The sequence below is a fragment of the Sphingobacterium sp. JB170 genome (assembly GCF_900163865.1).
GTDB lineage: Bacteria > Bacteroidota > Bacteroidia > Sphingobacteriales > Sphingobacteriaceae > Sphingobacterium.
The window spans coordinates 230,685-288,355 of the sequence record NZ_FUKU01000026.1 but is presented as its reverse complement, the minus strand read 5'-3'; the positions used below and the strand labels follow the sequence as shown (position 1 = coordinate 288,355).

Below are 57,671 nucleotides of genomic sequence, written 5' to 3'. Positions count from 1 at the left end.
TGCGCTTTTCCCCCAAGGCATAATCAAGACGTATGGTACTATTATGTTCTAAACTGAAAAAATACCGTATGCCACCACCATAGCTAGGTACGAACCGACTATCATGCTGCTTAGAAAAGGTACTGCCAGTGCCCGCAAAACCGACGACCCCGAAACGTGACATAAATCGATAGCGCAACTCGGCTTGCGCAGTGATATAATTTCGATCTTTATACCGTCCTAAATAGTAACCGCGCATCGTCATATCGCCACCTAAATCACGATAAGTGTAAAAAGGTGCGTTTTCACCATAGGTCCCTCGATAGAGCAATTGTCCGGCAAGCGTAACGGTTTTAGATAGCGCTTGAAAACCGCGGATGTCTGTTTCCAAAAGACTCCCGGTGAAATTGTCGTCACCCCAGAAGTCCGGCGCATAGGCATATTTTATTCTCGCATATATCCCCTTAGTTGTATACGTCGTGTTGTTACGGTTATCGTAGAGCGATGAAGCGCCAATTGCCACATATTGACCACCTTTTTTGCCAAATACTTCGGGCTGATCGAAAACACCTCCCAATTCGTGATCTTGAAACTTGAAATATTCAAAGATGGAGTTTAACCCGAAATATAGGTTCGTCCCAACATTCTTTTCGATATCTAATTTTGCACGTATTAATTTTTGATCGATACGGTCTTCATCGGTAAGCCAAGTGTCCGTACCAAGACCATAAAAATTGAATGGCCAATCACGGTACCGGAGCTCCGAGAGTATATGATACTCGTTTCTTTTCGTCCAGATATCCGTTTGGAGCTTGATGTTTTTTTGATTTTTAGTGGTTAGTGTTCCAATTAACGTTATGTTGGAGGTTCTACTTGAAAGATCTGTTTTGTCCAAATAGAAATTATAAGTTCCAGCAATTCCATATTCGAATCCCGACTCTTGTGCATATCCAATTGCTGGGATCACCAAAAGACTGCCACTCCGCGTCGAGTCTTTTTGCGAGGAAAATAATTTGTTGTAAGTTTTTTTTATTAAATTATTTTTTTGAGCGTAGAGGTTTTCCTGAGAAAAAATTGCTAAAAAAAGAAGTGGAATTATACTGTGATAAGCTTTGATACGAAGTCCCATTAATATTTAATCTTTTTGCTGCTTTAAAAAGGCGGCGCAATATGTAAATTATTTCATTGCGTATCAAGTATATGATAAAAAAGGCTGTATTTTTTTTCGAAATGTTTTTGTAGTTTCATCATTGTCGCTATCTTTGCGTCATCAAAAATCAAACGGTGGTACACGGTTCGGTTTTGATGAAGAAAGCGTTCTTTAACACGATAAAAAAAAGTTTTCAAAAAACTTGCAAATATGAAAAGTAAATTGGATTTTTGCACTCGCTGTCTGAAAAAGACAGAAGTTCTTTAAGAGAGTTTTTAAAAAAGTTTTAACAAACACGCCTCTTTAGCTCAGCTGGTAGAGCAACTGACTTGTAATCAGTAGGTCATTGGTTCGATCCCGATAAGAGGCTCCAAATGCAATTTATTTGCAGGTATGGAGGGGTTCCAGAGCGGTCAAATGGGACGGACTGTAAATCCGTTGCTTCGGCTTCGAAGGTTCGAATCCTTCTCCCTCCACACTAAACTTTGTTACTTACCGTTGTCTTATGCACTAAGAAAACGAAATGGTGACAAAAAGCGGAAGTAGCTCAATTGGTAGAGCGATAGCCTTCCAAGCTATAGGTTGCGGGTTCGAAGCCCGTCTTCCGCTCAATTTTAACGTTAGATTAAGTCTCTGTCTTTTTTGGTCAATATATTCAAAATAAGATGGAGGCATTTATCTGTAAATAAGCTTTTAGAAAGCCGAAGTAGCTCAGGGGTAGAGCACTTCCTTGGTAAGGAAGAGGTCGTGGGTTCAAATCCCATCTTTGGCTCGTATTGAAAAAGTTTTTACTTTTGTAAGAGAACAAATAAGAAATATTTTATAATTACTAATTCGCATAAACATGGCAAAAGAGAAATTTGACCGTAGTAAGCCCCACTTAAACATTGGTACGATCGGTCACGTTGACCACGGTAAAACAACTACTACAGCTGCTATCACAAAGGTATTAGCTGATAAAGGTTTGTCAGAAGCTCGTTCATTTGATTCAATTGACTCTGCTCCTGAAGAAAAAGAGCGTGGTATTACAATCAATACCTCACACGTTGAGTATTCAACAGCGAACCGTCACTATGCGCACGTTGACTGTCCAGGTCACGCCGATTACGTGAAAAACATGGTAACTGGTGCTGCACAGATGGATGGTGCGATCATCGTAGTTGCGGCTACTGACGGTCCAATGCCTCAAACTCGTGAGCACATTCTATTAGCTCGCCAGGTAGGTGTACCTGCACTAGTTGTTTTTATGAACAAAACTGACTTAGTGGATGATGCCGAATTGCTTGACTTAGTTGAAATGGAAGTTCGTGAGTTATTATCATTCTACGAATTCCCTGGTGATGATATCCCTGTAGTTAGAGGTTCTGCATTAGGAGCTTTAAATGGCGAAGAAGAGTGGGTTGATAAAATCATGGAATTAATGGATGCTGTAGATAACTACATTCCAATTCCACCGCGTTTGACTGAACTACCTTTCTTGATGCCTATCGAGGACGTATTCTCTATCACTGGTCGTGGTACAGTTGCAACTGGACGTATCGAAAGAGGTGTGATCAACTCTGGTGACCCAGTTGAATTATTGGGTATGGGTGCTGAGAACTTAAAATCTACAGTAACAGGTGTTGAGATGTTCCGTAAAATTTTAGATTACGGTGAAGCAGGTGATAACGTAGGGTTATTGTTACGTGGTATTGAGAAAACTGATATCCGTCGTGGTATGGTTATCTGTAAACCAGGTACTGTAACTCCGCACACAGACTTTAAAGCTGAGGTTTATGTATTATCTAAAGCTGAAGGTGGTCGTCACACACCATTCTTTAACAAATACCGTCCTCAATTCTATTTCCGTACGACAGATGTAACTGGCGAGATTTCTTTACCTGAAGGAACTGAAATGGTTATGCCAGGTGATAACGTTACTATCTCTGTTAAATTGATTAACGCGATCGCAATGGAAAAAGGTTTACGTTTTGCTATCCGTGAAGGTGGTAGAACCGTAGGTGCTGGTCAGGTAACTGAGATTACAGCTTAATCTTTTTGATTGAACTACTATAGAAACAAGCTAATTGGCTGATGCTGATTAGCTTGTTTTTCTTCATGACCATAGTATTCAAAAAGACTAAAAAAAAACAAATAATATTTGCTCTGATACCAGCTAAACGCTATATTTGCAGCAGTAAACAACTTTACACGGGCATAGTTTAAAGGTAGAACGAAGGTCTCCAAAACCTTTGGTCTGGGTTCGAGTCCTGGTGCCCGTGCAAAATAATTTAGGAAAACTGAAATGGCTAAAGTTCTTGATTTTTTTAAAGAGTCCTACCTCGAGGTTACGGAAAAGGTTACTTGGCCAACTTGGTCTCAGTTGCAAAACTCCGCAGTCGTTGTGTTAGTGGCGTCTTTACTTATTGCATTACTCGTATTTATAATGGATAAAGCTTCAAGTAATCTGTTAGAGTTATTGTACGGGATTACTTCCTAATTTATCATTTATAATTTATGGCAGATCAATCGTTAAAATGGTATGTAGTTCGTGCCGTTAGTGGAAAAGAAAACAAAGTAAAGCAATACGTAGAAGCTGAAGTTGGTCGCTTAGGCATTCAGCATTTAGTACCCCAAGTGTTGATTCCAATGGAGAAGTACTACCAAATGCGTGATGGGAAAAAGGTTGCTAAAGAGCGTAACTATTATCCAGGGTATGTTTTAATCGAAGCGGCTTTAGACGGTGAGATTGAACATGCGATTAAAAACATAAATAGTGTTATTGGATTTCTAGGTGATAAAGCAGGTAACGCGATCCCGTTACGTCCGGCAGAAGTTAATCGTATCTTAGGTAAGGTTGACGAGATGGCTGAACAAGGAGAAAGCATGAGTGTCGCTTTCTATGTTGGTGAGACAGTAAAAGTGAATGACGGGCCATTTAATGGGTTCACAGGGGAAATTGAAGAGGTTCACGAAGATAAAAAGAAACTTACTGTAATGGTAAAAGTGTTTGGTCGTAAGACGCCGCTTGAACTGAACTACATGCAAGTTGAAAAAGAATAATACTGAGCTCCTCCGTTTAATGGGGAGCTTTTGCGTGTTACACGCACTTAATAATTGAGTTGGAAAAGAGGGTCGTGAGCCCTTTTTTGTGTCTGTAATCATTTATCATATCTTCAACATACACTTCGTGAAATTTATTGACCTCACCATTGTATAGTTCGGATATTTTATATATCTTTGCACCTCGTTTGGTTGTAATGTATCCGTACATTGCGCCTGACGAAAATAAATGTTACGTTTAAAGCTTCCAACTTACTAACAAACATTTAACAATTAAATTCAAAACAAAATGGCAAAAGAAGTCAGTGCGTTAGTAAAATTACAAGTAAAGGGCGGTGCTGCAAACCCATCTCCTCCAGTAGGACCTGCATTAGGTGCTAAGGGTGTGAATATTATGGATTTTTGTAAGCAATTCAACGCTCGTACGCAAGACAAACCAGGACAAGTATTGCCTGTTGTCATTACAGTTTACAGTGACAAGTCGTTTGATTTTATTATCAAAACCCCTCCGGTAGCCGTGCAGTTGAAAGATGCTGCTAAGTTAAAGAGTGGTTCTGGTGAGCCTAACCGTAAAAAGGTTGCTTCTCTTTCATGGGAGCAAGTTGAGGTTATCGCGAAAGATAAAATGGTTGACTTGAATGCATTTACTGTAGAGTCTGCTATGAAAATGGTAGCTGGGACAGCACGTAGTATGGGTATTACCGTGTCAGGTAATGCTCCTTGGACAAATTAATTAACGAAATCAGTTTAAGAAAGTGGCTAGATTAACAAAAAATCAAAAAGCGGCACTATCCAAAATTGAAGCTGGTAAAGCATACTCTTTACAAGAAGCTTCGGCTTTAGTGAAAGAGATTACTGCAACCAAGTTTGATGCTTCTGTGGATATCGACGTTCGTTTAGGCGTGGATCCTCGTAAAGCAAATCAAATGGTTCGTGGTATTGCAACATTACCTCACGGGACCGGTAAAACTGTTCGCGTTTTAGTATTGTGTACTCCTGACAAGGAGGAAGAAGCTAAAGCAGCAGGTGCCGATTACGTAGGTCTTGATGAGTACATCAGCAAAATTGAAGGAGGTTGGACTGACGTTGATATCATTATTACTATGCCAAGTGTTATGGCTAAAGTTGGTAAATTAGGACGTATTTTAGGTCCTAGAAACCTAATGCCTAACCCTAAAACGGGTACAGTTACTACAGATGTAGCTAAAGCTGTAACCGAAGTAAAAGGCGGTAAGATTGATTTCAAAGTCGATAAAACAGGAATTATCCATACTTCAGTTGGTAAAGTGTCCTTCACAGCAGATAAGATCTATGAAAACGCGTTAGAGGTGTTACAAACACTTTCACGCTTGAAACCATCTGCCGCAAAGGGAACGTACTTTAAGAGTATTTACATCTCTTCGACAATGAGTGCAGGCATTCATGTTGAAACTAAATCAGTAGCGGGAATTTAATCATGAGAAAAGAAGAAAAACAAGAAATTGTTCAAGCTTTGGCCGAGCAGATTAAATCGTACGGTAATTTCTATATTACTGACACTGCTGAATTGTCTGTTGAGAAAGTAAATAACATTCGTCGTAAATGTTTTGAGAATGATATCGAGATCCTAGTGGCTAAAAACACTTTGATCGAGAAAGCATTGACCGAAGCAGGAATTGACTCAGAAGAACTTCGTAGCGTACTTAAGGGTGCTACTACATTGATGTTCTCTGAAACTGGTAATGCACCAGCGAAGTTGATCAAAGAATTACGTAAATCAGGTGATAAGCCGGTTTTAAAAGCAGCTTATATTCAAGAGACTGCTTTCGTAGGTGATGATCAATTGAACGCATTAGTTTCTTTGAAATCGAAAGAGGAACTTGTTGCAGATGTTATCGCATTACTACAATCTCCAGCGAAAAATGTTATTTCAGCACTTCAGTCGGGTGGAAATACGATTTCTGGATTAGTAAAAGCTTTAGAAGAAAGAGGTTAACGAACACCTCTATAAATATGGAGTTCGTGATTTAACAATTATTATTTAAGTACATTCAAAAATTCAAAATAAAATGGCAGATTTAAAACAACTTGCTGAACAGTTAGTTAACTTAACAGTAAAAGAAGTTAAAGAATTAGCTGATATCTTAAAAGACGAGTACGGTATCGAGCCTGCTGCGGCTGCAGTTGCAGTTGCAGGTCCAGCAGCTGGTGGCGAAAACGCTGCTGCAGAAGAGAAAACATCTTTCGATGTTATCTTGAAAGAAGCTGGTGGTTCGAAATTGGCCGTAGTTAAATTAGTAAAAGATTTAGCTGGTTTAGGATTGAAAGAAGCTAAAGATCTAGTTGACGCAGCACCGAAAGAATTAAAATCAGGTGTTACTAAAGACGAAGCAGAAGCTTTGAAAAAACAATTGGAAGAAGCTGGAGCTGTTGTTGAGATCAAGTAATCTCACATATTAAAGCACCTCAAAGGTTTAGACTCTGTCAATAAATTTGTCAGAGTCTATTCCTATTTATATTATTACATGTGTCAAATGGATGCTGACATTTGATGAATACGTGAAACAGCATATTGGCTCAGTTTTTTTAAACTAAAATACTTATTCCCTTGGCAAACAATAATATTCAAAACGAAAGAGTGAATTTTGCGACAAGTAAGAAGGTCATTGATTATCCTGACTTTTTGGGCGTACAATTGCAATCTTTCAAGGAGTTTTTTCAGTTAGAAACTACTTCTGACAATCGCCATCAGGAAGGGCTGTTCAAGGTTTTCGCAGAAAACTTCCCTATTTCTGATTCAAGAAACATCTTTGTGCTAGAGTTTTTGGATTATTTTATTGATCCCCCTCGTTATGATATACGTGAGTGTATAGAACGTGGTCTGACTTACAGCGTGCCTTTAAAAGCTAAATTGAAGTTGTCTTGTAATGATGAAGAACACGAAGATTTCGAAACTATTGTTCAGGATGTATACTTAGGTACAATCCCGTATATGACACCAAAAGGTACGTTTGTTATCAATGGTGCAGAACGCGTAATTGTCTCTCAGTTGCACCGTTCTCCTGGGGTGTTCTTCGGTCAGAGTAGACACACAAATGGTACTAAACTTTATTCTGCAAGGGTAATTCCTTTTAAAGGATCTTGGATCGAATTCGCTACGGACGTTAACAATGTGATGTATGCGTATATCGACCGTAAAAAGAAATTCCCAGTTACTACTTTGTTACGCGCAATTGGATATGATTCTGATAAAGATATCTTAGAACTATTCGATCTCGCAGATGAGGTTAAAGTGAGTAAATCTGGTCTTAAAAAATACGTCGGTCGTCGTTTAGCGGCAAGGGTATTAAAGAAATGGGTGGAAGATTTTGTGGACGAGGATACCGGTGAAGTGGTATCTATCGATCGTAACGAAATCATCTTAGAACGTGAAACAGTATTAGAGGAAGACCATATCGAAATGATCATCGATGCTGGGGTAAAGTCAATTATCCTTGCGAAAGAAGATGCATCGAACAATGCGGATTACTCGATTATATATAATACTTTACAAAAGGATACCTCGAACTCTGAAAAGGAGGCCGTTGAACATATCTACAGGCAATTGCGTAACGCGGAACCACCTGATGAGGAAACTGCGCGCGGTATTATTGACCGTTTGTTCTTCTCGGACAAACGTTATGATTTAGGTGATGTCGGTCGTTACCGTATTAATCGTAAATTAGTGTTAGATACGGCGGATGACACGAAAGTACTTACGCGTCAAGATATAATTGCTATTGTAAAATATTTGATCAATTTGATCAATTCTAAAGCTGAGGTCGATGATATTGACCACTTATCGAATCGTCGCGTTCGTACAGTAGGTGAACAGCTTTATGCACAATTTGGCGTTGGTCTATCTCGTATGGCTCGTACTATACGGGAACGTATGAATATTCGTGACAATGAAGTGTTTACACCGACCGACTTAATTAACGCACGTACATTGTCGTCTGTGATTAATTCGTTCTTTGGTACGAACCAACTTTCGCAATTTATGGATCAAACCAATCCATTAGCGGAAATCACACACAAACGTCGTTTATCAGCGTTAGGGCCAGGTGGTCTTTCACGTGAACGTGCTGGTTTCGAAGTACGTGACGTGCATTACACTCATTATGGTCGTTTATGTACAATTGAAACGCCGGAGGGACCGAACATTGGTTTGATTTCTTCGTTAGCCGTACACGCGAAGATTAATAATTTAGGATTTATTGAGACACCTTATCGTAAAGTTAGAGACGGAAAGGTTGTTGTCGATGAACCAGTGGTTTATCTTTCTGCCGAAGACGAGGATGATAAGACAATTGCGCAAGCAAATGCACTATATGATGACAAAGGAAACTTTTTAGATCCGAAGGTTAAGGCCAGGTATGAGGGTGACTTTCCAGTAATCGAGCCAGAACTTTTGGATTATATGGATATTGCACCGAACCAGATTACGTCTATTGCCGCCTCGCTGATTCCATTCTTGGAACATGATGATGCCAATAGAGCGTTGATGGGGTCAAACATGCAACGTCAAGCAGTTCCTTTGTTACGTCCAAGCGCACCAATCGTGGGTACCGGACTAGAAGCGAGAGTTGCATCTGATTCACGTACATTGATTAATGCTGAGCGCAATGGTGTAGTAGAGTATGTCGATGCGAACGAGATTAAGATTCGTTACGAACGTACCGATGATGATCGTTTAGTTTCTTTCGATGACGATGTGAGTACTTATCATTTAACGAAGTTTAAGAAAACGAACCAGAATACCTGTATTAACTTGAAGCCGATTGTGGTGAAAGGCGATAAGGTTATACAAGGGCAGGTGTTGTGTGAAGGTTATGCTACCGAGAATGGCGAGTTGGCTTTAGGGCGTAACCTGAAGGTAGCCTTTATGCCTTGGCAAGGATATAATTTTGAGGATGCTATTGTGATCTCTGAGCGTGTTGTATCGGAAGATTTATTTACTTCGTTACACATTGAAGAGTTTGAACTTGAAGTTCGTGATACAAAACGTGGGGAGGAAGAATTGACTTCCGATATCCCTAACGTTTCAGAAGAGGCTACTAAAGACCTTGACGAGAACGGTATTATTCGCGTAGGTGCGGAGGTGAACGGTGGAGATATTTTAATTGGTAAAATTACGCCGAAAGGTGAATCTGACCCTTCTCCTGAGGAAAAATTATTACGCGCTATCTTCGGGGACAAAGCGGGTGACGTCAAAGACGCATCGTTGAAAGCTTCACCATCATTAAAAGGTGTCGTAATTGATACGAAGCTATTCTCGCGGGCTAAGAAGATGTCGAAAGATGTCGAGAAGAAAGCACTTGAGAAACTTGAAGTAGCACACGATAGAGCTGTCAAAATATTAAAAGAACGTCTAGTTGATAAATTATTTACGATCGTAAATGGTAAAACTAGTCAGGGTGTATTTAACGTATATAGAGAGTTACTCGTTCCTAAAGGGGCGAAGTTTACCCAGAAGATCCTTACGGATCTTGATTACGCTCATATTAACCCGACTGGATGGACAACTGATGAAGATAAAAATGAACTTATCAAATTATCATTACACTTCTATAACATTAAGTTTAATGAGGAGTTGGGTGCGTTCAAACGTGATAAATTTGCGATTTCTGTAGGGGATGAACTTCCTTCTGGTATCGTCCAAATGGCGAAAGTATATGTTGCTAAAAAACGTAAGCTTCGTGTTGGGGATAAGATGGCTGGTCGTCACGGTAATAAAGGTATCGTTGCGCGTATTGTACGCGACGAAGATATGCCTTTCCTAGATGACGGAACTCCGGTTGATATCGTATTGAATCCATTAGGCGTTCCTTCGCGTATGAACCTTGGACAAATTTACGAAACTGTGTTAGGTTGGGCCGGATTAAAATTAGGTATGAAGTTCGCTACGCCAATCTTTGATGGTGCTGAAATGGACCAAGTAGAGGAATGGATTGCAAAGGCAGAACTACCTATTTCTGGACGTACGTATTTGTACAATGGTTTAACAGGTGAGCGTTTTGATCAACCGACAACGGTTGGTGTAATCTACATGTTGAAATTAGGTCACATGGTGGATGATAAAATGCACGCTCGTTCGATAGGACCATACTCGTTAATTACGCAGCAGCCGTTGGGTGGTAAAGCGCAGTTCGGTGGTCAACGTTTTGGAGAGATGGAGGTTTGGGCACTAGAGGCATTTGGTGCATCGAATATCCTCCAAGAGATCTTAACAGTGAAATCAGATGACGTCGTTGGACGTGCTAAAACATATGAGGCCATTGTTAAAGGTAATAACCTTCCAACACCATCGGTACCGGAGTCCTTCAATGTCTTGGTACATGAGTTACGTGGTCTAGGTTTAGATATCACATTAGATTAATCCACAGAAAACTTAAGAAAGATATGTATTATCCTTCTTAAGTTTTTTACATACAGCTTTAACTTTTAATAAAGTATGTCTTACAAAAAAGATAATAAAATCAAAAGTAACTTTACATCGATTACGATTAGTTTGGCTTCTCCAGAGACTATTTTGGAGCGTTCAAGTGGTGAAGTTACAAAACCAGAGACGATTAACTATCGTACATACAAACCGGAACGTGATGGTTTATTCTGTGAGCGTATTTTTGGTCCTGTAAAGGACTATGAATGTCACTGTGGTAAATACAAACGTATCCGCTATAAAGGAATTGTATGTGACCGTTGTGGTGTGGAGGTGACTGAGAAAAAAGTACGCCGTGAACGTATGGGACACATTAGTTTAGTCGTCCCTGTTGCTCACATTTGGTACTTTCGCTCTCTACCAAACAAGATTGGTTATTTGTTAGGACTTCCTACCAAGAAGTTGGATATGATCATCTATTACGAAAGATACGTGGTTATTCAACCGGGCCTTAAAGAAGAAGATGGTATTTCTTTCATGGATTTCCTAACCGAAGAAGAGTATTTAGATATATTAGATACCCTACCGAAGGAAAATCAATATCTTGATGATACAGATCCTCAGAAATTCATTGCAAAAATGGGTGCTGAGGCGATGGAAGAGTTATTGAAGCGCATCAATTTAGACCAGTTATCATACGATTTACGTCACCAAGCGGCAAATGAAACATCGCAACAGCGTAAGAATGAAGCGTTAAAACGCCTTCATGTTGTTGAAGCTTTCCGTGGAGCAAACACGCGTATTGAGAACAGACCGGAGTGGATGATTGTTAAGATCGTTCCGATTATTCCGCCTGAGTTACGCCCGTTAGTACCTTTGGATGGTGGTCGTTTCGCAACGTCTGATTTGAACGACTTGTACCGTCGTGTGATTATTCGTAATAATCGCTTAAAACGTTTGATCGAGATTAAGGCGCCGGAAGTTATTTTACGTAATGAGAAACGGATGCTTCAAGAAGCAGTCGATTCTTTATTTGATAACTCTCGTAAAGTTAACGCTGTGAAAACAGAAGGTAACCGTGCATTGAAGTCGTTGTCAGATATTTTAAAAGGTAAACAAGGTCGTTTCCGTCAAAACTTGTTGGGTAAACGTGTCGATTATTCTGCTCGTTCTGTAATCGTCGTTGGACCTCACTTGAAACTACACGAGTGTGGTATACCAAAAGATATGGCCGCCGAATTATACAAACCGTTTATCATCCGTAAGATGATTGAAAGAGGTATTGTTAAGACGGTTAAGTCGGCCAAGAAAATTGTTGATCGTAAAGATCCAGTTGTTTGGGATATATTGGAGAATGTATTGAAAGGGCACCCAGTATTATTGAACCGTGCACCGACACTTCACCGTTTAGGTATACAAGCTTTCCAACCTACATTGGTTGAAGGTAAAGCAATTCAATTACACCCGTTAGTGTGTACTGCATTCAACGCCGATTTCGATGGTGACCAAATGGCTGTCCACTTACCGTTAGGTAACGCAGCAATCCTGGAAGCACAAATTTTGATGCTTGCTTCGCATAATATTTTAAATCCGGCAAATGGTTCGCCAGTGACTGTACCTTCACAGGATATGGTATTGGGACTTTATTATATTACCAAAGGTCGCAAATCTACGCCAGAGCAAATTGTTCGTGGTGAAGGAATGACATTTTATTCTGCAGAAGAAGTTATCATTGCATTGAATGAGAATACGATCGATTTGCATGCTTTTATCAAGGTAAAAACGAAAATCAAAGATAAGGAAGGCCAATTTGTCGATACTATTATCGACACGACGGTTGGACGTGTTATATTTAATCAGGTAGTACCAACGGAGACGGGTTTTGTCAACGAATTGTTGACGAAAAAGTCGTTACGTAATATCATTGGGGAGATTGTGAAAAATACGGGTATGTCTCGTGCAGCACAGTTCTTGGATGATATGAAAGATTTGGGATTCCAAACAGCATTTAAAGGAGGGCTATCCTTCAACTTGCAAGATTTGAATATTCCTGCTGCTAAAGTTGAATTGCTTGATCAAGCAACCAGAGAGGTTGAAGAAGTAATGAATAACTATAACATGGGTTTCATTACGAATAATGAGCGTTACAATCAGATTATCGATATATGGACACGTATCAACAACAGGTTGACGACGCACGTAATGGATATTCTTTCGAATGATAATCAAGGTTTCAACTCCGTATATATGATGTTGGATTCTGGAGCGCGTGGTTCTAAAGAGCAAATTCGTCAGTTGTGCGGGATGCGTGGTTTGATGGCTAAGCCTCAGAAATCAGGTAGTTCAGGTGGTGAGATTATTGAAAACCCGATTCTTTCAAACTTTAAAGAAGGTTTGTCTGTACTTGAGTATTTCGTTTCTACCCACGGTGCGCGTAAAGGACTTGCCGATACGGCCCTGAAAACGGCAGATGCGGGTTACTTAACACGTCGACTACATGATGTAGCACAAGATATGATTGTCGTCGAAACGGATTGTAACACCTTACGTGGTTTGTATAAAACAGCGTCAAAAGAGAATGATGATATTATTGAGCCGTTATATGATCGTATTTTAGGCCGTACACCATTGAATGATGTACTACATCCGGAAACTGGTGAGCTAATTGTTGCGGCGAACGAAGATATTACGGAGGATATTGCTACTGCTATTGAAGAAGCAGGAATTGAAGGTGTAGATATTCGTTCGGTATTGACATGTGAAGCGAGACGTGGAGTTTGTGCGTGCTGTTATGGACGTAACTTGGCCTCGGGTAAACGTGTTCAACTTGGAGAGGCTGTAGGGGTTATCGCTGCTCAGTCTGTAGGTGAGCCGGGTACACAGTTGACACTTCGTACGTTCCACGTAGGTGGTACGGCATCGAATATTGCGGCAGATTCTTCGATTATTGCGAAATATGACGGTAAGATTGAGTTTGAAAACGTCCGTACGGTTTCTAAAGAGGGGCAATCTGGTCCTTATGATGTAGCGATTGGACGTTCTGGCGAGCTTCGTATCGTCAGCGATGATAAGAAAGTTCTTTATACCCAGGTCATTCCTTACGGGGCTAATTTGTATATTAGTGAAGGAGACACGGTTGAAAAAGGTAAGCTTTTAGTAGACTGGGATCCATATAACGCGGTTATTATCTCTGAATTCTCTGGTAAAATCCAGTTTGAAGCGATCATCGAAGGTGTAACCTTCCGAGATGAATCGGACGAGCAGACCGGTCACAAGGAGAAAGTAATTATTGAGACGCGTGATAAAACTAAAAACCCGGCTATAATGATTGAAGACCTCGCAGGAGATACGCTTCGTTCATATAACATTCCAGTAGGTGCTCACGTATCTGTTCAAGAGGGACAAAAAATCAAGGAGGGTACTATTCTTGCTAAAATTCCGCGCGCCACAGGTAAAACGCGCGATATCACCGGTGGTTTACCGCGTGTTACCGAGCTGTTTGAAGCGCGTAACCCATCCAACCCAGCGGTCGTAACAGAAATTGACGGTGTTGTAACTTTAGGAGGCGTGAAGCGTGGTAACCGTGAGGTATCTATTGAATCTAGAGATGGTCAACTTAAGAAGTATTTAGTACCTCTTTCGAAACACATCTTGGTACAGGATAATGATTTCGTAAAAGCAGGATTGCCGTTGTCCGATGGGTCTATTTCACCTTCAGATATTTTGAATATTAAGGGGCCGGCAGCGGTTCAAGAATATATCGTGAACGGAATTCAAGAAGTTTACCGCTTACAAGGGGTGAAAATTAACGATAAGCACTTTGAAACCATCGTTCACCAAATGATGCAGAAAGTTAATATCGAGGATCCAGGTGATACGAAATTTCTGGAGAAGGAAGCTGCTAATAAATGGGATTTCATTCAAGAAAATGACTCCTTATTTGATAAGAAAGTCATCGTTGAGGCTGGAGATTCCAATGAACTTCGTCCAGGTCAAATCGTGACCTTGCGTAAGCTACGTGAAGAAAACTCAAGCTTGAGACGTCAAGATTTGAAATTAGTTGAAGTGCGTGATGCAATTCCTGCTACTTCAAGTCCATTGTTGCAGGGTATCACTCGTGCATCATTAGGTACTAAATCGTTCATTTCCGCGGCGTCGTTCCAGGAAACAACGAAAGTCCTCAATGAGGCGGCGATTGCTGGTAAACGCGATAATTTACTCGGTCTGAAAGAGAATGTTATTGTTGGTCACTTAATACCATCCGGTACCGGCCTTCGTAGCTACAGCAACGTTATTGTTGGATCTCGTGAAGAATACGATCAATTGTTAGCATCCAAAGAAGAAGATTAGAATCTTTTATCTTAACATATAAGGGTAGTAAATTAACGTTACTACCCTTTTTTTGTGCTGTATTTTACGGTTTATTCGCCGTAGACATTTTCGCAATCGTTATCGTTAATTCTTCGTCCAGATGTATGCTCGCTGCTAAAAAAATGCGTATTATTGAGTAGTATAAGCGGAAATCAAAATTAATTATGAGTATTCTAGAAAAATTTTCTTTACAAGGGAAAGTTATTGCTGTGACGGGCGGAACAGGGGTTCTTGGAAAGTCATTTGTTAAGGCACTGGCTGAGGCGGGCGCTAAAGTATGTGTTATTGGAAGAAATAAAGAGCGCGCTGACGAGCGTGTTGCATACATCGAGAGTTTGGGTGGAAAAGGATTGGCAATAGCCGCTGACGTGTTAGATGAATCGTCCGTGATTGCGGCAAAAGATCAGCTCTTAACCAAATGGGGAACGATAGATGGTTTGGTTAATGCGGCAGGGGGTAATATCCCAGGTGCGACAATTGGACCGGAGGAAGATATTTTTGATAACAAGATTGGTGATACGATTAAGGCCATCGAATTGAATTTATACGGTACGATAATCCCAACGTTAATTTTTGGAAAGGTCATGGCAGATAAAGGTGTTGGATCCATCATCAATATATCGTCTCTAGCCGCGAGCCGCCCAATTACACGGGTTCTTGGATATACGGTTGCTAAACATGGGGTGGACGGATTTACGAAATGGATGGCAGCTGAACTAGCTTTACGCCATGGCGATAAGATTCGTGTTAACGCTATTGCTCCGGGCGTGTTTTTAACGGAACAGAATAGGACATTGTTGACGAACCCGGACGGGAGCTATACGGATCGTTCGGATAAGTTTGTTCGCAACACCCCATATAATAGACTCGGAGATCCTTCGGAGTTAGAAGGTACGTTGGTTTATCTATTGAGTGACGCCTCAGGCTTCGTCTCGGGCGAAACAATTTTTGTCGATGGTGGATTTAATTCATGGTGTGGCGTTTAATAATTTATGATGGATAGAAAGTTTTTACAACAAGCGTGGCGTTGGTATGGTCCTAACGACCCGGTTTCATTACAGGATATAAAGCAAGCCGGTGCGACGGCGATCGTTTCAGCATTACATCATATCGCACACGGCCAGGTGTGGCCAGTTGATGATATAATGGAACGTAAACAAACTATTGAACAAGCGGGACTAGTCTGGTCGGTTGTGGAAAGTGTTACGATTCATGAGTCAATCAAGACACGCTCTAGCGAGGTCGATTATTATTTGGATAATTACCGGCAAACGCTTAGAAACCTTGCGTCGTGCGGTATAAAAACCGTTTGCTACAACTTTATGCCTGTACTCGATTGGACCAGGACCCAATTAGATTTGGAAATGAAAGACGGTTCGAAAGCCTTGTATTATGACTGGATTGATTTAGCCATTTTTGATATTTATATATTGGAACGTCCCGATGCCTCTTCCTCTTATGCGGTCTCGGTAGTAGAGCAAGCGCAGATACGTTATAGTACCTATACGGAAGAGCGTAAACGGTTTCTTCAGGGCAACGTGTTAATGGGAATACCAGGGGAAAAAGATCCCTCATTGGAAGACCTTCGAACAAGTATCGCAATTTATGAACAAATTGGATTTGACGGTTTACGTGAGAATTTGGTTTATTTCCTTAGTGAAATTGCTGATGTATGTGAGGAGCTAGGAATTAAGATGACCATCCATCCGGATGACCCACCGTATCCTATACTCGGTCTTCCACGTATCGCAAGTAATATCGATGATTTTACGTTTATCGTAAATAGTGTAAATAAGCCCTTTAACGGAATTTGTTTCTGTACCGGATCATTAGGTGCTGGCCCGGATAATAATCTTGTAGCGCTGTTTAAAAGTGTATCATCACGTATTAATTTTATACATTTAAGAAATGTTCAACGGGATGAAGCAGGGAATTTCTTCGAGGCAAATCATTTGGAAGGTAACGTCGATATGTATGCGGTTATGAAAGAGGTTGTCGCTGAAAACCAAATGCGCGACGTGCCTATTCCGTTTCGTCCTGATCATGGACATCAAATGCTCGATGATTTAAAGAAAGTTACAAACCCCGGGTATTCCGCAATTGGGCGGTTACGCGGACTAGCTGAACTACGCGGGTTAGAACTCGGTTTAGTCCGAAATTTAGATTAACCTAAGGTAGAATGTCGAAGTTGAATAGTTGTTGGAAGTTTAATATCTTCCCATTCTATTTGACTTCGATTTTTTTTGTTTATTGTTTCTATTAATTTACGTACCGCTAGTTCGCCAATTTCTTTCGTTGGTTGACGAATTGCACTCAACGATGGGTTTAAAGAGAATGCTATTTCTGTGTTCGCAAAACCTATCACAGCAATTGTTTCAGGCACTCGAATGGCTAGCTTGGCTAATATGCCTAACAAGTGCGTCGTTATTGTATCTGTCACCCCAATAATGGCGTCTGGTGGATTGGATAATTTTAATAGACTTTTCAAATGATCTTCGAGATCCGTATGTAATTCGTCAATGCTTTTTACATTACAGTAGACTTTAAACGCGGGGATTTGAGGGAGATTATTTTGTTCAAGTGCTTTATAATAACCATTCAGTCGCTGCTGCGTTATTCCTTGGTCTGTGCCGCAGAATATTGCAATATTTTTACGCCCGATTTCGATTAAGTGTTTGCAAGCATTGAACGTGCCTTCGGCATTTAATACCCCGACTTTATGCGTTTCCAATGGGTAGTTGGTGCGGTCAAAAATAACGATCGGGGTGGTTTTAAGTATTTGTTTTGCTAAATCAACATTTGAATTCTCGTGTATGGGGCAGAAAAGTAAACCATCGACGCTTTTATTCATCATGGATTTTAAAGCCTGCTCTTCGGATTTTTCATCCTCCATACTATTCATAATTACTATTCGATAATTATGAATAGTGGCGATCGACTGTATTCCCTCGATGATTTGAGAGTCAAATGATGTACTCATTTTTGGGAGTACAACGCCAATAGTTTGCGATTTTCCCGTTTTAAGAAACTGTGCTAAAACATTGGGCTGATAATTATTTAGCTGTGCATATTCGCGAACTTTGTTTTTAGTCGCTGCACTAATTTCATAACTGTCGTTTAAAGCTTTTGATACTGTCGAAACGGACATATTCAGACCTTGAGCGAGAGTTTTAAGCGTAGTTTTAGCCATTTCTGATAAAAACTTTTAACGTAGATCAACTATTTCGTACGATGGATATTTTGATTTATCAAAAGAAAATGTAGTCGAAGGAATCTTGTTATTAACATAAAGTGTCTTTATGGAATATTTATATTGGGCACCTGACTTGTCGAATATAAGTACATCATGGATATGATTGTTTTCGTTTACACGAAGTTTTATTTTCGTATAATTAGTCTGTTGGTTCGTGGGCGTCAGCTCGATAACACGCAACGATTTTCCATTACTCTTTTCGTTTTTTCCAAGAGTATAATTATAGCCGCTTTTATAAAAGGTAAAAATATTATTGGGACCAATACTCGTTGTTGATTGCTCTGCTGGGGAAACTTGAACCTCTTTCTCTTCAAGAAGGACCGACCAAGTCGTCTTCCCGTCGCTCAGTAAATCCTGACTATTTAGGTTTATACGATACTGGTGTTCTGGTTTATTCAGATACAACGTACCTTTGTCTGAATACAGGTCACCTGTAGCTTGGGTTGAGGAAAAGTTGAATTCCGATTGAATGGTGTTGTATGCATCATATTTTTTTGATACACGATCCAGTATTTCTTTCGCCGACTGGTCGGATTGCCCAAATACAGCGATCGTTGTCCAAATAAATGAAGCGATCAATATTATCTTATGTTTCATCTTATTCTTTTTTTCTCAATGTTTCCAAATATTGTTCCAATGAATATTCATCCGGATATAATACTTCGCGTGCCTTGCTCCCTTCGAACGGTCCAACGATGCCAGCCGCTTCCAATTGATCAATTATTCGACCCGCTCTGTTGTATCCTAGTTTCATTTTCCGTTGTATGAGTGAAGTTGATCCTTGTTGGTGCATCACAATTAAACGTGCTGCATCTTCAAACAATTGGTCGCGATCTTCCAAGCTGAAATCAGCGCTACCGCTACCTTCTCCATTTTCATCGACATATTCGGGCAACAGGAAGGCTGACGGGTATCCGCGTTGACTTCCGATAAATTCAGAAATACGATCGACTTCCGGTGTATCAACGAAAGCACATTGGATACGTATTAGATCGCTGCCTGTTGCTAATAACATGTCACCTCGCCCAATCAGTTGGTCTGCGCCACCTGTATCGAGGATTGTTCGTGAGTCAATTTTAGATAATACCCTAAATGCCAGCCGAGCAGGGAAGTTTGCCTTGATCGTTCCCGTAATAATGTTCACTGAAGGCCTTTGCGTTGCGATGACCAAATGGATTCCCACGGCACGCGCTAGCTGGGCTAAACGCGCTATTGGGGTTTCAACCTCCTTGCCAGCGGTCATCATCAAATCTGCAAACTCATCGACGACCAATACTATAAATGGTAAGAATCGGTGGCCCTCCTCAGGGTTTAATTTTCGATTGACAAATTTGACATTGTATTCTTTTAAATTACGTACATGTGCATTTTTGAGAAGATCGTAACGCTGATCCATCTCAATACACAGGGAGTTTAAGGTATTAATTACCTTTTTCGTATCTGTTATGATCGGTTCTTCTTCATTGGGTAGTTTTGCTAGAAAGTGTCTTTCGATCGTTTTGAATAACGATAGTTCCACTTTCTTAGGGTCCACGAGCACAAACTTGAGTTCCGCAGGATGCTTCTTGTATAGTAACGAAGTAAGGATGGCGTTAATACCAACTGATTTACCCTGTCCTGTCGCTCCGGCGACTAATAGGTGAGGCATTTTTGCGAGATCCGCGATATAAACTTCATTCGAGATTGTCTTCCCAAGTGCGATCGGCAGATCCATGTCGGTATTTTTGAATTTCTCTGTCGCGAGCACCGAGCGCATGGAAACCATCTCAGGCGAACTATTGGGCACTTCGATACCAATCGTTCCTTTTCCTGGCATAGGTGCAATAATACGAATCCCTAGGGCAGCAAGGCTTAATGCGATGTCGTCTTCCAGGTTTTTAATTTTAGAAATCCGTACACCGGGTTTCGGGATAATTTCATATAAAGTTACCGTCGGGCCTATTGTTGCTTTGATGTGTTCAATTTCAATATTGTAGTGTCGTAGGGTGTCGACAATTCGGTTTTTGTTAACCTCTAATTCCTGTTGATTAATGGTGATTTTTCCTGTTCCGTAATCTTGCAACAGGTCGAGCGTAGGATACTGGTAACCCGATAAATCCAGTTTTGGATCGTACTCGCCAAATTGGGCGACGAGATCATTGGCGGTGATTGCTTTTTCTTCTACAGGCTTTTCGACACTCAACACCGGGCCCGCAGTCTTTTCGACCGGTTCCGGCATGGGGGAGGGGTCCACCGACAAGGGAATCGTTTCTTTTGTATTCTCGCTTGCAGAATACTGTTTCTCTACCGATTCGTTTGTCGATACTTCAAGGTCGAAAGTCGTGTTGGGCTTAATTGTGTTCTCGGATTGAGATGGTTGAAATGCGTTAGATGACGAATCAACTGCTACTTCCCGCTCGGGTGCGCGCTGGACGTTTGAGCTTTTTTCTTCCTGATTTCTATTGATCGAGTTCTGTTGAACATCACGTTTATTAAATGCGTCTAAGTTGTCTTCATTTTTGTCTTCTAGTTCTTCCTCGGTGAGAACTTTTCGTGTTGTCCAAGTCCATTTCAAGTCGAGGTTATAAACTAAAATCAATACGGTTAAGTAAGCGAATATCAGTAAGGCCGCAATACCGGTCGTCCCAATTTGCGCAGTTAATAGCAGGTTAGTCCAATATCCAAACTTACCTTCTAGTATATGCGGCGCGTCAGTAGTGAATCCTTGTAAGTAGCCAAATGTAACGGACAAAAATACCATACCTATAATAGCGTAAATTAATGTCTTCCAAATCGGTAGTAACGATTTTTTGTATAGGAATTTGTAGCCGATCACAAAGAACATTAACACGAACAGGAAAGATGCAACTCCGAACCATTCGAAAATAAATTGATTTGCAAGTAATGCGCCTAATTTACCCAACTTGTTTTCAACAACAGGAAGCTCAATCGCCTCATCGGCGATCTCTTGGGTTGATTTAAAGAGTGACGACCAACCGCCGTTGGCGGTGGAAATGTAACTTTGATCTTGTTTCCAAGTGAAAAGATAAGAAACAAAGGAAACTGCAAGGATAAATGAAATAAATAATAAAAATATTCCGAATATCTTTAATGCTTTTCGTTGCCCTTCACTGAAGTTGATTCCATCAAATGATTTTAAACGTGGCTTCTTGCTATATGTTACAGATCTGGTAGCCCGAGGTGCTTTTTTTGCACTCGTTGCCCCCCCCGTATTTTTAAATGAATTTCCTTTGTTCGACATGAAATATATATACTTCTCCTACTTACAAACTTAAAAAAAATGCTCGATTAATCCGTCACAATTTTGGTATGGTACATTTCGCTGTTGGGAAAATGAATTAATATTGATATCTCGGGGTGTTAGGATCGTAATTTGAACGGAGTAGCGGCCCTGTGTTACACTGTGCCACTACGCTAGGTGCGTTGCTGTACATTTGAGTAGGCGGGGTCGCCGAACAATGTGATTAAAATCGTATAGTAATACCGAGGCATGAGCGGTATCGGGAACCAAGTCAGTTAATCTGGCCGCTTAGGACAAATTATCAATTTCTGTTGGACGAGTAAAAAAGACTCCCCCAACAGAAAGAATAGTATTATTTTGCGATAATCAGAAAATAATTCTTTTTGCCACGTTGGGCAATGATGTATTTTTCATTCATTAAGCTCGTTGCATCGATGAATAGCTCGATATCGTTTAGCTTTTCTTTATTTAGGGAGACACCCCCGCCCTGAAGCATTTTTTTCGCTTCGCCTTTCGAGGCGAAAACCGCGGTGTTTACTGCCAACAAATCCAAAATATTAATCCCAGCACTTAGCGTACGTTTGTCGATTTCAAATTGTGGAACGCCATCGAAAATATCTAACACGGTTTCGTGGTCTAAGCCGTTTAAAAATTCCAAGGATCCGTTTCCAAATAGGAACTCGGATGTTTTTAATGCTGTTTGGTAGTCTTGCTCTGAATGGGTACGGATTGTAATATCTTTAGCCAGAGCTTTTTGTATTGTTCGTGTATGTGGCGCGGCATCGTGTTCAGCAATAACCTCCTGGATTTCTTCTTGTGATTTTAAAGTGAAAATATTGATCCAGTTTTTAGCATCTTCATCCGAGGTATTCAACCAAAATTGGTAATATTTATAAGGAGATGTTTTTTTCGGGTCGAGCCATATTGCTCCGGATTCGGTTTTACCAAATTTCTGTCCGTCTGATTTTTTTATCAGTTGCGTAGTGATCGCATAAGCTGTACCCTGGTCTTGACGCCGGATCATCTCACTGCCAGTGACAATGTTCCCCCATTGATCAGATCCTCCCATTTGTAGCTTACAGTTTTCATGCTTCCACAAGTAATAAAAGTCATATCCCTGTATCAATTGGTAAGTGAATTCCGTAAAAGATAACCCGTTATCTCCCTCTAAGCGTTTTCTTACGGAGTCTTTGGACATCATATAGTTGACAGTGATCAATTTCCCAACATCGCGTATAAAGTCCAAAAAATTAAAATCCTTGAACCAGTCATAATTATTGACCATTTTCGCATCGGTTTCTCCCTCACCAAAGTTTAAGAACTTAGCGAGTTGTTTTTTTAAACAGTCGACGTTGTGTTGCAATGTTTGTTCGTCTAATAGATTTCGCTCGGCAGACTTAAACGAAGGATCTCCAATCATCCCCGTTGCCCCCCCCACTAACGCGACGGGTTTATGTCCCGCATTTTGGAAATGGATTAACGTCATGATTTGCGTCAGGTGACCGACATGCAAGGAGTCTCCGGTTGGATCGAAACCGATATATCCTGATATTTTTTCTTTGTTTAGTAATTCTTCAGTTCCGGGCATGATATCTTGCAACATCCCTCTCCAGCGTAGTTCTTCTACAAAGCTCATTTTTCTATGGTTACGATTTTTTAAATTAAGATAGCAAAGATAAAATATTAAGCCGTATCTTTCGAAAAATAAAACTAGAAGTTGAACGTTGAATTTTTTAGCCCACTACTATTTTGAACGCTACGCCGCCGAGTCTGAACGAGTTCTAGGTGCAATCCTGCCAGATTTATTAAAAAATGCTGATAAACGGTATAGTTTCCACCCTCAACGATTCGAGGAAAGTCTGTTCGCGTACCCAAAAACAATGTGGATATCCGAAGGATGGTACCGTCATGTAGAAATAGATAAAATTTTTCACTCTTCAACATATTTTCTCGAGCACTGCCATGTATTTCGTAAGGTGCTTGAACCTGTGGTGGACCATCTTCCAATCCGTGCATCATTTTTAGCACATATCGCGATTGAATTATTACTGGATCATTTGTTGATTCAAGACGAGTTGGTTAACCCCGTGCGATTATATGATCATCTTGAGCAGGTCAATCAGCCGACCATTGAACGTTATCTAAATACGATTGGGGAGGTTGATATACAACTTTTTTTTAATTTTTATGAGGAATTCCTCCATTCTCGTTATATTCTCGATTATAAAGCGATTGAAAACTTATCATATGCACTTTTTAATATTTGCAAACGGGTTTGGGTTTTTGAAGTAACTGATCAAGATAGAGCTAATTTAACGCGGTGTCTTATAGATTATAAAGAGAAGAACTTACCCGGATATATGGATATCTTTCACGAAATACAGCATAAAATACTTTAAATCGTTTTATTTTTTGCCACTTTTGTAAACTAATTAACGCTGTTAATATTTCGTCTATGATTAATAAACTTTTCAGAAAGAAGAGTGTAGATCAAATTTTACTTGATTCAAAACAGGGTACAGGCCTAGAAAAAGTCCTTGGTGTTCGTGATTTAGTTTCTTTGGGAATCGCTGCTATTGTTGGAGCAGGGATATTTAGTACCATTGGATTAGCAAGTTACGAAGGTGGGCCAGCAATATCTTTGTTGTTTGTCTTTGTGGCATTTGCGTGCGTGTTTACTGCACTAGCTTATGCACAATTTGCCAGTACCGTACCTGTTTCCGGAAGTGCTTATACTTATGCATATGTTGCATTTGGGGAGCTGTTTGCCTGGATAATAGGATGGGCGCTCGTGCTCGAATATGCCGTTTCCAATATGGTTGTCGCTATCTCTTGGTCACAGTATTTTGTTTCGATGCTCGAAGGCTTCGGTATTCATTTGCCCGGCTGGCTAACGATGGCGCCCGCGTACGCCATTGAAGCACATGAAAGGTTTATAAGCGACGGGGCTGCGTCGCTCTCGGTCGTTGAAACGGCTAATTTAGAGGCTTATCTTTCTGCACCCGTTATTGGTGGAATTCCTATTATTTTCGATTTGCCTGCCGGGCTGATCACGGTATTAGTAACCTGGCTTGTTTATATAGGAATTAAGGAGTCGCAGCGAGCAAGCAATATTATGGTCGCCATAAAAGTGGGTATCATTATACTGGTTGTCTTGGGCGGCTTGTTTTTTGTGAAGCCCGAAAATTGGACGCCGTTTGCGCCCAACGGTATGCGTGGGGTGATGGGGTCAGTTGCGGCGGTATTTTTTGCTTTTATAGGCTTTGATTCGATATCAACGACGGCTGAAGAATGTAAAAATCCGCAACGTGATCTTCCGCGGGCGATGATTTGGTGTCTTATTATTTGCACCGTGTTGTATATCGCAATCACGATCGTGTTAACTGGGATGGTTAATTATACGGAGCTGAATGTGAAGGATCCTCTTTCATTTGTTTTTAAATATGTGGGATATGATAGTATGGCCGGGGTTGTTTCGGTGACTTCAGTAATCGCTATAACGAGTGCACTTTTGGTTTATCAATTGGCTCAACCTAGGATATGGATGACGATGAGTAGAGATGGATTGTTATCCAAGAAATTCGCACGCATACATCCAAAATATAAAACCCCTTCTTACGCCACAATCATAACAGGAATTGTAGTCGCGATTCCTTCGCTTTTCTTTAAGATGGATTTCTTTGTGGATTTGACGAGTGTGGGAACCTTCTTTGCTTTTATTTTGGTCTGTGCAGGAGTGCTGTATATGGATCATTCTGGATTATCCGCAAAGTCCAAGTTCCGTGTGCCGTATGTAAATGGAAAATATTTGATTGGGATTGGTTTTATCTTGGCCTGGGCCATCATACTGGGGTATGCAGATCAGATCGTAGCGAATTGGCAAGGGATGTCTATAGTCGATATTATCGAGCATAAATCGCTCGTAGTAGTCTTTTGGATTGTTTGGGTTATCCTGGCTATTATGGGATACAAATATAATTTCTCATTACTGCCTGTCATCGGAATTCTAATCAACCTGTATCTAATGAGTGAGTTGGGCGCAAGCAATTGGATTATCTTTATCGCATGGTTATTAATCGGACTGGTGTTCTATTTCGCTTACGGTTATAAGAATTCTAAGCTAAATGAACGTGCCAATCTACGTTAAAGCGAATGTTGAGCTTCGGGTTTAATTGAACGTGCTACTTAAATAGTCTGAATTATTCCTTTTCACTCAAAAGTCCCTGCCGATATATTTTAAATTCCTCGGTTAGGGTAGCCTTCGCGGCGTTAAATCACGATCTAATTTATGATCGTAATGATAAGCCCATTCACGCATAGAAAAGTTTAATTCCGGGTTGATCCAAACACACTCAGATTGCAGGTATTGGAAGAAGGTTAAAACTTATTGATTTTTCAAGGTCTGAACCGTTCAAGCCTTAATTTTCCGACGATCAGGCGCTAAATAAGGGAAACGAAGTTAACGTTAATTCAACCGTTTTAATATAACTTTTTTGGTTGTGGGGATATTTAACGGAACACGCTCGAGCGTCACAAAACTACTATCCAGACCGAACCCACGTTCTTCCGATAAACTGAATTTTTTAAGTATTTTGTAGATTTCGATAATGACTTTTTGATACCATTTAAGGTCATTGGTTTTAGCTATTATTTTTTCTAGAATTACAAAATTGAAATCGCCGGGAATACCGTGTTTTTTTAGAGTCTGGTAATTACTCGTAATATCTATTTCACCTTTCTCAACCATGTCTTCAACTGCTTTTCGAAACAAGAGGCTAATTTGATGTTCTTCTCGGAATCCAAGTTTAAAATCGATACGAATCAACTTGTTCGGGATTAGTTTCTTAACGACATATTCTCGCGTATGTGGATTATCCATCACATCGACGTGAACGAGCCAATAGACATCTGCGCGTTTTGGTTTTTTATTGATCATAGAGTAGATGATCTTATGTTCGATTTCGTGACTATTGTTGGCACTCGTTAGATATACGATGTGCGAAGCGAATAGTGGCACGGATTTATCTTCACTTAGTTCCGAAATGATCGGGTAATATTTTCTCACGTCGACGAATCGAACAAAGCTGTTTTTGATTTTACGTGCTCCATACCAGGAAAACATCACAATAAAAAGTGTGCTTGCTAATAATAAGGTGAGCCATCCACCATGTGTGATTTTAACAATGTTACCGGCGAGAAAGGTGAATTCAATACTAAAGTAAGCGATAGCAAATACGAGGATCGCGATTTTATTTATTTTTAAGCGGAGCAAGAAGTTACACATGAGTATTGTAGTCATGATGAACGTCACATTAATGGCAAGTCCGTACGCTGCTTCCATATTGGACGATTCTTGGAATACCGCAATAATTAGCATACATCCAATGTATAGAACCAAGTTTATCGATGGCACATACAGCTGTCCCTTGTGGTGGCTGGGGTACCGAATAGCTACTTTCGGCCAAATATTTAGGCGCACCGCCTCGGAGATGAGAGTGTAAGATCCCGTGATCATTGCCTGACTGGCCACCACAGCGGCTAACGTAGCTATTGCAACGCCATAAACGACAAATCCGTCCGGCATAATTGCGTAAAACGGATTGATGTTACCCATCGTGTATCCAGCGTGTTGATGAAGCCAAACGCCTTGACCGAAATAGTTTAGGATAAGCATAAGTTTCACGAATATCCAGCTTATCCTGATATTTGCCTTTCCGCAGTGCCCCATGTCAGAGTAGAGTGCTTCTGCACCAGTGGTACAAAGAAAGATTGCCCCAATAAAATATAAAGCATTCGGATGGCTAATTAATGTAGAAATCGCGTAATAGGGGTTCAGTGCTGCGAAAATTTCTGGAGCTTGTATAACATATAGCAACCCAAGCGTCCCGATTGTGCTAAACCAAACAAACATCAAGGGACCAAATATTTTCCCCACAATCGATGTTCCGAAACGTTGGATGATAAAAAGAATGCTGATAATAAACACGACAATCGGTACGGTAGGTACCTCTGGGTAATGGATCGCTAGACCCTCCACGGCTGAGGAAATCGTAATGGCGGGTGTGATCATACCATCGGCTAAAAGCGTACTCGCGCCGATAATTGCCGGTATAAAAAGCCATTTTGCTTTCTTACGAACGAGGGAGTACAAGGAAAGGATGCCACCTTCACCTTTATTATCGGCGTTTAATGTGATCCATACGTATTTAATAGAGGTCTGTAAGGTCAGGGTCCAAAATACGCAAGACAGGCTTCCTAGAATTAAATCTTCTTCGATAACCCCTTTGTTAAAAATAGCTTTGACCACATATAAGGGAGAGGTTCCAATATCTCCGAAAATGATACCTAAGCTGATAAGTAGCCCTGCAAGGCTTAAGCGTTGTGTATCAATATGCTTAATCGTTTTCATTTCAAAAAATTATGGTGCAAATGTACAGTAATTTATAATTGGCGCGAAATAAAAAGCGTGCAACGCATATTCTTGTTAAAAATTGTTAAAACCCAAAAAAAAAATGAAATTTGTAGAGATCATCCTGAGAAAAAAATTAACTTTGTTTAGTGAGTGAGAGATGATGGTGCAAATATTATGAAATTAAACCAACAACCGGCTAATAGTGTCTAAACTACTATAGTACACAAGAATGAAAAAAATTAGAAATATAGCGTTGATAACTTTGTTAAGTATGGGTTTGCTTAACATGAGTGATGTTATGGCTTCTTCTTTTCCTTTTTCCAGTACGACCCACCAATATAGGATATCATCTGTTTCGAAAATCGACCCAATTAAAGACGAGAAAATTATTACGAATGTTAAAGTTTTCTATAACCCGGTTGCCGAGCAGATTACAATGACGTTCAAATTGAGCAAACAAAATAATGTAACAATCAAAGTGATGGATGCCCTTGGGAATGAAGTTTTGAATTTGATGAATGGAAGTTTGGAGGCTGGGATACAGAGTCTTTCCTTTGAGGCAAATGGTAAAGTTACCACGGGCGTTTATTTCGTTCGCGTCTCTTCTAATGCCGAGACTGTTGTAAAACGCATCTCGGTACGGTAATTTATTGTTTTAATTAATCCTTATTTTCTTCGGTCCAACGATCATCGGATTTTATTATTTCGATGAGTTCGTCTAATGCGTCAGCCGTCGGTACATTCTTTTTTACGACTTGTTTTCCTCGGTAAAGTGTTATTTTATCGGGGCCCGCGCCGACATAACCATAATCCGCATCAGCCATCTCTCCTGGTCCATTTACGATACACCCCATAATCCCGATCTTTAAACCTTTTAAATGGCTCGTTCTGCTTCGTATCATTTGCGTAGTTTCTTGGAGATCGAATAGGGTACGACCACAACTTGGGCATGATATATACTCCGTTTTTGAAATTCTTGAACGGGTCGCTTGTAATATGCCAAAAGATGTCGAAGTGATTCTCTCAGGCGCAATCGCCGGACTATCAATCCATATGCCTGAACCAAGACCATCAACCAGCAAAGCACCTAAGTCAGTACCTGCATATAACTGTAGTTTCGATATGGGCTCCTCGGGACTCGTGTCATCGTCAAGAGGTCCTGAAAATTCGGCTGCTGCATAGTTCCGTTTTATAATTACCGGATTGTCTAGTCCAATTGCTTGCAAGTTGTAAAAGAACTGGCGTTGATCTGCCATCCCATGTACACGCTGTGTTTGGAGAACAAACACGATCGTCTCGTCAATCGCCAGATTGGCAAAATCCGTATCCCTAAGTTCGTCGTTGGAAATTAAGATTAGATTCAAATTTGGATCGTGTTCTGTGGCCTGGTTGTAGAGGGCAATAGTATACAAAGGGTGTTTGTTAGCTTTGTCCTTTAGCAAAAGCCATGTATTAAAATCGTATATTACTTTTAAATTACCCGGTAGCGTAAAGGACGGTAAATTATTTCCTAAGTATACAAAGTCTACGGACTGCTCGTTGATATGGTATTTATCATTCAATGCATCGTAACGGTATCCAACTTTGTTAAGTATGAAAGGATCTTTACCATTCTCAGCAGATAGGTCTATGACTATACGCGGCACGAGGGATCCCCCCAGGAATGCATTTACTTCCTTTGCCAGGTACGGTTGGTTCGTATTGTTTTCTGATAATCTTATAACCGAATGCTCATGTTGATGTTGGAGGTCGACTTGGCGTTTGCTGTACCGATTCACGAGGGCAATAGCAACCGGTGCTTCTTTTTCGGGGTCTTCCGTTAGCGAGACACGTACCGTATCGCCTAAGCCATCTTCAAGCAACGTTCCGATACCAACCGCCGATTTGATACGGCCATCTTCACCATCACCCGCTTCGGTCACGCCGAGATGGAGCGGATAGTTCATGTTTTCGGCTACCATCTTCTCCACAAGTAACCGGTAGGCCTGAACCATGACTTGCGGGTTCGAAGATTTCATCGACACCACTAAATTAAAGTATTTTAAATCTTCGCAAATCCGTATAAATTCTAACGCGGATTCCACCATTCCTTCGGGTGTATCGCCATATCGGCTCATAATTCGATCCGATAGTGAGCCGTGGTTTGTGCCTATGCGCATCGCCGTGCCATATTGTTTGCAAATATTTACTAACGGCGTGAATTTTGTATAAATACGGTCTAATTCTGCTTGGTAAGCATCATCTGTGTAATCGATTTGGTCGAAGCGTTTTTTGTCGGCATAGTTCCCTGGGTTGATACGGACTTTCTCTACAATGCGGGCAGCTACCTCCGCGGCATTGGGCGTGAAATGTATATCTGCAACAAGCGGAACGTGATAACCGCGCGCCTTCAATCCATTTTTTATTGCCAAAAGATTTTCCGCTTCTTTAATGCTGGGGGCTGTGATTCGAACATATTCACAACCAGCATCTACCATTCGAATGGTTTGCTCAATGGATCCCAAAGTATCCATTGTGTCGACCGTTGTCATGCTCTGGATTCGTATCGGGTTATCGCCGCCCAACGGAATATCACCGACGGTTACTTCGCGAGTCTTGAATCGGCTATATGTCGTTTTTGAGTTGCAATAACTCCCGGGAATTGTGCTTATGTTGTTCGTGTTCATGCCTAGGGACAAAGTTAGCTATTTTTGTCTTAATACCGGCTAATATCAATACTGTTGGCCGCCCCTTCGATGGAGATAACAAATTTCTTGCTGGCCGAATGATAGTTCGCGGTTTCGGTTTCTCCGTCAACAAGTGGTTGAAACCCTTCAATTTTACTTGATGAGAGAATCGATTCATATTTTAATTTAGCAGCCGCTTGTTTGGGGATACGCAAAGTGATTTTTGATGCCCCTGAGGATATGTCTAGATTCGATGTCGTTAGGTTTGGTTCTCCTAGTATGAGATCTATATTGCTTGCCCCGCCATTTAATTCAAAATGTTTGAACGTTATGTCACTAAGATCTGCAGTGACCTTGGATGCGCCGATGTTAAATTCCATGTCCCATTGAACATTTTTGTTGATTTTTGCTTCCACACTCCCGGTTTTACTATTACCCTTCGTTGGTTTTAAATTAAGTTCTAGCTTACTTTTGTCACCAGAAACCTTGTTTTCGAGATTTATCACCATGTCCTGTGTTGGCGAGCTTGCTTGGATCAAATCAATGCCATTTACACCATTCAAAGAGAAATTGGAGGCGCCTCCATTTAATTCGAGACTTGCTTGATCGATGTTAATACTGTCCATGGGGATGCGCGCTTGGGTGACGTAAGACCCGTCTTCATCCAGCCCGTCAAATGCGATCTTGTTATTGTTAAAAAGATGAGAAGTCCAGTCGGACTTTGGCGCCGTCATCCCGACAAAAAAAATCCAACCCAAGAAAAGCACATTGCAAACAATCTTTAGGTAACTGCCGTATTGTCTATTTTGAACAATAAGATTGACCCCTAAAATTACGATGAGTAATGGCCAGTATTTTATGATCGCAATAAAGTTGAATTCTATTACGTTTAGGTTCTGTAGCAGCAGGATTAACCCGATGAAAACGAACCAAATGCCGGAAGTGATTTTGTTTCCCATGTTTTTCAATCTCTGGTAAAGATATGGTTCAAATGTATAAGATTTTAATTTTAAATAAAACGAGTTTTAGGTTATATTGTTCATTAGTTCGGTGAAAGAACTAATTATCTCGGTAAGTGTTCTACACAGTTTTGTGTATATTGCAGTGGTATTTATTTTTACACGACAGGTATTCTATGATATTCCATCATTTTGGTCAATATGTTCTGCTTTTAAAAAAGGTTTTCAAACGTCCCGAGAGCACAAAAGTGTATACAAAGGAGCTATTTCACGAAATGAACGAAATAGGTTTCGGATCGGTTGGATTGATCGCTGTAATTTCGACATTTATTGGCGCAGTAATGACGTTACAAATCGCGTTTCAGCTGGTATCCGACCTGATCCCACCGGCCGTTATTGGGCAAATTAATCGTGACTCAAACATACTCGAGCTAGGACCGACAATTTCGGCACTCGTGTTAATGGGGAAAGTCGGTTCTTCTATCTCCTCACAAATAGGGTCGATGCGTGTCACCGAGCAGATCGATGCGTTGGAGATTATGGGTATTAATGCGCCAGGTTATTTAATTCTACCGAAAGTGTTAGCGGGATTAGCGATGGTGCCGGTTTTAGTAATTATCGCTATTTTTTGTGCAATTACTGGCGGATTAGTGGGTGGTACGCTATCGGGGGCCGTCGCACCTTCAGACTATATTCAGGGAATTCAAGGTGGATTTAATGGTTTTACAATTGTAGTCGCACTAGTAAAAGCCTGTATTTTTGGGTTTGTTATTACGTCTGTGCCAGCTTACATGGGATTCTTTGTACGTGGAGGAGCCCTGGAAGTGGGGCAAGCGGGGACTAAAGCGGTGGTTGTTGGCTGTATTTCGATCTTAGCCACCGATTATATTATTACCGCATTGATGCTTTAAAAAATGATAGAAATTCAAAATATACATAAGTCATTTGGGGAGAACCATGTGCTCAAGGGTATCGATGCGGCATTCGAGCCTGGAAAAGTAAATATGATAATTGGTGGTTCTGGATCGGGTAAAAGTACGTTATTGAAATGTATCGTAGGTTTGCACGAACCTGAAAAAGGAGATGTCTTTTTCGATAAAAAGGAATTCACGAATCTAGATTTTGAGGAGCGTGTCCCGATACGTCGGCAGATTGGTATGTTATTTCAAAACTCTGCCCTCTTCGACTCCATGACTGTAGAGCAAAATCTCACATTTGGCCTAGAGATTTTTACCGATATGTCGCAGTCCGAGCGGCGCGAACGAGCGAATTTATGCTTAGATCGAGTTAATTTATCCAAGACGAACGACCTATACCCTTCGGAACTTTCGGGTGGGATGAAAAAGCGAGTCGGGATCGCCCGGGCAATCAGTATGAACCCGAAGTATTTATTTTGCGATGAACCAAACTCCGGATTAGATCCTGCAACATCGATCGTAATTGATGAACTTATTGAAGAGTTAACCGATGAATATCAATGTACTACGATTGTTGTCACACATGATATGAACTCGGTGATGGGAATTGGCGATTATATTATGTTCTTGCACAAAGGCGAAAAATTTTGGGAAGGATCCAATAAAGAGATGCTAATGGCGGATGTTCCAGAACTTAATGACTTTGTGTTCGCAAGTCCACTCATGAAGGCTGCACGCTCGACCTTTAAATAGGCCTACGTTCACCTATTGCTTGAACGGAGTTAAGTGTTTACCTTTGCACCGTGCTTTTTTTAACGATTTAACCGGGGAAGAATATTCTCATGTTACTTCGATTGTTTACGAGCTACATTCACTTATTAATTTAATTTATTTTGACCACTACCACAACAAATATACAATTGCTTACGCCGCAAAATTGGGAAGATTACGAACTAATTGATTGTGGGGATTTCGAGAAATTAGAACGATTTGGTGAACTCGTGCTTATAAGGCCCGAACCACAGGCAGTTTGGCCAAAAGCCTTAAGCGAATCCGAATGGACTAAAAAACATGATATCCGTTTTAAGGGGCGTTCGGCGACATCGGGAGAGTGGTTGAAGAAAAATGGTTCGACGAAAGATCGTTGGCACATTTCCTATAAGAATAATGATGTCGCGATAAAATTCCGATTAGGATTAACTTCATTCAAGCACGTCGGTATTTTTCCTGAGCAGGCCGTTAATTGGGATTATATCTCTGAATCAGTTCGTCTTTTTAAAACCTCTACCCCTAAAATTCTAAATCTATTTGCTTACACGGGCGGCGCATCATTGATTGCCAAGGCTGCAGGGGCGGACACCACACATGTGGACTCCATCAAGCAGGTGGTCACTTGGGCTAATGAAAACCAAGAGCTTTCCGGCATAGATAATATACGTTGGGTCGTGGAAGACGCCTTGAAATTCGTCAAAAGAGAACTTAAACGTGGTAATAAATATAACGGTATCATTTTAGATCCACCCGCCTACGGTCATGGTCCTAAGGGGGAGAAATGGAAGCTGGAGGATCACATCATGGAAATGATGCGAGAGGTCGTGCAACTTCTGGATCCTGAAGAACATTTTTTGATTTTAAACACCTATTCGCTTGGATTTTCGTCCGTTATTGTTGAGAATTTGATACGAACCTCTTTCCCGCGCGTGGAAAATTTAGAGATAGGCGAGCTGTATTTAAACGCCACAGCCGGTCCGAAGCTCCCGCTAGGCGTTTTTGGGAAATTCCGAAAATTATCAAAATAAGAATAACGCAATGTTATATGGTCTTGCCGGATAGTTATATCCAATTGATGCTTTTCTGGTAAACCTTTCATGCTGGCGTAAGTCAGCATTTATCTAATCACACCACGCGATGCAGAAGGGCGCGTAGAGAGCATTTCGCATTTAATGTTCCTGCCAGACTGTATCTTTTCGACGTTTCAAATTCGATAATTGTCAGTTGTAAAATCCATAGAATTAATGGGTTTTTGAAGCATGGAGGTGATGGAAATGACTTTGAAAGTGTTAGATTTGGTCAATTTAACCAGATTCCGTTTTGAATAATGTACTTTTTATAACCCGCTTAATTTTCCTCCTTCTAGGGCTATCCGCAATACGTGAGGTTCACGCCCAGGAACAAGTGCATTTTAAGCATTTAACGGTGGATGACGGATTAAACAGTAACCATCTGCAGACTATTACAAAAGACCACGATGGATATATGTGGTTTGGGACGGCCACAGGCCTTAGCAAGTATGATGGTAAACGTTTTCGGGTATACCATCATGACGTTTTGAGTAGTGACGGGTTGCCCGGAAATAGTGTGGAGGAATTTTTCCACGGTCCAGACTATTCATTGTGGATTAAGACTTCCCGAGGATTCTGTATCTACAACAAGTCCACGGATTCATTTATTTCCGAGATCGACAGCGTACTGCGTTCCATGAGGCTTCCCGAAGATAATTTGGATCAAGTGTGGGCACTAACCGATAAGCTATTTGGCTTTGTGTATCACGATGGACATGCCTTTTTATTCAATAATGGCGACTCGTCGATTAGACAGCTTCCTAGCGACGATGTCGAGAGCCTTGCGGCTGACATCAGCGGCGGAAATCTTTTTGTGGTAAACCAAAAAGGCGAAATTGAAGTTCTCAATCTAAAGACGTTTAAATCTATTAAAAAGTTTTCTTCACCTGTCGCGCATCTAAACGCCGCTAATATTACTTACCGTATGTTTCTGGATGAACAAAGCCAGCTTTGGCTGTACGGTAAAAACTTTCCGTTGGGTGCATTTCGGTACGACATAGCAAGTGAAAATAGTGTTCATTTTAGCCGCAACAGTGAGCGATTTCGGTTAAATAATGACAATGTTAATAATATTCAAGAATACCAGGGTAGGGTCTGGCTAGGGACCGATCACGGAGGAATCAATATTGTGAAGGGAGATTCGGTGTTTTATTCCGTTAACAGTCAATTTCAACCGAGTTCACTCCCTTTTAATGCAACCACCACGCTTTATAGCGACAGGCGAGGAACAATGTGGGTAGGTATGTATAAAGGCGGAGTAAGTTATTATAATAAAGAGCAAACTTTTGTCAAGACTGTTCAGTCACATCCGGGAGATAAAAATAGTTTGCCCTATGACGATGTGAATTGTTTTCTCGAGGATCCCAAGGGAAATATATGGATTGGTACCAACGGTGGTGGTTTGATTAAATATAATCCGATAACTAAAAGCTCTACGAGTTTCCGCTTCCAGCAAACTGATTCATGCTCATTAAGTAGTAACGTGGTAGTAAGTTTGCATTTAGATCGCAACAACCGATTATGGGTCGGGACATTTAATGGAGGCTTAAATGAAATGGTGTCAGAGGGCGTTTTCATGCGTTATACCGATACTGCATTATCGAATTTAAGTGTCTGGGATATTGCGGAAGATAGTCGAGGGCAACTATGGTTAGGAACCTTGTCGCACGGTCTTTTATGCTTTGACCGCGAGACGAAGGAGTTTGTGCCGTATCTCACTAAAAGTGGACAACGCTTACCCTCTACTTATTACTCCAAAGTATTCCAAGACAGCAAAGGGAATATTTGGCTGGGAACAGCAGTAGGCATCGAAATTATTGAAGCGGACGGCGACGTGCGCTTCATCCGGGAAGGCAATACGTCGGCGGGGTTAAGTAATAATTTGGTCACCGATATTTTGCAGGATAAGTACGGAAGGATCTGGGTTTCTACCCAACGAGGGATCAACATTGTGGAAGACTCTCATATTCGATGGATTAAAAAAGAAGAGGGGTTAATTGACGAAATTGTGGTGGAGCTGGTGGAGGATGATAATGGTGATATTTGGGCGGCAACTGAAAAGGGACTTTCACGAATTCGCATAAATCAAAATTTGGATGATCTATTTATCAATAATTTCAGTAAAGCAGACGGACTACAATCTCTAAGCTTCAACGAGAACGCCGGTTTGAAACTACGCGATGGCACGCTCATTTTTGGCGGCCCCAAGGGATTCAATCTTTTGAATGTAAAAGATATTCAACATGGGGCGGATGATTTTAAGCTACAGGTGTCTCAAATAAAATTAAATGGTCGGCAATTGGTTCCATCGGATGTTTATGGCCAGGAGTCTTTTGATTTTCTAAATTCGGATTCCACCTTACATCTTTCCTATGATGAGAATTCACTTATTATCCGTTTAACGGATTTCGATTATTTGCATGCTAATCGCGGTAAATTCCAGTACTTGATAAGGGGCTTGGATGAGCAGTGGGTTGATTTGAATGTCGCCGATTTCACAATCTACCTGTCGAATTTGCCGGCATCAAACTACCAGGTAATAGGGCGGTACGTGAATAGTCAAGGTGTTCCCGAGGCTGAATACCGATTAATGAGACTTGTTGTGCATCCACCATGGTACAAGTCAAAGATTGCCTACGTAGGTTACATACTATTGGGTTTAGTTTTCTTATATTTCCTAAGAAGGTTTGAAAAACTTCGGGAACGCACCCGTTTTAATCTATTACAAGCCGAACAGCGCGCAAAGCACATTCGTGAACTCGATCAGCTGAAGACACGTTTTTTCACGAATGTTAGTCATGAGTTTCGTACGCCAATCAGTTTGATTCTAGCCCCCATTGAATCATTAATGAAAATGCCCGCCGCGGGAGAGAGTCATGCGTTTTTAACTATTATTGAGCGTAATGCGAAACAATTGTTGACACTTGTTAATCAGCTTTTAGATTTTAACAAGATAGACCAAGGAAAACAGGTCGTTCGCAATAAATACGGAAATATCATAGCTGTTCTTGCATCCGTTGTGGAATCTTTTGAAAATCTCGCCCGCACTCGTCAGATAAAATTCACTGCACTTTTGCCCGATAAAGAGTTTCGGTGTTATTTTGACAAAGAGAAAATTGAGAGTGTATTATTTAATTTGCTGTCCAATGCCCTGAAATTTACTCAGACACACGGTGAAGTAACTTTATTAGTTACAATTGAACAATCGTTGCCCCAATTGAAAATCGTCGTTCAAGATAATGGGCCAGGGGTTTCACAAGAGAATATAGAGAGAGTTTTTGAACGATATTATCAAGAAAGTAAAACCACTGGTGTTTGGAAAGAGGGAAGTGGAATTGGACTGTCGATTGCCAAGGAGTTTGTGGAAATAATAGGCGGGGACATTACTCTTGAAAGTGCTCCGGGTACGGGATGCCGGTTCATCGTAGAAATTCCCTTAGGGATCCAATCGGGCAGCGAGGAAACCAAACTGGAATCTAGTTTGACAAAGGAGCGTAAAGATGCTGGTTTTGCCATGAAGAAAGATAATCTTCAACGAATACTAGTTGTGGAGGACAATGCCGATTTTGCATATTATTTGCATGAAAACTTAGCAAAATATTACCATGTGCAAATATGCGCGACTGCCGAAAAAGCTTTGGAGGTTATTTACCAGTTTCATCCGGATATTATAATTTCCGATTTGAGTTTACCCAAGATCTCCGGAATTGAATTCTGTCAAGCAATACGAAAGGACAAACGAACGGGACACATTCCTTTTATTATGATTACAGCGGTCGGCTCCCAAGAAATGCAACTCGAAGCACTTCGCCGAGGGGCGACGGACTATTTAGCGAAGCCTTTTCATATGGAAACGTTTCTGTCGAAAATCAAATCTATTCTTGCGCAGAAGGATGAGATGACCAAACGTTATAAGCGCCAGCTGGACGTTCGTGTCGGAGCGGTCGAGATTGAAAATGAAGATGAGAAGTTTCTTCTAAAGGCAACTAATTTTGTTGAATCCCATCTACAAGATGACGCGTTATCGGTCGAGTACCTAGCGCGGTCTCTGCACATTACACGGGTCGGTTTATACAAGCGAATTTTGTTGCTTACGGGATTTACGCCGACAGAATTTATTCGTAATATTCGATTGAATATCAGTTTGGATCTTCTACGAAATTCGCATAAAACAATTAGCGAGATTGCCTATGAGGTCGGATTCGGTTCCCCAAAACAGTATTCAAAACACTTTAAACATTTTTATGGGGAGCTTCCTTCTCACTATCGGAAATAATCGGTTGTTTTTGCTTGTTGTTTTTTATAATAATTTGATTTTGAATCAATTAATATTTGATTGGGTCTTCCCTGGTTAACAAAATGCCCCCTAATTGTTAACCTATGTGGTATTGGTGCAATCGGTTGCAACACTACATTTGTATTATGATGCACCTGACACCAGGTGGATTTGTTAACCAAAAAATAAATAAAGTACTATGTTTTTAAGAAGAGTTCTCTTAGGACTTGTGTTGTTATCCGGGATGTCGTTAGCTGCGCAAACCGCCGGGCTACCGAGTTACCAGAAAACCCAAACGGGGGTGCACGTTGTATACCGTTCAGTGCCATCCGCAATTGATCAGGATATCTATTTAGATTTCATCAACGAACAAGTTATCCGCGTTCGTGTATTGCCTCCAGGGAATGAATTGCCTAGACAAAAGAGTTTCATATTACTCGACTCGGTAGGTAGTAAGCCGGTTGAGTTCAATGTAGTTGAAAAACCGGACACTTTGTTTCTAAAAAGTAGTGCACTCACAGCGAAATTAGTGTTAGCGAGCGGAAGGATTCATTTCTTTGATGCGAAGGGAAAATTATTAGTTGGCGAGACAAAACGGGGCCAGCAATCATTTCAGGCTGATGCGTATAACGGAGACAGTTTTTACGCGATCAAGCAGGGCTTCCAAGTCGATAAAAACGAAGGTCTATTTGGCTTAGGTCAGCATCAGAACGGCGTGATGAACTACAATAACGGCCGTCGCGTTACCCTGTTACAGTATAACACGGAAATAGCGGTGCCATTTCTTCTCTCGAGCAAAAATTACGGTATTCTCTGGCATAACTACGCGATTACAGTTGCCGGAGATACACGACCACTTATGCCGTTAAACGCTTTTAAACTTTTTTCAAAAACAGGGCAAAAGGGATGGCTAACCGCTTCGTACGTGAATAAGGAGGATGAGAGCGAAATTTATGTTACGCGCCCAGAATCCGATATCGATTATAATTATTTGACAGACCAACATAAATACCCCGAGGGGGTTCAATTATCCCAAGCCAAGGTTATTTACGAAGGCGGAATTGCCTCCCCATACGAAGGACTACATTATGTTCACTTTAAATACTCGGGCTATATAAAGGTGTGGATTGACGGTAAGTTATTACAAGATCGCTGGCGAGAGGCATGGAACCCTGGTACATTTGAATTACCAGTTTCCTTGGAAAAGGACAAGCATTATAAAGTTAAGATCGAATGGATTCCTTCAGGTGATGAATGCTATTTTACGCTGAATTGGCAACGTCCAGCGGAAACGGGGGGTACCCAGTTCGGTTTTCAATCTGAAGCGGGTGACGCAATTGACTATTTCTTCGTAGGGGGTGAAGATATGGATGACGTGATTTCCGGATACCGTCAAATTACAGGTAAGGCGCCAATTATGCCGATTTGGAGTTTTGGATTTTGGCAGAGCCGTGAACGCTACAAGACGCAACTAGAGCTCGAGGAAGTTGCCGCAACATTCCGAGAGCGCCAGATTCCGATTGATAATATTGTTCAAGATTGGTCGTATTGGCAGCCACAGGATTGGGGTAGCCACGCTTTTGACAGCACACGATTTCCTGATCCTGCGGGAATGATCAATAGTTTGCATGCTAAGAATATGAATCTGATGATTTCGGTATGGCCAAAAATCAATGAGGAGTCAAGTGTGTATAAGCAGTATCGTGACCAAGGTTGGTTGTACATGCGTAATATTTATGACGGCCGTAAAGATTGGATTGGAAACGGATATACCTCAACGTTCTATGACGTGTATAACCAAGATGCTCGAAAAGCGTTTTGGGACCAGATGAATGATAAACTATTCTCGATAGGAGTGGACGCTTGGTGGATGGATGCGAGTGAACCGGATTTGCATTCCAATATTAGTATTGATGAGCGCAAATCGGTTGTGCAACCAAGTGTCGGATCGTCGGTACGTTATTACAATACATATCCACTACTGAATGCGAAAGGAATCTATGAGGGGCAGCGAGACCAAGATCCGAACAAGCGCGTATTTATTTTAACGCGATCGTTTTTCGCCGGACAGCAGCGCTATGCGGCAGCTGCATGGAGTGGCGATATCGCCTCGACATGGGAAGACATGCGTGATCAAATTTCCGCCGGCGTAAATTTTTCGATGTCCGGAACTCCTTATTGGACAATGGATGCAGGCGGATTCCTCGCTCAACAGAAATACTACGATCCTTCAAAAGCAGATTTAGAAGAGTGGCGTGAACTGAACGCCCGTTGGTACCAATATGGTGCGTTCCTCCCATTATTTCGAGCGCATGGACAATACCCCGAGCGGGAGCCTTTTGCAATAGCACCCGAGGACCATCCGGCTTATCGCAGCATGCTGTATTATATAAAATTGCGTTATAAGCTCTTAAGCTATAATTATAGTTTAGGTGGTATGACCTACTTCAATGACTATTCTATGATTCGTGGGCTCGCAATGGACTTTCCAAAAGACGAATCGGTATATAACATAAATGACCAATATATGTGGGGACCTTCCTTACTAGTGAATCCAGTTACGGAAAAGGATAAGACCAGTCGCCCTGTTTATTTACCGCAAGGAACTACATGGTACAATTTGTACAGTGGAGAATCCTATAAAGGGGGGCAACGCATTGACGCGCCTGCACCCTATGAACGAATTCCCGTGTTTGTTAAAGGTGGTTCTATTTTACCGATCGGTGAGGATTTACAATATACGACCGAAAAGAGGCAGAAGGACCTAACCCTGCTAGTTTATGATGGCGCAGACGCGGAGTTTGTTTTGTATGAAGACGCAGGAATCAATTACGAATACGAGAAAGGTCGTTACGCACTAATCGATCTTAAATACGATGCGGCATCTGGTCAGCTAATTATCGGTCATCGTAAGGGCGAATTCCAAGGTATGCTGAAAAGCAGAACTTTTAACGTTGTTTTAATCAACGATCAAAATGGTATTGGTATAGATAAAGAAATTAATGGGGGAAAAACGGTTAAATACAGTGGTAAAGCACTTACCGTTAAGTTAAAATAAAATCCAATTTAAATAAATCAAGTATGTGTAAACGAATGTTACAAAACGCGGCAGTGATGATGCTATTTATGCTCTTCTCAGCTGCGGCATGGGCACAGTCCATTCAGGGCACAGTCGTTGCCAGTGCAACGAATGAGCCCGTGATTGGAGCCAGTGTCTTGGTGAAGGGGACGCAGCAATCGACCAGCACCGATGAACGGGGTAATTTTTCTATTAATGCTGCATCAGGTGCTGTGTTAGTTGTTACTTATGTAGGTTTTGATGCGCAAGAAATTGTGGCGCAAAACGGACAAACGATTCGGCTTGTTGAAGATGTGTCGGATCTAGAAGAAGTCGTTGTGATCGGATACGGAACGCAAAAAAAGAAATTGAATACGGGGGCTAATTTACGCGTGGATGGGGAAGATTTGGAAAAAAGGAACCAGCTTAACCCGTTACAAGCGATGCAGGGGCAGGCACCGGGCGTATCGATTTCATCTACTTCGGGACAGCCAGGGGCAAGTATGAAAGTAGTCGTTCGTGGGCTGGGGACTATCGGCAACGCTGGACCACTGTATGTTATTGACGGTGTGCCAGGCGGAGATATTAGTGTTTTAAATCCTGCTGACATCCAATCGATCGATGTGTTAAAAGATGCAGCTTCGGCGGCAATCTACGGTTCTCAAGCGGCAAATGGTGTTATCTTGGTGACAACCAAAACGGGATCTGTTGGCACAAATCAACTAACTTTTGATGCTTTTAAAGGTGTTCAGAATGCCGCGCGTAAGACGGACATGCTTAATGCCGATGAGTATAAAGTTATCATGAATGAACAGGCGTTGAATTCCGGTGCTGGTCTAATTGATTTCGAGGGTATGGAGGGGTTAGGAAATACCAATTGGGTAGATCAAATGCTCGTGAGCGATGCGAATACGGAAAACTATAATGTTGGTTTGAGTGGTGGGTCCGAGAAATCGACCTATGCATTGAGCTTAAACTATATCGGACAGGAAGGGCTCGTTGGGGGGAAAGATGTTTCGAATTACGAACGTTACGGATTTCGTAGCAATGCGGAATATAAAGCGTTCGATGGCGTGCTAAAAATTGGTCAGCATCTAAACTTCAATTACATCAGAAACAGAGGTATCGATGTGGGAAATCAATATAATAACACCTTGCGCAGCGCATTCAGCACCTCACCGCTTACTCCTGTATTTGGAGACAATAACGTCTACAGTAACGGGTTTTATGATTCATCCAATTCACCGTGGTATAATGGCGATGGTAATCCTTATGGTTCGATGATGGTGAATTCAAATAATATGAATGATGCCCAGAAGTTGATGGCTGATATTTATGCGGAAGTCGAACCTGTTAAAGGGTTGAAAATAAGATCGATGCTTGGCTTTAATTACAATGCCTCAGATTACCGTAGTTATACGCCGAAATATCGGTTTTCGGTTTATGATTTCAATGAAGATCACACAACTGCTTTGCAAAGCATGAATAAAGGGCATACATTAACATGGATTAATACCGCTAATTACGACTTCACGGTCAATAATGACCATCAATTCTCCACGATGATCGGTATAGAGGCAATTCGCTACCAAGGAACCTACCTTTCAGCAAGCAACTGGAATGTGTTGTCACAATTTGATGATTTTGATCACGCCTATATTGATAATACAACAGGTAGAGCGTACGTGAATGAAGACGGTGTATTGGTAGAAACACAAGATATAAATGGTGGCCCGGACGTAAATACAAGGAGAGCTTCCTATTTTGGCCGCCTAGGGTACAACTATAAAGAAAAATATTTACTGAACGCTACGCTACGTGCGGATGCCTCGTCTAAGTTTGCCAGCGGTAATCGTTGGGGGTATTTTCCTTCCGTATCAGCGGGATGGGTGATGACGAGCGAAGATTTCATGCAAGAGAGCCAAGATTGGTTAAATTTCTTCAAATGGAGAGTGTCGTGGGGACAGGTAGGTAATCAAGATATTGATGATTTTCAATATGCCGCGCCGATTAATACCTCGACAGGTGTAACGGCAGATAATCCAGCTGCTTTTTACTCGTTCGGGACCAACGGTCTAAATTATGCCGGAGCTTATCCTAGTCGTTTTTCCAACCCTTATATCACTTGGGAAACTTCCGAACAGCTGAATTTTGGGTTTGACGCTCGGTTACTAGACAACCGACTGGATGTTGTTGCAGACTATTATGTCAAGACGACGAAAGATTGGCTAGTGCAAGCACCCGTGTTAGCTACTGCCGGAACGCAAGCACCCTTTATTAACGGAGGCGATGTTAAAAATACCGGATTTGAACTGGCCTTTAATTGGTCGGATCAGATCGGTGAAGTACGGTACAATATAGGTATCAATGGTGCATATAATAAAAACGTCGTGGGAAATATCCCTACCGAAGACGGTATTATTCATGGTTCAACAGCGATGCTTTACGATAATTCGGAGGAATTTTATCGTGCAGAAAATGGACATGCAATTGGTTATTTCTGGGGATACGAAACAGCGGGAATCTTCCAGAATGAGAATGATATTGCGGGCTGGAGCGAAGCAGGAAACGGTATTTTGCAGCCGAATGTTTTACCCGGTGACGTGAAGTACGTTGATCAAAATGGCGACGGTGCGATAAATGCGGCGGATAAAGTTGATTTGGGCGTAGGATTGGCCAATATGAACTACGGATTTAACCTTGGCGTGAACTATAAAAACTTCGATATTTCTGTCCAAGGCTACGGAGTGACAGGGAGTAAGATCGTTCAGTCGTATCGTAATCATGCAAACAAACAAGCCAATTATACAACGCGCATTTTGGATCGTTGGACCGGTGAGGGGACTTCTAACAGTATCCCACGTGTAACAGACACGAATATCAATTGGCAGTTTTCGGATCTATATCTGCAAGATGGTGATTTCCTGCGAATAAGCAACGTTACGCTAGGCTATGACTTTGCCAAACTGATCAACTGGAAATATGCGAACCAAGTACGGTTTTATGTACAAGGCCAAAATCTTTTCACGTTTACGAAATATGATGGAATGGATCCAGAAATTGGATATGGAACCGAAGGATGGGTTTCTGGTGTAGATCTGGGATATTATCCACGTCCTAAGAGTGTGTTATTTGGAGTGAATGTTAAATTTTAATTGTCGATAAGGTCATGAAAAGAACAGATATATTATATACATGCTTGTTAGCAACGGCCCTGACAGCGGGATCGTGCTCGTCTAGCTTTTTAGACGTAGAGCCAGTGACAGATGTTTTAGAGAATAATTTTTATAAAAATGTAGCTGATGCTGATATGGCACTAGTAGGCTGTTACGATGGTTACCAGCGTACTGTCTCCAATGGCAGTTTAGCATTTAACGTTGCATCGGATATTATGTCCGATCAAGCATTTGGGGCGACCGGGATTACCGATAGCCGTGCATATCAAGTATTAGACCGCTTCAACCCATCGGAAGCTCCCTCGGAGAATAACATTTTTGATGGCACATGGACAGACTACTATGCAGCGATATATCGGTGTAATGTTTTGTTGAGCAAGCTAGATGAAACGGATTTTACATCAGACCCTGATGCGCGAGCAAGAATAGAAGGGGAGACGAAGTTCCTACGTGGTCTTTTATATTTCGATCTAGTGCGCCTTTTTGAAAATATACCTCTTTTGGCGGAGCCATCTACAGCTAATCTGCCACAGGCCAATCCAAAAGAGACTTACGACTTAATTGTTGCTGATTTACAATTTGCCGCGCAGAGTATTTCTGCGGATGCCTATCCCAAGGCAAAAGCGACGACAAATGATGGACGAGCGACAACATATGCTGCTAAATCGCTACTTGCACGCGTCTACCTTTTCTATTCGGGATATTATGGTAAAGAAGATCTTTCGGTTTCTAAAGCGGACGTCTTAGCGGGACTAGAGGATGTGATCAATAGTGGAGAGTATGCCCTGGTTGATGATTTTTCATCGCTATGGCCCGCCTCCAGCTATGTTCCTATGGAAGAGGATAACACGCTTGACAGGTCGAATTATGCGGGTGAGGGAAATCAAGAAATCGTATTTGCGCAGAAATTTACGGGTACGCAAGATTACAACGGCAACAATGACGGTAACCGTTGGCTGGTGATGTTAGGGTTGCGTGGTATCAATGCCTCACCCTACGGACAGGGATGGGGAGCGTGCACGGTAAGTAAGCGCTTTGTGAATAGTTTTTCTGCAAATGACACACGTAAAACAGCTTCGATTATTGATATAGATGGAGAGGGAATAGTAGGCTTTAATATCGGAGACCAACGTGAGTACACGGGATACGCGATTAAAAAATATACCCCAACTGCTTTACCTGACGGAACGTCGAATACAGGGGGTGAGAAGGATTTTCAGATATCGCAAGATCAAGATTACTTTGTGATGCGCTATGCTGATGTGCTTCTTATGGCTGCTGAGTTAGGGAGTGGCAATGCACAAAGCTACTTTGATCAAGTGCGCAAACGTGCTTATAAAGACAATTTTTCCGCTTTGGCTGCGACAAAAGTAAACATCTTAAACGAACGTAAATTCGAATTTGCATTTGAGGGCATTCGTTATTGGGATGTATTACGTGGGGGATTGGAATCGGCAGCATCTAGTTTAGCCTTTTCAGAAAGTGTGCTAAGTGGTTCTGCAGAAGAACAAGTGGTAATATCGCGCGAAAACTTCTTATCCACGCGCGGGTTTATGCAAATCCCCAACAATCAAATTACACTTTCGAATGGAGTGCTAGTACAAAATGACGGTTGGAAATAACTTGAAAACGGAAATTATGAAAAAGATTATAACCTGGTGCGGCTTATTGATTATTGCCGCGAGTATATTGGGCGCATGTAGCCCCGAAGAATATAGTTTGGGTGAGGTTGATGTGACGCCTACTGACCTTGTGGAAGGCACTGCGTTTAAAATTGAGCGCGACGCGTCCAATCCCAACATTATTAATTTAGTAAGCCTGATGGGTATGCAGTATACACCATTATGGGAACATCCACAGGGTCGAAGCCAGAAGCAATCACTGTCGCTTCGTATACCGTTTTCGGGTACCTATACCGTGAAGTTTGGTGTAGAAACACGTGGCGGCGTGGTCTATAGTGAACCCGTCGCTTTTACGGTGGATGAATTTTATCCCGGATTTATTGATAACGAATTATGGACACTTTTGTCTGGAGGTGTTGACCAAGAAAAGACTTGGTTTCTCGACTTAGATGCCACCGGAACAAGTCGTCATTTTGCGGGTCCGTTGTTTTTTTATGGAACTGATGACAGTTGGGAGACGGTGACCGAAGGAAAGACTGTGGACGGCGATGTGTGGAACTGGTCCCCGGATTATCCAGGAAATAGCTGGATTATGAATGCTGGCGACTATGGGACTATGGTGTTTTCTTTGAAGGATGGTGCAAACGTTACCGTGTCTCATACGCAGGTATCGGGTCGAGATGTAGAGAAAGGTACCTATATGCTCGATACGGATAACTACACAATGCGAATGAATGGCGCTGCCCCTTTACATGATCAAGGTAGAGATGAGCAGGTGATTGATTGGGGGAACATTAAGATTATGTCGCTTACAGAAAACACAATGCAACTGGGTATCCTTCGTGATGATGCCCTCTCGGGAGAAGGGGCCGCCCTAATGGTATATAACTACATAACTAGGGATTATTACGAGAGTTTAGTTGCTGGAGATTAATTGTTAAAATCTAACATACCAGCGCGCAGGGCAAGCCTCGTGCTGGTATAATTTTTTTTGTCTCTTGTTAGCGGAATACCAAAGTTTACACTATGGGCTTTCGATAGCAAGTATTAATTATTAAATAAGAATGCGTTTGATTGCACATTTTAGAGCTATTATTCTCCTGTTATTTTTATCCATTGAAAGTTTGATGCTTTTCTCGCAAACAAGAACGGAAACAAATTTTAATGCGAATTGGTATTTTACCTTAGACTCCACGGCAAATTACAGTGGTAATAAAGTTGACTTTTCTGGCTGGCGGGAGCTTAATTTACCCCACGATTGGAGTATCGAAGGAAGCTTCACGGCGTCTAACCCATCAAGTAGTGGAGGCGGCTATCTCCCTGGTGGAATCGGATGGTATAAAAAGCGATTCGATATCGATTATGACTCTTGCAGAGCAGTGTGGATTTCCTTTGACGGCGTATATGAACGTAGCGAAGTATGGATCAATGGCCATTACCTTGGTTTGCGACCGAACGGATTTATTAACTTTTCGTATGAGTTGTCGAAATACCTGAACAAAAATGGCAAAGGAAATATTCTTACTGTTAAAGCGGACAACAGTACGCAGCCCAATACCCGGTATTATACGGGATCAGGGATCTATCGTTCGGTGACACTGGTACAAACCCAAAGGGTATACATGGGCGATTTATTTATTTTTACTGATGATGTTGATAGCACCCGGGCGACTATTAACATACAAATACCGCTGGTGAATAGTGATTCAAAGGCCCAATCAGTACAGATACTAACCGAACTTATTAGTCCGCAGGGCGAAATCATTGCTAAAATCGATCCACGTCAAGAATTTACTGTTCCTGCAAGCAGTACAGAAGAGGTATCTCGAACAATCCAAATATCTGATCCTGCATTATGGTCACCGGCGAATCCTAGTCTATATCGCGTTCGAAATGAGCTACTTATCGACGGGAAAACCGTGGACGCCGTAGAGAAGGTAACTGGTTTACGCTATTTTAATTTTGATGCGAAAACTGGATTTTGGCTAAATGGCGTGCATACGAAAATTCGTGGCGTCTGTATGCACAGTGACCAAGGAGCGCTGGGAACGGCATTTAATAAAGATGCAACGATTCGTCAATTAAAGATGCTCAAAGAGATGGGCGTTAATGGGATACGTAATGCGCACAATCCTGCCGCAAGTGAATTTTTAGATCTATGTGATAGCTTAGGGTTCATTGTTATGAACGAGACTTTTGATGTTTGGAGTAACAAGAAAAATCCATATGATTACCACTTGTACTGGAACGAATGGTACGAAAGGGATCTGGCTGATCAAATTGTACGCGACCGGAACCACCCTTCTGTTTTCATGTGGTGCCTAGGCAACGAAGTGCAGGAGCAGTGGCATGCTGCGGATCTAGGTAAATCGATTCCAGAACGTCTTGCAGCAATAGTGGACAGCTTAGATGGAACGCGTCCTACAACGATTGCCAATAATGAAATTTCTAGCGGGAATCCTGTCCTAATGACAGATGCAATCGACATAATCGGCTATAATTATAACGAGAAAAAGTGGTCAGATGTGCCTAAAATGCACCCTGGGAAATCTTTTATCGTCACAGAAAGTGTGTCTGCTTTGGCAACTAGAGGACAATACGATTTATTCCCTGTGGACAGTATCCGGCAGTGGCCGGAACGTTGGGATATTCTCTTTGATGGTGGTAATGCGGATCAGAGTATCTCCGCTTACGATCACGTTCGCACGCCGTGGGGGTCAACGCATGAGCGTAGTTTGTACTTGAGCGAGACCTTGCCGTGGGTTTCGGGTATGTATATCTGGACCGGATTTGATTACCTGGGTGAGCCGACGCCTTATATTTGGCCTTCGAGAAGTTCCTATTTTGGGATCATCGATCTCGCTGGGTTTGCCAAGGATGTTTATTATCTATATCAAAGCGAGTGGACCGACACGCCCGTATTGCATATCCTTCCCCATTGGAACTGGGCCGCTGGGGATACCGTAGATGTAGTAGCCTATTATAATAATGCCGACCAGGTCGAATTGTTTTTGAATGACCAGTCACTGGGCGTTCGCAGTAAAGCGGACTCTTCGTTGCATGTCCGGTGGAGGGTGCCATTTCGACCTGGGGAACTTAAAGCGATTTCGTCGAAGGCGGGTTCGCAGGTGAAAGTTTCGCGCGTGCTTACAGCTGGTCCGGCCGCAGTGCTGCAGCTTGTTACTGAACAAAACACGATTCCTGGGGAAGAGCGGCTAGCATTTATCCAGGCTCGATTATGTGATGAGCAGGGAAACCTTTTACCGATGGCCGATGACCTTGTGGAGTTTCACGTGGAGGGCGATGGAGAGCTTCTGGCGACCGATAACGGAAGCCCCGTGGATGTGTCGGACTTTTCTTCATCGAACAGAAACCTCTTAAATGGTAAAGCATTAGTAATCGTTCGAAGCAAGGTCGCGAATGGTAGTGTACGCGTTAGCGCAAAAATAAAAGACCTTGCTGAAGCGAAAGTTGACCTCATCATTAATACGGCTTCCAGCCCAGAGAATTAAATGGACCCTGGAGGTATTATTCGAAAACGACCGTTTTATTGCCTTGTAGCATGACGCGGTCTTCGGTTAAAAGCTGTATGGCCTGGCTTAATACAGCTTTTTCTATTTCTTTTCCCGCTATGACCATATGAGGTACATCGTAGCTGTGATCTATAGATTTCGTTCCCTGGACAATGATCGGCCCTTCATCAAGGTCATTAGTCACAAAGTGTGCTGTAGCACCGATGATTTTCACTCCTCTTTTGTGCGCCTGGCGATAGGGGTTCGCCCCCACAAAGGCCGGCAAAAATGAATGGTGGATATTAATGAGTTTATTTTTAAACTTCGCCACGAAACTCGGCGATAGAATACGCATGAATTTCGCCAGTACGATATAATCCGGTTGATATTGAGAGATTTGATCGGAGAGCTCTTGCTCGAACGTAGACTTATCCTTGTTCTGGTGGCTGATAAAATGAAAGGGAATGTCAAACTTTAGGGTAAATTCTTTCAAGAGCTCATAATTACCAATAACTCCCTGTATATCTGCATTTAGGGTTTGGAAATAGTGCCTTATTAAAAGATCGGCCAGGCAATGGTGTTCTTTTGTTACTAAAATGACCACTTTCTTCTGGCGTGCGGGGTTGATATTTACTATCGCATTGCTTGGTAATTCGCTTGTTAAATCGCGTTCAAGGGCAGCGCTTTCCTCTGGTAAACCGCTGCAAACCACACGTAAGAAAAATTTACAATTCTCTTCATCAACAAATTCGCGCATTGTGACGATATTCAGCTGATGGCGCGCTATAATTTGTGCAACACCAGCAACGAGACCAACGGCATCCTGGCATTGAATTAGTATTAATGTTTGGTTTCGCATATTTGATTTAGGTATTGCTGCAGGGGTTCTATGAGGCCGCCGTAGCTTTCGCAAGTTCTTCTTCGAGATCGACCTCAATACGTAGATTATCAACAATATGTCGTTGGCGTTCGGGTGAGTTTTTACCCATGTAATATTCGAGTAGTTGAGGAAGCTTATTTTCCTTCGACAGGATTACGGGGTCTAAACGAATATCTTTGCCAATGAAGAGGCCAAATTCAGAGGGGGAGATCTCGCCCAACCCTTTAAACCGAGTGATTTCTGGTTTAGCACCAAGCACACCGATTGCGCGCTGACGTTCTTCGTCGGAATAACAATATATCGTTTCTTTCTTGTTGCGCACGCGGAATAAAGGCGTTTGTAAAATCAAGACATGTCCTGATTTTACCAGGTCTGGGAAAAACTGTAAAAAGAAGGTCAATAGTAATAGCCGAATATGCATACCGTCGACATCGGCATCGGTCGCGATAACAATATTGTTGTAACGTAGGCCATCAAGACCGTCTTCAATATTTAACGCATGTTGCAATAAGTTGAATTCTTCATTTTCGTAGACGATCTTTTTGGACATACCGTATGAGTTTAAAGGTTTCCCCTTCAAGCTGAAGACCGCTTGGGTTTGCACGTCACGCGATTTTGTTATCGATCCACTAGCGGAATCACCCTCGGTAATAAACAGGGTCGTTTCTTGATTACGCTCGTTCTTATCCGTAAAGTGTACTTTACAGTCGCGCAATTTACGGTTGTGCAGCGAGGCTTTTTTTGCACGTTCGTTAGCTAATTTCTTGATACCTGCAATATCTTTACGTTCACGTTCGGATTGTAGAATGCGTTTTAACAACGCATCTGCCGTAGCTGAATTTTTATGCAAGTAATCGTCTAGGTATTTTTTTAAGAAATCGTTAATAAACGTCCTTACCGTTGGGCCTTCTGGCCCGATGCTTTGCGATCCAAGCTTCGTTTTCGTTTGTGATTCGAAAACTGGTTCTTGCACTTTTATAGCTATTGCACCAATGATCGAAGCGCGAATATCGGCAGCATCGTATTCCTTCTTATAGAATTCACGAACAGTTTTAACAAGAGCCTCGCGAAAAGCGGCCTGATGGGTTCCACCCTGCGTGGTATGCTGTCCATTTACAAACGAGTAATATTCTTCACCATATTGCTGTCCGTGCGTCAAAGCGATCTCAATATCTTCACCTTTTAAATGGATGATAGGATAACGCATAGCCTCGGTATCGATATTGCGTTCTAATAAATCTTTTAGACCGTTCTCCGACATGAATTTTTGCCCGTTGAAATTGATCGTCAACCCCGAGTTTAGAAAGACGTAGTTCCAAATCATGTTTTCGACAAACTCCAACCTAAACTTGTAATTTCGGAATATACTTTCATCGGGGTAGAAGCTAATCGCAGTTCCGTTTCGTTGTGAGGTATCTTTCTGTTCGTCATTTATCAATTCCCCCCGAGAGAACTGCGCGGTACGCGTAATGTTTTGGCGATAAGATTGTACCGTAAATTGATCCGATAATGCATTCACGGCTTTGCTACCCACGCCATTCAATCCGACAGATTTTTGGAATGCTTTACTGTCATATTTCCCCCCGGTGTTGATTTTTGACACAACGTCCACCACCGATCCAATGGGTATGCCTCGTCCATAATCTCGGACGGCCACTTTGTTGTCATGAACAGTGATGTCTATCGTTTTGCCTGCCCCCATGACAAACTCGTCAATCGAGTTGTCGACAATTTCCTTTAATAATACATAGATGCCATCGTCGTAAGCGGACCCATCACCAAGTTTCCCGATATACATGCCAGGGCGCAACCGAATATGTTCTTTCCAGTCTAATGATCGAATGCTGTCTTCGTTATATGTCGTCATGTGAGTTTAGTTTTCTACCTCAACAAAAATAACAAAAAAAGCGATATGGGGTACATTGCCGTAAAAGGAGATTCGCGAATTTTTGCTGTTCATAGCGAGGAATTAAGACGGATTCAAGCTTGACAATCACTCTTGAAAATAGAATGTTGTTCCAGTAGGGTTGTTTGGTGCATGCGGGTTTTTCGGTCGAGGCACAATTTGGCGGGGGAGAAAAATTTATATTCGAGTAAAGATGCCGTAAAGGGCTTTCCTTACTCGAATATTGAAGGGCAGATGATCGGAAAAAGACGGTCTATCTCCCGAAGTCATCTTGTACGCGGACGATATCCGTCTCATCCGAGGGGTTGTTATCGTCTGTATGTTGCCATATTTCAGCAACGACGCCGTAGGAGTCCAAGCCTATTAACCGGTGTCGTTCACCTTGCGGAAGACGAATGAAATCGCCCTGGTTAAGTGTCTTTATTTCATTTTCATCATCTGTTGCGCTTGTTACCACACCTACGGCGCCATGTGTCACGCGCCAAATTTCAGCGCGGCGGTGGTGGTATTGCCAAGAAAGTCTTTTATTTGGGGCTACAATAAGAATTTTTGGGCTTAGTTTGCCCGAAATCTTCAGTCCCTGCACATCAAGTCCATCAAAAAATTGATCTGCAAATTTTTGTGCTTGGTCCTCGTTAATCACGAAAAATCCGCCCCAAGGTCTGGATTGATCAATGTTATCGATTTGGAACCCTTGTTCGACCAATTTTGCTTCGACCTGTTTAAATAGTTCACTTTTGTCGGTATGTGTTGTCATGACGCTACGTTATTTTTTATACGTGAAGTAAATCGTTTTCTCCAAAAATATACAAAAAAAGCGATTTAATACAACCAAAATAGATAACTTTTGAGTTTTCAACATCTTTGCTTTCCACTGGCAGACCATTGAGATATTATTATCTTTGTTTCTCATAATTTGAAAAAAGGACAGTCATGACATTACCTATAGTTGACGATAAGAACACGGCATTTATGCAAGCAGTAGCATTCGTCAATCAGACTAATCAAAACCTATTTCTTACCGGAAAAGCAGGTACGGGAAAAACCACTTTCTTAAAATATATCCGCGACCATTCATACAAGAAAATGGCTATCACGGCACCTACAGGTGTTGCTGCAATGAATGCTGGTGGCACGACACTTCATGCCCTTTTTTGGTTGCCTTTTGGAGTTTTTATTGAAGACTATCCCTTAAAGTGGGATGAACAAGATAACCATATTTATAACCGGAACCGTCTATTTTCCACCATCAAGCTGACTAAACAGCGTCGTACGATATTGCAGGAGCTTGAACTTTTAGTGATCGATGAGGTCTCGATGGTGCGAGCTGATACGCTCGATGCGATTGATGTTATCTTGAAGTCGGTACGGCGCGATATGCGTCCTTTTGGTGGTGTTCAAATGTTATTTATCGGTGATTTATTCCAATTACCTCCTGTGGTTCGTGACCATGAGTGGCACGTACTTCGCGATCACTACAGCAGTCCCTTCTTTTTTGATGCTAAGGTACTTCGCGAAAATCCGCCGGTTTTATTAGAACTCAATAAAATATATCGTCAAAATGACGGGGACTTTATAAGACTGTTAAATAACATACGTAACAATCAGTGTAGTGTGGATGATTTAGAAAAATTAAACATCCATTACCGAGAAGGATTTAGCCCTAAGGAAGGGGAACAGTACATTACGCTCAGCTCACACAACAAACTCGCAGATACCATCAATCAGGAGCAGCTTGTCGAACTGCCGGGTAAGTTACACAATTTGAAAGCCGTTGTTCAAGATGAGTTTCAGCAGTCTTCATTTCCGGCCGATGAAACACTGCCGCTGAAGCTTGGTGCGCAAGTTATGTTCATTAAAAATGACACCGGTGAAGATAGGAAATTCTTCAATGGAAAAATTGGTTCTATAAAGGAACTAAACCTCGATCGTGATCAGATCGTCGTTGGCTTCACTGACGGATCGGAGGATGTAACGGTTAAACGTGAAAAATGGGAAAATATACGTTATAAGTACGATAAGGGGGAGGATAAAATTGAAGAGGAGGTGCTTGGTACATTTTCACAATTCCCGTTGCGATTGGCTTGGGCGATTACGATTCACAAGAGCCAGGGCTTAACTTTCGAGCGAGCCGTCATTGACGCTGGTACGTCTTTTGCTGCCGGGCAGGTATATGTGGCTTTGAGCCGGCTCACCGGGCTTGAGGGCTTGGTGCTAAAGTCGAAAATACCAATGCATTCTATACGCACGGACCTACAAGTTGTCGAATTTATGCAGCGAATGGGCAATGCAGAGGACACAGCGGCCATTTTGGGTATTTGTCAACGGAACTACTTGGGACAAATTTTACTTCAAAGTTTTCAATGGGGGGCGCTGGTAGATGGCGTAGATGATCTAATTGTATCATTTCAGAAAAGGAATGTCGATAGTAAGGAGCTTGCCTTAACCTTCTTAAAAGGTATTTCAGCGTCTTTACATGAGCAGCAGGGGGTTGCTAATAAGTTTATGACGCAACTTTATCAACTGCTACGCGTCAAGGACCGGGTCGATTATGCGAAAATTTGCGAGCGAACCAAATCGGCCGTTGCCTGGTTTCTACCGAAGGTAAATGGGGATGTTTTAGATGGGCTTCGCGAACATATTGAAGCTTGGAAAATTAAAAAAAGAACTAAAAAATATGTGGAGGAACTGCGATCGATACTACTCGACGTACAGCGCAAAAAGGACCAGTTGACGCACTGCTTAACGATTGCCGAAATTCTTACCGATGAGGGCGATCTTTCTAAAATTGTCGATAAGCTCAGCCAGGTGGATAAGAAGAAGGATTCGACGATCAAAAGTGTACCGGATGTCTTGGACAATAAGGATACCAAGGCTATTAGCCTAGATATGTTTCAAGATGGGGCTACTATTGCCGAGATAGCATCAAAACGTGGTATGGTGGCCGGGACTATTTACGGACATTTGATACATTACGTAGGGACCGAAGTTGAAGCAACCGACCTGATGGATCAAGGTAAACTTGATAAGCTTGTTGCAGTAATTAAATCGAATCAAGGTAAATCGTCGTCCGAGTTGAAGATGATCCTGGGCGATACCTATGACTATCCGGATATTAAGATCGGTCAGAAAGTGCTCGAAATGTCAGCTGCTGTATGATTGAAAGGAGTAGTCTGCGGACGTTAGCGTGCTAGTGATCAGTAGAAATAAAGTGCGGTTTCACTCAAGTTTTGGGTGACGATAATATATTCGAAGTAATTGACCGATGGCTATTTTTTAAATACTATCTTTGAGACCTTTTCATAACCTATGAAAGAAAGAAAAAAAGAGCATAAAGTAAATAAATGGTTAGTTTTTACGACAATGCCCTTTCAAATGGGCATAACAATATATCTTTTTCATAGGGCGGGATTGTGGTTAGATGGCTATTTTGAAGTAGCCGGAGAATGGTGGATGAAAGGAATGACCATGTTGGGGGTCGTTGCATCACTATATCAGTTTATAAAACAGGTGAATTATCTCAATAAGAATGAATAAATACGTGAAACTAGTGTTGCTATTATTATGTGTAGCGGCCTTGAGTTTTGGAGTGCAGAGTGTGATTCTAAATAATCTCAATTTATCGGGGTTATGGAGGCAGACAAATTATAGCCTTTTTGGATTATATGTTTTTAGTTGTGGACTGTCATTACTCATTGGAATCTTGTTACATTTAACAGATTCTTCGTTACCAAAATATATTAGTTTCGTCTTTTTGGGTTGTGTATTTCTACGAGCAGTTGCAAGCTATCTATACATAAAAGATGGTTTGGGAATCTTCGAAAATGATTTCTTAGAACTGAATTTTTTGATAATCTTTTTTGTCTTTTTGATATTCGATATATTCGTGGCTTATAAACTTGTAAATCAGGAAGTAAAAGTAACGGATGTCTGATCGCGCAAAAAGTTTCCACAAATGCTAATAAATGCCAAATAATATTGTATTTTTGCGCAAAATTTTTCATTATTCAATAGTAAATTAAAATGGTGAGTCTTAAGCGAGCACTTTTGTTTTTTGCAGTAATTTTCTTTGCTGTTGCCCCTTTTACCCTGAACGCTGCTCAAAGCGAACATGGCGAAAAGCCACAGTCACAATCCGAGGAGATTAATGAGTATATTCATCATCATTTACAGGATGATCATTATTTTTCGTTTGCGTTAGATAAAAAGGCAGGAAAACATTATGGATTTCCCTTACCGGTTATATTGATTGATGGGGGAGTTCATGTATTTTCATCCGCTGCGTTCGATTACGGACATGCCGTTGCACAAAGCAATGGAAAGTATTATGCGCTGTATCATGGGAAAATCTATAAAACCGATGCAAATGGTACATTAAACTTAGATGAAAAGAATCACCCGACTAATGAAAAACCTTTTGATTTCTCGATCACCAAAAATGTAGTTGGACTTATTTTGGCCGCGGTGTTGTTGTTTTGGGGATTCATCAGTTTGGCCAAAACATATAAAAGGGATCCCAACGGTCTTCCAAAGGGAGTCGGTCGGGTTTTAGAGCCATTGGTACTTTATGTACGTGATGAAATGGCTGTCCCGAATATCGGACATCGTTATAGAGAGTTTATGCCGTACCTGTTGTCTGTATTCTTCCTAATTTTCTTGCTGAATGTAATAGGGTTAACACCGCTAGGATTTAACGTTACAGGGAATATCTCGATCACGCTATGTTTAGCACTCTTCACGTTTGTAATCACAAACGTGAAAGCGAATAAGGGTTACTGGAAACATATTTTCTGGATGCCAGGGGTTCCAGTTCCGTTTAAATTTATTTTAGCTCCAATCGAAATTTTGGGGATGTTTACGAAGCCATTTTCATTGATGTTACGTTTGTTTGCTAACATCACTGCAGGGCACTCTGTTGTTATGGGACTTATTGCAATTGTATATTTGTTCCAGACCCAATTAACGGTCGGGGGAAGTATAGGGGTATCGATGTTATTAACGTTGATCTTA

The 57,671-nt window shown here is 41.5% G+C and carries 37 protein-coding genes and 5 tRNA genes (2 of these 42 cut by a window edge); 31 read left to right on the top strand and 11 right to left on the bottom strand.

Going from position 1 to position 57,671, the window contains the following annotated elements; all coding sequences use genetic code 11:
- Positions 1-1,108: the 5' portion of a BamA/TamA family outer membrane protein gene (locus FM107_RS06735; RefSeq protein WP_086947740.1), read on the bottom strand. The gene continues 53 nt to the left of window position 1, outside the view; 1,108 of the gene's 1,161 nt are visible here — the first part of the coding sequence; the start codon lies at positions 1,106-1,108; its stop codon lies beyond the left edge, outside the window.
- Positions 1,109-1,426: 318 nt separating this feature from the next.
- Between FM107_RS06735 and FM107_RS06725 the strand changes: the two genes are divergently transcribed.
- From FM107_RS06725 to uxuA, 16 genes are all read left to right on the top strand, one after another.
- A tRNA-Thr gene (locus FM107_RS06725) sits at positions 1,427-1,502 on the top strand.
- 22 nt (positions 1,503-1,524) lie between these two features.
- A tRNA-Tyr gene (locus FM107_RS06720) sits at positions 1,525-1,605 on the top strand.
- 60 nt (positions 1,606-1,665) lie between these two features.
- Positions 1,666-1,738, top strand: a tRNA-Gly gene (locus tag FM107_RS06715).
- A gap of 91 nt (positions 1,739-1,829) precedes the next feature.
- A tRNA-Thr gene (locus FM107_RS06710) sits at positions 1,830-1,901 on the top strand.
- Between the two features lie 72 nt (positions 1,902-1,973).
- A complete protein-coding gene (gene tuf / locus FM107_RS06705; RefSeq protein WP_086947738.1) occupies positions 1,974-3,161 on the top strand; it encodes an elongation factor Tu in 1,188 nt (395 codons plus the stop codon).
- Between the two features lie 158 nt (positions 3,162-3,319).
- Positions 3,320-3,390: transfer RNA gene (locus tag FM107_RS06700), tRNA-Trp, on the top strand.
- A gap of 23 nt (positions 3,391-3,413) precedes the next feature.
- The gene (secE, locus tag FM107_RS06695) at positions 3,414-3,608 is read left to right on the top strand and encodes a preprotein translocase subunit SecE (RefSeq protein WP_086947737.1); all 195 of its coding nucleotides are present in this window, start codon (positions 3,414-3,416) and stop codon (positions 3,606-3,608) included.
- Positions 3,609-3,625: 17 nt separating this feature from the next.
- Complete coding sequence (nusG, locus tag FM107_RS06690) at positions 3,626-4,171, top strand: transcription termination/antitermination protein NusG (protein ID WP_086947736.1); 546 nt, start codon at positions 3,626-3,628, stop codon at positions 4,169-4,171.
- A gap of 289 nt (positions 4,172-4,460) precedes the next feature.
- The gene (gene rplK, locus FM107_RS06685; protein WP_086947735.1) at positions 4,461-4,904 is read left to right on the top strand and encodes a 50S ribosomal protein L11; all 444 of its coding nucleotides are present in this window, start codon (positions 4,461-4,463) and stop codon (positions 4,902-4,904) included.
- Between the two features lie 22 nt (positions 4,905-4,926).
- The gene (gene rplA / locus FM107_RS06680) at positions 4,927-5,625 is read left to right on the top strand and encodes a 50S ribosomal protein L1 (protein WP_086947734.1); all 699 of its coding nucleotides are present in this window, start codon (positions 4,927-4,929) and stop codon (positions 5,623-5,625) included.
- Between the two features lie 2 nt (positions 5,626-5,627).
- Entirely contained in the window at positions 5,628-6,146 is a 519-nt protein-coding gene (gene rplJ / locus FM107_RS06675) for a 50S ribosomal protein L10 (RefSeq protein WP_086947733.1), read from the top strand.
- A 73-nt stretch (positions 6,147-6,219) separates the two neighbouring features.
- Positions 6,220-6,597 (top strand): 50S ribosomal protein L7/L12, encoded by a 378-nt coding sequence (gene rplL / locus FM107_RS06670; protein ID WP_086947732.1) that lies wholly within the window; start codon positions 6,220-6,222, stop codon positions 6,595-6,597.
- A 161-nt stretch (positions 6,598-6,758) separates the two neighbouring features.
- Positions 6,759-10,568: a DNA-directed RNA polymerase subunit beta gene (gene rpoB / locus FM107_RS06665; RefSeq protein WP_086947731.1), complete on the top strand. Its 3,810-nt coding sequence runs from the start codon at positions 6,759-6,761 to the stop codon at positions 10,566-10,568.
- Positions 10,569-10,643: 75 nt separating this feature from the next.
- The gene (gene rpoC, locus FM107_RS06660) at positions 10,644-14,921 is read left to right on the top strand and encodes a DNA-directed RNA polymerase subunit beta' (protein WP_086947730.1); all 4,278 of its coding nucleotides are present in this window, start codon (positions 10,644-10,646) and stop codon (positions 14,919-14,921) included.
- A 185-nt stretch (positions 14,922-15,106) separates the two neighbouring features.
- Positions 15,107-15,928: an SDR family oxidoreductase gene (locus FM107_RS06655; RefSeq protein WP_086947729.1), complete on the top strand. Its 822-nt coding sequence runs from the start codon at positions 15,107-15,109 to the stop codon at positions 15,926-15,928.
- Between the two features lie 9 nt (positions 15,929-15,937).
- A complete protein-coding gene (uxuA, locus tag FM107_RS06650) occupies positions 15,938-17,110 on the top strand; it encodes a mannonate dehydratase (RefSeq protein ID WP_086947965.1) in 1,173 nt (390 codons plus the stop codon).
- On the opposite strand, the gene FM107_RS06645 is transcribed toward uxuA, so the two are convergent.
- The 4 genes from FM107_RS06645 to tyrS all read right to left on the bottom strand — a co-directional run bounded on the left by FM107_RS06645 (position 17,107) and on the right by tyrS (position 23,072).
- Positions 17,107-18,132 carry a LacI family DNA-binding transcriptional regulator gene (locus FM107_RS06645; protein WP_086947728.1) on the bottom strand — a complete coding sequence of 342 codons (1,026 nt, stop codon included), beginning with the start codon at positions 18,130-18,132 and terminating at the stop codon, positions 17,107-17,109. The genes uxuA and FM107_RS06645 overlap by 4 nt on opposite strands.
- A 15-nt stretch (positions 18,133-18,147) precedes the next feature.
- The gene (locus FM107_RS06640; protein ID WP_086947727.1) at positions 18,148-18,792 is read right to left on the bottom strand and encodes an outer membrane lipoprotein carrier protein LolA; all 645 of its coding nucleotides are present in this window, start codon (positions 18,790-18,792) and stop codon (positions 18,148-18,150) included.
- 1 nt (position 18,793) lies between these two features.
- Positions 18,794-21,436 carry a DNA translocase FtsK gene (locus tag FM107_RS06635; RefSeq protein WP_086947726.1) on the bottom strand — a complete coding sequence of 881 codons (2,643 nt, stop codon included), beginning with the start codon at positions 21,434-21,436 and terminating at the stop codon, positions 18,794-18,796.
- A gap of 352 nt (positions 21,437-21,788) precedes the next feature.
- The gene (gene tyrS / locus FM107_RS06630) at positions 21,789-23,072 is read right to left on the bottom strand and encodes a tyrosine--tRNA ligase (protein WP_086947725.1); all 1,284 of its coding nucleotides are present in this window, start codon (positions 23,070-23,072) and stop codon (positions 21,789-21,791) included.
- 88 nt (positions 23,073-23,160) lie between these two features.
- On the opposite strand from tyrS, the gene FM107_RS06625 reads away from it, so the two are divergent.
- On the top strand, positions 23,161-23,835 hold the full coding sequence (locus tag FM107_RS06625; RefSeq protein WP_086947724.1) for a hypothetical protein: 675 nt from the start codon (positions 23,161-23,163) through the stop codon (positions 23,833-23,835).
- Positions 23,836-23,891: 56 nt separating this feature from the next.
- Entirely contained in the window at positions 23,892-25,583 is a 1,692-nt protein-coding gene (locus tag FM107_RS06620) for an amino acid permease (RefSeq protein ID WP_086947723.1), read from the top strand.
- Positions 25,584-25,901: 318 nt separating this feature from the next.
- Here the strand turns inward: FM107_RS06620 and FM107_RS06615 are convergent, their stop codons facing one another.
- Positions 25,902-27,845 (bottom strand): KUP/HAK/KT family potassium transporter, encoded by a 1,944-nt coding sequence (locus FM107_RS06615; protein WP_086947722.1) that lies wholly within the window; start codon positions 27,843-27,845, stop codon positions 25,902-25,904.
- Positions 27,846-28,077: 232 nt separating this feature from the next.
- Here FM107_RS06615 and FM107_RS06610 point away from each other — a divergent pair, with 232 nt between their 5' ends.
- Positions 28,078-28,494, top strand: coding sequence for a T9SS type A sorting domain-containing protein (locus FM107_RS06610; protein WP_086947721.1), 417 nt, complete (start codon positions 28,078-28,080; stop codon positions 28,492-28,494).
- Between the two features lie 13 nt (positions 28,495-28,507).
- On the opposite strand, the gene ispG is transcribed toward FM107_RS06610, so the two are convergent.
- Together ispG and FM107_RS06600 are read right to left on the bottom strand one after the other, a co-directional pair.
- Positions 28,508-30,514, bottom strand: coding sequence for a (E)-4-hydroxy-3-methylbut-2-enyl-diphosphate synthase (ispG, locus tag FM107_RS06605; protein WP_086947720.1), 2,007 nt, complete (start codon positions 30,512-30,514; stop codon positions 28,508-28,510).
- Between the two features lie 29 nt (positions 30,515-30,543).
- A complete protein-coding gene (locus tag FM107_RS06600; RefSeq protein ID WP_086947719.1) occupies positions 30,544-31,473 on the bottom strand; it encodes a LiaI-LiaF-like domain-containing protein in 930 nt (309 codons plus the stop codon).
- A 176-nt stretch (positions 31,474-31,649) separates the two neighbouring features.
- On the opposite strand from FM107_RS06600, the gene FM107_RS06595 reads away from it, so the two are divergent.
- The 9 genes from FM107_RS06595 to FM107_RS06555 all read left to right on the top strand — a co-directional run bounded on the left by FM107_RS06595 (position 31,650) and on the right by FM107_RS06555 (position 49,875).
- Complete coding sequence (locus tag FM107_RS06595) at positions 31,650-32,384, top strand: ABC transporter permease (RefSeq protein WP_086947718.1); 735 nt, start codon at positions 31,650-31,652, stop codon at positions 32,382-32,384.
- A gap of 3 nt (positions 32,385-32,387) precedes the next feature.
- Positions 32,388-33,143 (top strand): ABC transporter ATP-binding protein, encoded by a 756-nt coding sequence (locus FM107_RS06590; protein ID WP_086947717.1) that lies wholly within the window; start codon positions 32,388-32,390, stop codon positions 33,141-33,143.
- Between the two features lie 140 nt (positions 33,144-33,283).
- Positions 33,284-34,189 (top strand): class I SAM-dependent methyltransferase, encoded by a 906-nt coding sequence (locus tag FM107_RS06585; protein WP_086947716.1) that lies wholly within the window; start codon positions 33,284-33,286, stop codon positions 34,187-34,189.
- A 292-nt stretch (positions 34,190-34,481) separates the two neighbouring features.
- A complete protein-coding gene (locus FM107_RS06580) occupies positions 34,482-38,507 on the top strand; it encodes a hybrid sensor histidine kinase/response regulator (RefSeq protein WP_086947715.1) in 4,026 nt (1,341 codons plus the stop codon).
- A 199-nt stretch (positions 38,508-38,706) separates the two neighbouring features.
- Positions 38,707-41,565: a TIM-barrel domain-containing protein gene (locus FM107_RS06575; protein WP_086947714.1), complete on the top strand. Its 2,859-nt coding sequence runs from the start codon at positions 38,707-38,709 to the stop codon at positions 41,563-41,565.
- Positions 41,566-41,588: 23 nt separating this feature from the next.
- Positions 41,589-44,720 carry a TonB-dependent receptor gene (locus FM107_RS06570; protein ID WP_179204415.1) on the top strand — a complete coding sequence of 1,044 codons (3,132 nt, stop codon included), beginning with the start codon at positions 41,589-41,591 and terminating at the stop codon, positions 44,718-44,720.
- A 14-nt stretch (positions 44,721-44,734) separates the two neighbouring features.
- Entirely contained in the window at positions 44,735-46,363 is a 1,629-nt protein-coding gene (locus FM107_RS06565) for a RagB/SusD family nutrient uptake outer membrane protein (protein ID WP_086947712.1), read from the top strand.
- A 16-nt stretch (positions 46,364-46,379) separates the two neighbouring features.
- On the top strand, positions 46,380-47,297 hold the full coding sequence (locus FM107_RS06560; protein WP_143559446.1) for a hypothetical protein: 918 nt from the start codon (positions 46,380-46,382) through the stop codon (positions 47,295-47,297).
- Between the two features lie 130 nt (positions 47,298-47,427).
- Positions 47,428-49,875: a glycoside hydrolase family 2 TIM barrel-domain containing protein gene (locus FM107_RS06555; RefSeq protein ID WP_086947710.1), complete on the top strand. Its 2,448-nt coding sequence runs from the start codon at positions 47,428-47,430 to the stop codon at positions 49,873-49,875.
- A 16-nt stretch (positions 49,876-49,891) separates the two neighbouring features.
- Here FM107_RS06555 and purU read toward each other — a convergent pair whose 3' ends face one another.
- The 3 genes from purU to FM107_RS06540 all read right to left on the bottom strand — a co-directional run bounded on the left by purU (position 49,892) and on the right by FM107_RS06540 (position 53,418).
- On the bottom strand, positions 49,892-50,734 hold the full coding sequence (gene purU, locus FM107_RS06550; protein ID WP_086947709.1) for a formyltetrahydrofolate deformylase: 843 nt from the start codon (positions 50,732-50,734) through the stop codon (positions 49,892-49,894).
- A 28-nt stretch (positions 50,735-50,762) separates the two neighbouring features.
- Positions 50,763-52,622 (bottom strand): DNA topoisomerase IV subunit B, encoded by a 1,860-nt coding sequence (locus FM107_RS06545; RefSeq protein ID WP_086947708.1) that lies wholly within the window; start codon positions 52,620-52,622, stop codon positions 50,763-50,765.
- Positions 52,623-52,914: 292 nt separating this feature from the next.
- Positions 52,915-53,418, bottom strand: coding sequence for a phosphoheptose isomerase (locus FM107_RS06540; RefSeq protein ID WP_086947707.1), 504 nt, complete (start codon positions 53,416-53,418; stop codon positions 52,915-52,917).
- A 176-nt stretch (positions 53,419-53,594) separates the two neighbouring features.
- Between FM107_RS06540 and FM107_RS20095 the strand changes: the two genes are divergently transcribed.
- From FM107_RS20095 to atpB, 3 genes are all read left to right on the top strand, one after another.
- The gene (locus tag FM107_RS20095; RefSeq protein WP_086947706.1) at positions 53,595-55,820 is read left to right on the top strand and encodes a helix-turn-helix domain-containing protein; all 2,226 of its coding nucleotides are present in this window, start codon (positions 53,595-53,597) and stop codon (positions 55,818-55,820) included.
- Positions 55,821-55,970: 150 nt separating this feature from the next.
- Positions 55,971-56,198 carry an AtpZ/AtpI family protein gene (locus FM107_RS06530; protein ID WP_086947705.1) on the top strand — a complete coding sequence of 76 codons (228 nt, stop codon included), beginning with the start codon at positions 55,971-55,973 and terminating at the stop codon, positions 56,196-56,198.
- Between the two features lie 486 nt (positions 56,199-56,684).
- Positions 56,685-57,671, top strand: the 5' portion of a protein-coding gene (gene atpB / locus FM107_RS06520) for a F0F1 ATP synthase subunit A (protein ID WP_086947703.1). It continues 102 nt past the right edge of the window; only the first 987 of its 1,089 coding nucleotides appear in the window; it begins with the start codon at positions 56,685-56,687; its stop codon lies beyond the right edge, outside the window.

What these genes read in the sequence shown, in the direction of transcription:
- ispG (WP_086947720.1), bottom strand. Translation starts at nt 30,514, where the DNA reads ATGAACACGAACAACATAAGCACAATTCCCGGGAGTTATTGCAACTCA.
- rplL (WP_086947732.1), top strand. Translation starts at nt 6,220, where the DNA reads ATGGCAGATTTAAAACAACTTGCTGAACAGTTAGTTAACTTAACAGTA.
- FM107_RS06545 (WP_086947708.1), bottom strand. Translation starts at nt 52,622, where the DNA reads ATGACGACATATAACGAAGACAGCATTCGATCATTAGACTGGAAAGAA.
- FM107_RS06610 (WP_086947721.1), top strand. Translation starts at nt 28,078, where the DNA reads ATGAAAAAAATTAGAAATATAGCGTTGATAACTTTGTTAAGTATGGGT.
- FM107_RS06565 (WP_086947712.1), top strand. Translation starts at nt 44,735, where the DNA reads ATGAAAAGAACAGATATATTATATACATGCTTGTTAGCAACGGCCCTG.
- FM107_RS20095 (WP_086947706.1), top strand. Translation starts at nt 53,595, where the DNA reads ATGACATTACCTATAGTTGACGATAAGAACACGGCATTTATGCAAGCA.
- rplK (WP_086947735.1), top strand. Translation starts at nt 4,461, where the DNA reads ATGGCAAAAGAAGTCAGTGCGTTAGTAAAATTACAAGTAAAGGGCGGT.
- FM107_RS06655 (WP_086947729.1), top strand. Translation starts at nt 15,107, where the DNA reads ATGAGTATTCTAGAAAAATTTTCTTTACAAGGGAAAGTTATTGCTGTG.
- uxuA (WP_086947965.1), top strand. Translation starts at nt 15,938, where the DNA reads ATGGATAGAAAGTTTTTACAACAAGCGTGGCGTTGGTATGGTCCTAAC.
- secE (WP_086947737.1), top strand. Translation starts at nt 3,414, where the DNA reads ATGGCTAAAGTTCTTGATTTTTTTAAAGAGTCCTACCTCGAGGTTACG.
- FM107_RS06575 (WP_086947714.1), top strand. Translation starts at nt 38,707, where the DNA reads ATGTTTTTAAGAAGAGTTCTCTTAGGACTTGTGTTGTTATCCGGGATG.
- FM107_RS06645 (WP_086947728.1), bottom strand. Translation starts at nt 18,132, where the DNA reads ATGGCTAAAACTACGCTTAAAACTCTCGCTCAAGGTCTGAATATGTCC.
- rpoC (WP_086947730.1), top strand. Translation starts at nt 10,644, where the DNA reads ATGTCTTACAAAAAAGATAATAAAATCAAAAGTAACTTTACATCGATT.
- FM107_RS06620 (WP_086947723.1), top strand. Translation starts at nt 23,892, where the DNA reads ATGATTAATAAACTTTTCAGAAAGAAGAGTGTAGATCAAATTTTACTT.
- FM107_RS06530 (WP_086947705.1), top strand. Translation starts at nt 55,971, where the DNA reads ATGAAAGAAAGAAAAAAAGAGCATAAAGTAAATAAATGGTTAGTTTTT.
- FM107_RS06540 (WP_086947707.1), bottom strand. Translation starts at nt 53,418, where the DNA reads ATGACAACACATACCGACAAAAGTGAACTATTTAAACAGGTCGAAGCA.
- FM107_RS06555 (WP_086947710.1), top strand. Translation starts at nt 47,428, where the DNA reads ATGCGTTTGATTGCACATTTTAGAGCTATTATTCTCCTGTTATTTTTA.
- FM107_RS06595 (WP_086947718.1), top strand. Translation starts at nt 31,650, where the DNA reads ATGATATTCCATCATTTTGGTCAATATGTTCTGCTTTTAAAAAAGGTT.
- FM107_RS06590 (WP_086947717.1), top strand. Translation starts at nt 32,388, where the DNA reads ATGATAGAAATTCAAAATATACATAAGTCATTTGGGGAGAACCATGTG.
- rplJ (WP_086947733.1), top strand. Translation starts at nt 5,628, where the DNA reads ATGAGAAAAGAAGAAAAACAAGAAATTGTTCAAGCTTTGGCCGAGCAG.
- purU (WP_086947709.1), bottom strand. Translation starts at nt 50,734, where the DNA reads ATGCGAAACCAAACATTAATACTAATTCAATGCCAGGATGCCGTTGGT.
- FM107_RS06560 (WP_143559446.1), top strand. Translation starts at nt 46,380, where the DNA reads ATGAAAAAGATTATAACCTGGTGCGGCTTATTGATTATTGCCGCGAGT.
- FM107_RS06615 (WP_086947722.1), bottom strand. Translation starts at nt 27,845, where the DNA reads ATGAAAACGATTAAGCATATTGATACACAACGCTTAAGCCTTGCAGGG.
- FM107_RS06600 (WP_086947719.1), bottom strand. Translation starts at nt 31,473, where the DNA reads ATGGGAAACAAAATCACTTCCGGCATTTGGTTCGTTTTCATCGGGTTA.
- FM107_RS06640 (WP_086947727.1), bottom strand. Translation starts at nt 18,792, where the DNA reads ATGAAACATAAGATAATATTGATCGCTTCATTTATTTGGACAACGATC.
- tyrS (WP_086947725.1), bottom strand. Translation starts at nt 23,072, where the DNA reads ATGAGCTTTGTAGAAGAACTACGCTGGAGAGGGATGTTGCAAGATATC.
- FM107_RS06570 (WP_179204415.1), top strand. Translation starts at nt 41,589, where the DNA reads ATGTGTAAACGAATGTTACAAAACGCGGCAGTGATGATGCTATTTATG.
- nusG (WP_086947736.1), top strand. Translation starts at nt 3,626, where the DNA reads ATGGCAGATCAATCGTTAAAATGGTATGTAGTTCGTGCCGTTAGTGGA.
- FM107_RS06635 (WP_086947726.1), bottom strand. Translation starts at nt 21,436, where the DNA reads ATGTCGAACAAAGGAAATTCATTTAAAAATACGGGGGGGGCAACGAGT.
- tuf (WP_086947738.1), top strand. Translation starts at nt 1,974, where the DNA reads ATGGCAAAAGAGAAATTTGACCGTAGTAAGCCCCACTTAAACATTGGT.